We start from the raw sequence: 49,927 nt of genomic DNA on the forward strand, positions 1-49,927 counted from the left end.
GCCGGCCGCTGGCCGGCAGCTTCCGGGCGCCCGAAGGCGTGGGGATTGCCGGCCAGCGGCCGACACTGCCAGGCGCCCGATGGTGTGGGGATTGCCGGCCAGCGGCCGGCACTACCGGGCGGCGGGCGCCGCATACGCCGCCGGATTGAAATGAATGCGCAATCGCCTGTTCATGAAGTGCGATAACCGCTGGCGCGAGCGCCCCGGCAGCGCTACAATTCGCACTCGCCGAATCACGAAAGCCGGACCGGTCCCAGACCGCACGTCCGCGCTTTTTTGCAACCGGATTTCCGTGAAGCGCAGGCGTGACTTCGGCAGCCCCCTCGGTAGCCAAAGTGAGATTCCCGTGACCCAAGCCGCAATCCTCGTCCTCGAAGACGGCACCGTATTCGAGGGCGAATCCGTAGGCGCGCCCGGCCTGTCCGTCGGTGAGGTGGTGTTCAACACCGCCATGACCGGCTACCAGGAAGTGCTGACCGACCCGTCCTACGCCCGGCAGATGGTCACGCTGACCTATCCGCATATCGGCAACACCGGCATGACCGACCAGGACAATGAAGCGTCCAAGGTGTGGTCGGCCGGCCTGATCGTGCGCGATGTTCCCCGCCGTCCCAGCAACTGGCGCAGCCAGGTGTCGCTGCAGGACTGGCTGATCCAGCGTGGCGTGGTCGCCATCGCCGGCATCGACACCCGCAAGCTGACCCGCATCCTGCGCGAGAAGGGCGCGCAGAACGGTGCGCTGATGGCCGGTGACATCGACGTGGAAAAGGCACTGGAAGCCGCCCGCAAGTTCCCGGGGCTGAAGGGCATGGATCTGGCCAAGGTCGTCACTACCGAGAAGACCTACACCTGGACCGAAGGCCAGCTGGACCTGGATGCCAACGCCTTCGTCAGCGTGCCGGCCAAATACAAGGTCGTAGCCTACGATTTCGGCGTGAAGACCAACATCCTGCGCATGCTGGCCGAGCGTGGCTGCGAAGTGACCGTGGTGCCGGCACAGACCCCGGCCGCCGAAGTGCTGGCGCTGAAGCCGGATGGCGTGTTCCTGTCCAATGGCCCGGGTGACCCGGAGCCGTGCGACTACGCCATCGAAGCGATCAAGACCTTCATCGACGTGAAGATCCCGACCTTTGGCATCTGCCTTGGCCACCAGCTGCTGGGCCTGGCCTCGGGCGCGCAGACCATGAAGATGGGCCACGGCCACCACGGTGCCAACCACCCGGTGCAGGACCTGGACAGCGGCCGGGTGATGATCACCTCGCAGAACCACGGCTTCGCGATCGATGAAGCGACCCTGCCGCCGACCCTGCGCGTGACCCATCGCTCGCTGTTCGATGGCACCAACCAGGGTGTCGCCCGCACCGACGTGCCGGCGTTCTCGTTCCAGGGCCACCCGGAAGCGTCGCCGGGCCCGACCGATGTCGGTCCGCTGTTCGACCGCTTCGTGGTGCTGATGGAGCAGGCCAAGGCGTGATCAGTACGCCGCCGGCCCCAGCGGCGTCGCGATGGACCGTAAGCCCCCGCATCGCTGCTGCCCCTGGCGCGGCGCTGCGGATCAAGATTCCTGATCGACAGCGTGCGATCACCCCCCTTGTCACGCTGTACTGACTTAGAGAAGAAAATGCCCAAGCGCACTGACCTCAAGACCATCCTCATCATCGGTGCTGGCCCGATCGTCATCGGCCAGGCCTGCGAGTTCGACTACTCCGGCGCCCAGGCCTGCAAGGCCCTGCGTGACGAGGGTTACCGCGTGGTGCTGGTCAACAGCAACCCGGCTACGATCATGACCGACCCGGAGATGGCCGACGCCGTCTACATCGAGCCGATCAACTGGCAGACGGTCGAGAAGATCATCGCCAAGGAAAAGCCCGATGCACTGCTGCCGACCATGGGTGGCCAGACCGCGCTGAACTGCGCGCTGGACCTGGCCGACAACGGCGTGCTGGAGAAGTACAACGTCGAACTGATCGGCGCCAAGCGCGAAGCGATCCGCATGGCCGAAGACCGCGAGCTGTTCCGCGTGGCCATGGGTGAGATCGGCCTGGAGTGCCCGACCGCCGCCGTCGCCCACACCCTGGACGAAGCGCTGGAGATCCAGACCCGCGTCGGCTATCCGACCATCATCCGCCCCAGCTTCACCCTGGGCGGCAGCGGTGGCGGCATCGCCTACAACCGCGAAGAGCTGGTCGAGATCGTCAGCCGCGGCCTGGAGCTGTCGCCGACCACCGAAGTGCTGGTCGAAGAGTCGGTGCTGGGCTGGAAGGAGTTCGAGATGGAAGTGGTCCGCGATACCGCGGACAACTGCATCATCGTCTGCTCGATCGAGAACCTGGACCCGATGGGCGTGCACACCGGTGACTCGATCACCGTGGCCCCGGCGCAGACCCTGACCGACAAGGAATACCAGCGCCTGCGTGATGCCTCCATCGCCGTGCTGCGCAAGATCGGCGTCGACACCGGTGGCTCGAACGTGCAGTTCGGCATCAACCCGACCACCGGCCGCGTCGTCGTCATCGAAATGAACCCGCGCGTGTCGCGCTCCTCGGCGCTGGCCTCCAAGGCCACCGGCTTCCCGATCGCCAAGGTTGCCGCCAAGCTGGCCGTGGGTTACACCCTGGACGAACTGAAGAACGAAATCACCGGCGGCTTGACCCCGGCCTCGTTCGAACCGTCGATCGACTACGTCGTCACCAAGATCCCGCGCTTCGCCTTCGAGAAGTTCCCGGCCGCCGATGCACGCCTGACCACCCAGATGAAGTCGGTGGGCGAGGTGATGGCAATGGGCCGCACCTTCCAGGAATCGGTGCAGAAGGCCCTGCGCGGTCTGGAAACCGGCAAGGTCGGCTTCGATCCGACCGGCCTGGACCTGAGCAACGAAGAAGACCTGCAGACCCTGCGCCGCGAGCTGAAGGCCCCGGGCCCGGAGCGCCTGTTCTTCGTCGCCGATGCGTTCCGCGCCGGCATGAGCGTGGAAGAGATCTACGCGCTGTCGTTCATCGATCACTGGTTCCTGGACCAGATCGAGGAAATCATCGCTGCCGAGGCTGAAGTCGCTGCTGGTGGCATCGACGCGCTGGACGCTGCACGCCTGCGCACGCTGAAGCGCGCTGGCTTCTCCGACGCGCGCCTGGCGCAGCTGACCGGCACCAACGAAGCCGCCATCCGCGCGCTGCGTCGTGCGCACAAGGTGCGCCCGGTCTACAAGCGCGTGGACTCCTGCGCCGGTGAATTCTCCACCGGCACCGCGTACCTGTACTCGACCTACGAGGACGAGTGCGAGGCCGCGCCGAGCAACCGCGACAAGATCATGATCCTGGGCGGTGGCCCGAACCGCATCGGCCAGGGCATCGAGTTCGACTACTGCTGCGTGCACGCGGCACTGGCGCTGCGCGAGGATGGCTATGAAACCATCATGGTCAACTGCAACCCGGAAACCGTGTCGACCGACTACGACACCTCCGACCGCCTGTACTTCGAACCGCTGACCCTGGAAGACGTGCTGGAAATCGTCGAACTGGAACAGCCGAAGGGCGTGATCGTGCAGTACGGCGGCCAGACCCCGCTGAAGCTGGCGCGCGCGCTGGAAGCCAACGGCGTGCCGGTGATCGGCACCAGCCCGGACTCCATCGACCTGGCCGAAGACCGCGAGCGCTTCCAGCAGCTGGTCGACAAGCTGGGCCTGAAGCAGCCGCCGAACCGCATCGCCCGCAACGACCAGGAAGCCCTGCTGCTGGCCCGCGAGATCGGCTACCCGCTGGTGGTGCGCCCGAGCTACGTGCTGGGCGGCCGTGCGATGGAAATCGTCTACGGCGAAGCCGACCTGGCCCGCTACGTGCGCGATGCAGTGAAGGTGTCCAACGATTCGCCGGTGCTGCTGGACCGCTTCCTCGACAACGCCGTGGAGTGCGACGTCGACATCATCGCCGACAAGGATGGCAACGTCCTGATCGGCGGCGTGATGGAGCACATCGAAGAAGCCGGCGTGCACTCGGGCGATTCCTCCTGCTCGCTGCCGCCGTACTCGCTGTCGGCTGAAACCCAGGCCGAGCTGCGCCGCCAGGTGGTGGAGCTGGCCAAGGCCCTGAACGTGGTCGGCCTGATGAACACCCAGTTCGCGATCCAGACCAGCGATGAAGGTGCCGACACCATCTACCTGCTGGAAGTGAACCCGCGTGCATCGCGCACCGTGCCGTTCGTTTCCAAGGCCACCGGCATGCCGCTGGCCAAGATCGCGGCGCGCTGCATGGCCGGCAAGAGCCTGGCCGAGCAGGGCGCGACCAAGGAAATCGTGCCGGACTACTACTCGGTGAAGGAAGCGATCTTCCCGTTCGCCAAGTTCCAGGGCGTCGACCCGATCCTCGGGCCGGAGATGCGCTCCACCGGTGAGGTGATGGGCGTGGGCCGCACCTTCAACGCCGCCTTCGCGCGTGCGCAGGAAGCGGGTGGCATCAAGGCACCGCCGGTCGGCAAGGCCTTCGTTTCGGTGCGTGATCCGGACAAGAAGCGCGTGCTGCCGGTGGCCAAGGCGCTGCTGGCGCGTGGCTACAGCCTGGTCGCCACCCGTGGCACTGCCGCGTGGCTGCAGCAGCACGGCATGGACTGCGAGATCATCAACAAGGTGGTCGAAGGCCGTCCGCACATCGTCGACTCGATCAAGAACGGCGAGATCGTCTACATCGTCAACACGACCGAAGGTCGTTCGGCGATCAACGACTCGTTCTCGATCCGTCGCGAGGCGCTGCAGCATCGCGTCACCTACTCGACCACCATTGCCGGCGCCAAGGCGCTGGTGGATTCACTGGAATTCCGCGGCACCGGCCCCGTCTGGTCGCTGCAGGAGCTGCACAAGGAGTTGAATGCATGAGAGCCCCCATCACGATGAAGGGCGCGCAGAAGCTGCGCGACGAACTGGAACACCTGAAGTCGGTCAAGCGCCCGAAGGTGATCGCCGCGATCGCCGAAGCGCGTGAGCATGGCGACCTGAAGGAGAACGCCGAGTACCACGCCGCGCGCGAGGAACAGGGCTTCATCGAAGGCCGCATCAAGCAGCTGGAAGGCGAGCTGTCGCACGCCGAGATCATCGACGTGAGCAAGCTCAATGCCGGCTCCAAGGTGGTGTTCGGCGCCAGCGTGACCCTGGCCGACGTGGAAACCGACGAAGAGAAGAAGTATCAGATCGTCGGTGACCTGGAAGCGGACATCAAGCTGGGCCTGATCGCGATTTCCTCGCCGGTGGCGCGCGCGATGATCGGCAAGCTGGAAGGCGATTCGATCGTGATCGACGCCCCGGCCGGCCAGCGCGAGTACGAGATCGTCAGCGTCAGCTACGTGGACTGACCCGGTGGCAACGGCGACCCTGCTGTTGCCGGCACGCAGCCGCTTTGCCGCGGCTGCGCTGCCTGATGACGTGGCGCGTGCCCTGGGCCGCGCCAACGCCTCGCAGTTTGAAGCCGGCGAGCGGGCACAGCTGCAGCGCCATTTCACGGTCGCCGCACCGCACTGGCCGGTGGCCGCACTGAGCCGCCAGCGTGACGCCGGCGATGCTGCCGGCGCGTGCTGGCTGCGTGCCGATCCGGCCTGCATGGTGCCGGACATGCACGGCGCGCGGATGATGGCCTATGGCGAAACACTGCGGCCGACCCTGGCCGACAGCCTGGCCCTGCTGCCGGTGCTGCAGCCGTTGTTCGCCGATGCCGGGTTCGTGCTCGACGCGCCCGATCCTTCGCGCTGGTACCTGCGGCTTCCGATCGACCTGGCCCTGCCGGACTTCGACAGTCCGGACGAGGTGCTGGGCGATGACCTATTCTCGCACCTGCCGGAAGGCGAGGGCGGCCGCCGCTGGCGGGCGCTCATGACCGAGGCGCAGGTGCTGCTGCACAACCATTCCTGGAACCAGCAGCGCGCCGCGCAGGGACAGCAGCCGATCAATTCGCTGTGGTTCTGGGGCGGCGGCGTGATGCCGGTGTCGGTCAGTACGCCGCACGCACAGGTGCGCAGCCGCGATGCGCTGCTGCAGGGCCTGGCCCTGGCTGCCGGTGTGGCCGTGGATGGCGAGCAGGCGGTGGATGCACTGGTCGACCTTCGCCAGCTGCGCTCCCTGCAGCAGCTCGGCAATGATGCGATCCGTCCGCTGCTGGCCGCGCTGAAGCGTGGCGAGCTGCAGCGGCTGGTGCTGGATTTCGAGGATGGTCAGCAGTTCCAGCTGGATCGTGGCCAGCGCTGGCAGTTCTGGAAGAAGCCGCGCCAGCTTCACGATTGAACATCCGGCAGGCTCCGGTGGGTAGAGTCGACTGTTAGTCGACTGCACTTCGCTCGGATGCAGAAAATCCCGCGCGTTGCGTTAGTCGACTAACAGTCGACTCTACCGGGCGGTCGCCTTGGCGGTATCATCGACGGGTCTTTCGTAACCGGCGATGCCGATGTCCCTTGCCGCCGATGCCGTGCAGCCCTCCTCTGATACGCCGACGATCCGCCGCCGCGATGCGGTTGCGCCCGCCAACTGGCCGGAGGGCACTCTGCCGTTGCTGGCGCGGCTCTACGCCAGTCGCGGTGCCGGTACCCCGGAGCTGGCGCTGCCGAAGCTGGGCAGCCTGCATGCGCCCGAGCTGCTGACCGGCATCGACGATGCAGTGGGCCTGCTGGTCGAGGCCATCGCCAACGACAAGCGCATCCTGGTGGTCGGCGATTTCGACTGCGATGGCGCTACCGCCTGTGCGGTCGGTGTGCGCGGCCTGCGCATGCTCGGCGCGCAGCATGTTTTCCACGCGGTGCCGAACCGTATGGTGCACGGCTATGGCCTGTCACCTTCACTGGTGGAGGAGCTGGTCGCGCTACAGCCGGACCTGCTGGTGACGGTCGACCACGGCATTGCCTGCCACGCGGGCGTGACTGCAGCCAAGGCGCGTGGCTGGCAGGTGCTGGTCACCGATCACCATCTGCCGGGCCCGCAGTTGCCACCGGCTGACGTGATCGTTGATCCGAATCTGGATGGCGATGCCTTCCCCAGTAAGTCGCTTGCTGGCGTCGGCGTGATCTTCTACGTGCTGATGGCGCTGCGCCGGCAGATGCGCGAGGCCGGCGTCTTTGCCGATGGCAAGGGGCCGGACCTGACCACGCTGCTGGACCTGGTGGCGGTCGGCACCGTTGCCGACCTGGTGGCACTGGACCCGAACAACCGTGCGCTGGTCAGTGCGGGCCTACGCCGTCTACGCGCAGGGCAGGGCTGTGTCGGCCTGCGTGCGCTGATCGAAGCCAGTGGCCGTGATGCCGCGCGACTGACCGCCACCGATATCGGCTTCGCACTCGGCCCGCGCCTGAACGCTGCGGGCCGGCTGGAAGACATGGCGCTGGGCATCGCGCTGCTGCTGACCGAAGACCCGCGCCAGGCGCGCGACATCGCGCAGACGCTGGAGCAGATCAATTCGGAACGGCGCGCCGTGCAGCAGTCGATGACCGATGACGCCGAGCAGGCGTTGACCCGCGTGGTGCTGGACATGGCCGGCCAGCGCCCGGTGGCTGCCTGCCTGTTCGATGCCGATTGGCATCCGGGCGTGGTCGGCCTGGTCGCGTCGAAGATGAAGGATCGCCTGCATCGCCCGGTGATCGCGTTCGCGCCTGCAGAACCCGGTGCCGACACGCTGCGTGGCTCGGCGCGCTCGATTCCCGGCCTGCACATCCGTGACGCACTGGCGCTGGTCGATGCGCGGCATCCGGGTCTGATCGAACGCTTCGGTGGGCATGCCATGGCGGCTGGATTGAGCCTGCGGCTGGATCACGTCGATGACTTCAAGGCCGCCTTCGTCGCCGTGGTGCTGGAAATGCTCGACCCGGCGGCACTGCAGCAGCAGGTGCTGAGCGATGGCGAACTGGCCGCAGATGAGCTGGATCATCGCCACGCCGATGCCCTGCGGTTGGCCGGACCGTGGGGTCAGGGCTTCCCCGAGCCGCTGTTCGATGGCCACTTCGAAGTGGCCAACTGGCGCGTACTGAAGGAGCGGCACCTGAAGCTGGAACTGCGCCTGCCGGGCGTGCCTGGCACGATCAATGCGATCCATTTCGGCGGCTGGCACGGCAACGCACCCGGCCGTCATGTGCATCTGGCCTATCGACTGGCCTGCGACGACTATCGCGGCGGCAGCGCCATCCAGCTGATCGTCGAGCACTGCCTGCCTGCATGAGAAAAAGGGAACGGAGGGGATTAAGTCGCTTGTGCCTTGTTTGCCACTTGCGACTTAATTCCCTCCGTCCCCTTTTTCTGTGGCGTCAGCGGACCTCGCTGACCAGCATCGGCAGTTCCCAGGTGCCACCGGGTACGCCCCGGCATAGACCCGGTGCCACCTCGGACGTCGCGATGAAGTTCGTCCCGTCCCACGTCCAGGCTGCGTGCGAAATGCAGTCAGCGAGGCCGCGGCCCTTCTGCGCGGCAATGATCTGGCCGTCGGCGTAGTCGATCGCATCGCTGGTCACCCATTGCGCCTGGAACGGCGCCTGCGGGCGCGCGACCCAATAGCCATCGCCGATGTTGTAGGCCCCGCGCCAACACGGGACCGTGACCAGCACATGCTGCGCGTCCAGGCGCTGGACCTGCAGTGGGGAGTTGCTGAGCGGAACGTCGGCATCAGTTTCCTGCAGGCCTTCGCAGCTGTCGTCCTCCAGCGTGGCACGCAGTGCTGCGCGCAGGGCGGGTGAGGCGGCCAGCCGAGCAAACGTGGGATCATCCGGAGTTGAGTCCAGGGTGGCGGCCTTGCGCACAACCGGCACCGGCAGTGCGGCGGGAACGCCGGACTCAGGCGTGCTGCCCTTGCGCATCACAGCGCCGGGCGTGCCGAGGCGGCCCTGGTACTCATCGATCTTCAGCAGTACCGCTGCGGCACCCTTGTCCGACAGCGGCCAGCGATGGCCAGCGTCATCGGTCACGCTGATTCCTCCATCGCGTACCAGTGCGGACAACAGTGCGCTGGTCTGAGCGGCATTCAAGCTGTGCGTGCCTTCGCCCTTTGCGGTTGCCAGAACGCCCAGATCCTGCTGCTGGATGCGCAGATGCAGTGCGCCCTTGGGCTGGGTCTGGCCTTCTTCCGGCTGCAGCGTCAGGCGGCCCTGGATGGCCTGATCCGGGCCACCCTTGCGGGTGAGCAGCACACTCAGGGTGCTGTCATCGTCGGTGGCGTAGCCGGCGGCGCGGCAGGTCAAGGTGTTGTCACAGGCCACGACCCAGTCGTGGTGCTGGAAATACAGACTCTTGGCCGGAGCCGCAGCAAGGGCCGTCAGGGGGCAGGCCAGTGCCAACAGAGTGGCCAGCAGGGGCAATCGCATCGGCATTCTTGCGCGTGTGGGAGCGTGGGGCATGGTGCCTGTGGATGGGGGCAAAGAAAAGCCGAGCACGGTCCAACCCCATTCCGGCTGTCCGTGCGTTCAAATGTCCACGATCCCACTGGAGCCCTGTCATGGTCTTCGTCCGTTGCTGCGCTGTGTTGTTGCTGGCCCTCGCGGCTGGGCCTGTCGGCGCTCAGTCGCCACGTATTGCCAGGCCGCAAGCCACCACCCCGCTGTTGATCGCGCCCGCCGCCGAACAGCCGGTGCAACTGCAGCGTGCCCGCATTGAAGGCGAGGTCCAGGCCGGCATCGCCCAGACCCGGATCACGCTGGAGTTCCACAATCCGAACCGGCGCGTGCTGGAGGGCGAACTGCAGTTCCCGTTGGCCGATGGCCAGCAGATCAGCGGCTTCGCACTTGACATCAACGGTGAACTGCGCGACGCCGTGCCGGTGCCCAAGGACCGTGGCCGCCAGGTGTTCGAGGAAATCGCCCGCCGCGGTGTCGATCCGGGCCTGCTGGAACAGACCGCTGGCAACCAGTTCCGCCTGCGTATCTATCCGCTGCCGGCCGGCGGCAGCCGGCGCGTGCAGCTGGTGATTCGCGAACCGCTGGCCTTCGCCAGCCAGGGCTGGCAGTGGACGCTGCCGCTGCAGTTCGCCGCTGGCGCTGCATCGGTTGAGTTGAAGCTGCAGGCGCCGGAAGCGGCCACCGCAGGTACGGCTCCGTTCCGCATCAACGCGGGCCAGCTGCACTGGCAGGGAAAGGGAGCGCAGTTGCCGATCCAGCTGCAGTGGAGCCTGCCCGCAGCACGTCAGGCGCAGGTCCAAGTGGCGCCCTGGCAGGACGGGCACTACCTGCTGGCGCAGCTGCCGGTGTCGCCCAGCAGCACGCCGCGCACGCTTCCCAGCGAAATCGGCCTGCTGTGGGACGGCTCCGGGTCCTCGGGTCAGCGCGACCGCACACGTGAGTTCGCATTGCTGGATCGCTATTTCGCCGCGATGGGTGACGGCACCGTGGCGTTGACCGTGCTGCGCGACCGCGCCGAACCGGTGCGTCGCTTCCGTGTCCGTGCGGGCAACTGGAGCGAGCTGCGTGCAGCACTGCAGGCCGTACGCCCGGACGGTGCCAGCGCGCTGGCGCAGTGGCAGCCGCAACCGAGCGTGAAGGAATACCTGCTGATCAGCGATGGCCTGCTGACCTATGGACCGGAAGCATTGCCAGCACTCGCACCGCAGCAGCGCCTGTTCGCGGTCAGCAGTGCTGGTGCGCGAACCGATACAGTGCGCCTGCGCGGCTGGAGCGAAGCCCATGGCGGACGCTTCGTCGCGCTGGGCAAGGATGTTGATGCGGCTGCGCGGGAACTGCTGTCGTCGCCGTTGGACGTACAGGTGGATGCGGGCCGTGGCGTACAGGATGTTGTGATCGATCGTCGCAGCGAGGCCGAAGGCTGGCTATGGCTGCATGCTCGCCTTGCGGCGGACGGCGTGCCGATGCGGGTGCGCGTGGGCGGCGGTGAATGGCAGGCACTGCCGGCAACGCAGAAGAGTGACGATGGTGAGCTGCTGGCGGGCTTGTGGGCGCAGGCCCGTCTGCAGCAACTCGGCGCCGATCGCCGAGGCAACCGCGAGGCAATGCAACTGCTGTCGCAGCAGTTCGGCCTGGTCGGTCCGGATACCTCTCTGATCGTGCTGGAAACCCTGGAGGACTACCTGCGCTACGCGATCCGCCCGTCCGGCAAACTGCGCGCCGAGTACGACGCCAGGTTTGCAGTGCAGGTAAGTGATCGCGCCGCTGCTGATCGCCGGCGTCTGGATGAAGTGGCGGCACGCTGGAAGGAGCGCCAGCAGTGGTGGAACCGCAGCTGGCCGAAGGGAGCGCCTCCGCAGTTGAAGGGCGGGGCGCTGGAAGTTGCATCCGCGGACTACGCGATGGACTCGGCGCCGGTGGCGATGCTCGCTGCGCCGGCCCCCGCGGCACCGATGGCCGCCGCCGAGCAACGCATGGAAGCCAGCAGCGCGCGTGCACGTCGCTCAGCGTCCGCATCGAACAAGGCCCTGGATTCAATCACGGTCACTGGTGGTCGTGTCGCTGCGCCCGCTGCCGCCAACAATGGGGGGCTCGGCATCCAGCTGGCGGCGTGGCAGCCGGACTCGGCCATCGCCCGGCGACTGCGCCAGGGCCCGGCGTCGCAGCTCTATGACCGCTATCTGGCCGAGCGCGATGCACACGCCGATAGCAGCGCATTCTTCCTCGACGTGGCCGACCTGTTGCTGGAACAGGGTCAGCGCGACCTGGCACTGCGTGTGCTGTCGAACCTGGCCGAGATGGATCTGGACAACCGCCACCTGCTGCGCGTGCTCGGCTACCGGTTGATGCAGGCCGACGCGCCGGCACTGGCGGTTCCGGTGTTCGAGCAGGTGCTGGCGATGGGCCAGGAAGAACCGCAGAGCTTCCGCGATCTTGGCCTGGCACTGGCGGCTGCGGGCAAGCCGCAGCAGGCGTTGGCGCCGCTGTACCAGGTGGTGGTGCGGCCGTGGGACAACCGCTTCGACGGCATCGCCCTGATCGCGCTGGATGAGCTGAACAACCTGGTGGCACGCAGCACGCCACGGCTGGATACCCGCAGCATCGACCCGCGCCTGCTGCAGGCGATGCCGCTGGACCTGCGCGTGGTGCTGTCGTGGGATGCCGACAACAGCGACATGGACCTCTGGGTGACCGACCCGAACGGCGAGCGCGCGTACTACGGCAACCGCCTGACCTATCAGGGTGGGCAGATGTCGCAGGACTTCACTGGTGGCTATGGTCCCGAGCAGTTCTCGCTGCGCAACGCCAAGCCGGGCAAGTACAAGGTGGAGGCCAACTACTTCGGCAGCCGCCAGCAGCTGGTGACCGGTGCGACGACCCTGATGCTGCGCCTGACCACGCACTGGGGCACGCCGAAGCAGAAGGACCAGATGGTCACGATGCGACTGAAGGATCGTGCCGAGACGGTGCTGGTGGGTGAGTTCGAGGTGAAATGACCGACCCCAGGCATATGTAGAGTCGAGCTTGCTCGACTGCCTCGATGTAGAGCCGAGCCCATGCTCGGCTCTATACGACGCAATCCTGCTGCTATTTCCCGCGCATCCATGCGTCGAGTTGTCTAGCCAACGTACGATTCTTGTAGGCAGATGCAGCTGAGCCAGTGCCTGGAACCAGATTGATTCCTAGTCGTGCGTTTATCTGCTTGACCCATTCAGGGAAATGATCAAGCGTGGCGCCGATGATTGGCGGCAATTGGAAATCATTGCTGGTGGGTTCGTCCCGGTAGGCGACGTAGGAGCCATTGCCGACGCTCAGATTGATTGACCAAGGGGTATCAGGCCAGCTGTTGAGATCAAGGCTGATCCGGGGATGCCCCGGCTCGCTGCTGTACTCACCTCCGTGATAGAGGGTGATGCTGGCATTCCAATCACGGATGTTGTCAACGTGCCAGCCCTCCCGCTGCGCCAACTGGACCGCGTCGCCCGTCATGATCCGGGTGTCGTGCAGCTGCGCCAGATGTTCGCAGAGAACGTCGAACTCGGCGTCCGCTGCGCAATGGGGCCGGGTCGCCTCGGCGGTGTGATGAAGCAGGGAGAGCACATGGCCGCGTTCCCTGTCTTCGGGCCAGTTCCTGGCTATCAGGTCGTTTGTCATCTGGATGCGTGTGTCCTCATCGAGCAGTGCAATGAGCGCCATGCCCCAATAGAGGATTCGACCCATACCCTTGATATCGTGTTGCAGGAACCGAGCTGTCTCGAGAATGGTTCGCGCAAATGGGCGATATGGCAGAAATTTATCGACCTTCTCTCGCTGGGCCTGGAACGACTGGTACTTCCTGCAGTGCTCCACCAGACGCGTGCGCTGTTTCAGATCCGCGGCATTGGTAACCACACCGCTTGGCAGCTCGCCATGTTCATTGAAGCCGAAGCAGAAGAGATGCGGGAGGCTGAGGCCTGGCTGGCGTGTGTCGTAGCCCACAGGGAGCTTCGTGAGCTCCTGGTACGCGGCAACAAGGATGGGAAAGTCTCTCTGCGGAAGTCCTGCGACCTTCCAGTCTCCCACTCGCAGCCAATGGAAGTAGAAGCGTTGCAGCATATCCTGGGGCAGGCCGTTACCAGCCCTTGGTGCGAGTGCCGCGAGTTGATAGTGATAACTCGGATAGAAGTCGCCCTGACGTTCTTCAGCAAGCGCAGCCTCCTCTGATTCAATGAAGGCGGCCAGCATATTGATGTCGGATTGATCCATTGCAGGTCTCCAGGGCAAAGGTCCACTTCCGTCTGGAAGGCGACCAGGGAGAATCGCAAGGTTCTTGGGAACATCCAATGCGAATAGTTGCAAATGCCGTGAAGGTAACCAACAGGTAGGGTTAGTCTCAGGCCTTGGAGACCCCATGCGGAATCCACTGCATCCACCGCGCCAGTGCCACACCGCCACCGAGGATCAACAGCGTGCCAACGGTCTGCCACAGCACTTCGGTCGCCGGTACATCAGGCAGCGGAATGGCCGCGGCGAACAGATCGATCAACGGCCGTGCCAGTAGATAGATCACCACCACAGCCAGCACGCGCAACCCCCGCTGCACGATGTTCTTCGGATCCACCGGCCAGCCGCGCCATTGCATCCACGCCACCAGCAGGCCCAGCGCGAGCAGTCGCCCGGCTTCACCAACTGGAACGAAGCGGGTGGTCGCCGCCGCCCATGCCAGCAGCACGCCAAGCCCCAACAGGACCGGCAGTTGCCATTGCCTGCTTGAGCGCATCCCTGGCATCAGCTGCCATGCCAACAGAGCCACGCCGATGCCGATCAGCCATCCGCCCAGCACGTCGGCCAGGAAATGCCGGCCCAGGTACATCCGTGACAGCGCCATCAGCAGCGGCCAGCCCAGCGCCAACGTCCAGCGCAGCCAGCGTCGGCGAATGCCGAAGGCCAGCAGCAGGCCGACGCAGGCAGCGGTGGCCACGCCCACATGGCCACTGTTGAAGCCATAGTCGGCGTCGGGCTGCGCGCGCAGCATGGCGGTGGACTGCGCATCGGGCAGTGACCAGAACGATTGTCCGCCGCCGTTGACCACGAAGGGGTGCGACGGCACCCCTTCATCCAGTACGCGCGCATCCACATCCGACGGGCGGGGCAGGGCGGCGCCCTGTTTGATTGCATGCGTGGCACAGGCCATCAGCAGCACCGCCAGCATCACGCAGAGGCCAGCGCGAAGGCGTGCCCCGAATGCACATACCAGGATCAGCGCGGTATAGGCCATTTCATAGCCGAGCAGGCTGATGAACTGCATCAGCGCCAGCATCCAGCCGCTGTCGAGAGTCTGCTGCAGCCACAGGTGCCAGTGGGTCTGGAACATCCGTTGTCCTCATCATCCGTTGGTAATCAGGCGCAGCTCAACAGAACCGCGCCAAAGCAGCCGAGTGTGGACTCGGCTCTACACCGGCGCAACACGTGCCACGAGCAGCGATGACGATGCGGCGCGCAGGCCGAAGAGCGGACGCAGCCAGCGCACGCGGCGGATCAGCAGTTCGTGGATCAGCAGGCAGCCGCCGACCGTGCCGGCCACCAGCAAGGCAGGCTCCAGCCACGGGCCAAGCTGCAACGGTCGCAGCGCGTACAACAAGACGATCAGCACGGTCTGGTGCAGGCTGTACCAGCTGAACACCGCTTCCCGGTAATAGCCCAGGCCTGGCCACGGGCGGAACAGCAGCACCCGCGCCCAGCCGAACAGGGTCAGCAGCATGCACCACGTATACAACGCGCGGCCGACGCGTTCGGTCTGGGCCCACGGCAGTGCCAGCACCCATGCATCCAGATCGCCCACATGGGGCAGGCGGGCCAGTGCGCGGATGCCCAGCTCCAGGCAGAGCCCCAGCACCGCCAGGGCCAGGGTCACGCGGCGCCCGCGCACCAGCAGATCCCAGCCGCGCTGCCAGCGCGCCGCCAGGAAGCCGCCGAGGAACAGCGGCAGCGACTCGGCATGTACATAAACGTCGTCCAGCAGGGCGTGGGTGGGTGGCCAACGCGGCATCAGTACCAGCAGGGACCAGGCCAGCCAGGTCACTGGCACTACCAGCAGTGAGGCGCCCAGCAGGCGGTCGCTCGGCTGCCAGCCTGGCAGCAGCTTGCGCAGTGGACGCAGCAGGCTGGCCAGTACCACCGCCAGTACGGTGTAAGGCAGCAGGTAGGCCAGATACCACAGGTGGTTCCAGGTGAAGCCGTAGGCGGCACCACTGAAATGCGCGCCCGGCCACGGCTGGAACTGCCAGTAGCGCCACAGGAACCGGGCCAGCCCCGGTGCCACGTCGCCCTTGTCCAGCGCTTCGTAGTAGGCCTGCAGGGACACGACGGCGACGATGCCGAACAGCAATGGCAGAAGCAGGCGCCAGCCACGGCGGAGGGTGTGCTGCAACCGGCCCCGGTCGGGCAGGGACAGGCCCAGCGCGATACCGCTGATGGCGAACAGCAGCGGCATGCGCCATCGATTCAGCGCGATCATCGGCCACTGCAGCCATTCGGAGGTGTAAGTGCTCTTGAGGTGAAAGTCCCAGCCGGCCACGTAGGCCATGGCGGCGTGGTAGAGGATCAGCAGGGCGAAGGCGGCGATGCGCAGGGTGTCCAAGTCGTGGCGACGGTGCATGAGCGGCGGGCTTCGGGAGGAAGCTGCACGCTCTGCCAGCCAAGGCCCGGATGCTAGTGGATGGGGCGCGATGGCGGACGTTCAGGGGCCAGTGGTGGGGTGGCTGGGACCAATGGCTGATGCGCATGGAGCCGGATGGGCAACAATGGAGGCATGGAGAATGGAGATTCGGCGGCGCTGACCGCCCCAGTTGCAGAACGAACGCGTCGCCCCGGGCTTGCCGTCGCATTCTGGTCGTTGCTGTTCCTGGGCACCGCCGCAGGCAATGTGCTGGCGCAGTGGATGCGGGCATTGCGCGACGCGCAGCCCTTTTCCGCAGGGACTGTCTCGATCGAGGAGTTCAGCAGTGCGCTGGCCAGCCTGGGCCTGTTGGCGCTTCTGCACGCCGCCGCTCGTCGCTGGCCGTTGCATGCAGATACCTGGCGGCGCCGGATCGGCTTCTACGTGCTGGGTGGTGTTGCCTGGTGGCTGATGCATGTCAGTGCCATGGTGCTGCTGCGCAAGATGGCCTTCACGTTCATCGGCCAGCGCTACACCTACGGTGACTGGCCAGCGCAGTGGTTCTACGAGTTCTTCAAGGATGTGCAGACCTACAGCCTGCTGGTGATTGCCGTGCACGCGGTGGCCTGGTTCGGCCGTCAGCGCCAGGGCGAGGCGCACCTGCTGGCCGAGCCCGATGTCGGCCCGCCGGTGGAGCCGGTCGAGCGCCCCCAGCACTTCCTGGTGCGCAAGCTGGGCAAGGAGTTCCTGGTCGCCACCGCCGACGTGGAGTACGCCCAGGCGGCGGGGAACTACGTGAACCTGCGGGTACGCGGCCACGACTACCCGCTGCGGATCACCATGGCGGTACTGGAACAGCGACTGGACCCGGGTGAGTTCCTGCGTCCGCACCGCAGCTGGCTGATCCATCGGGGCCAGCTGCGCTCGATCGAGCCGCTGGACGGCGGCGAGGCCCTGCTGCACATGGCCGACGGGGCGAAGGTGCCCTGCAGCCGGCGCCAGCTACCGCTGCTGCGGCAGGCGCTGGGGGCAGGGTGAGGCCCTCATCCCGGGCATCCCCGGCCTGCGGTATCATTACCAGTCATCTTTTGAATGCATAACCGCCGACATGATCGAACTGAATCCTGTCCGCCAGCGCATCACCGATCTGACCGATCGCGTGCTGTCGCTTCGGGGGTATCTTTGACTACGACGCCAAGAAAGAGCGTCTTGAAGAAGTAACGCGGGAGCTGGAAAGCCCCGACGTCTGGAACAACGCCGAATACGCCCAGAACCTGGGCCGCGAGCGTTCCAGCCTGGAAAAGACCGTGGGCGGCATCGCCTCGGTGCTGGACGGCCTGGCTGATGCCACCGAACTGCTTGAGCTGGCTGAGTCCGAACAGGACGAAGACACCGCGCTGGCCGTGGTCGCCGACCTGGACAAGCACCAGTCGCACGTGGAGAAGCTGGAGTTCCAGCGCATGTTCTCCGGCGAGATGGACAATGCTGCCGCGTTCGTCGACATCCAGGCCGGTGCCGGTGGCACCGAAGCCCAGGACTGGGCCGAGATCCTGCTGCGCATGTACCTGCGCTGGTGTGAATCGCGCGGCTGGAAGACCGAGCTGATGGAAGTCTCCGGTGGCGACGTCGCCGGCATCAAGTCGGCCACGCTGCGCGTGGAAGGCGACTATGCCTACGGCTGGCTGAAGACCGAGACCGGCGTGCACCGCCTGGTGCGCAAGTCGCCGTTCGACTCGGACAACCGACGCCACACCAGCTTCACCTCGGTGTTCGTGTCGCCGGAAATCGACGACAACATCGACATCACCATCAACCCGGCCGACCTGCGTACCGACGTATACCGCTCGTCCGGTGCCGGTGGCCAGCACGTGAACAAGACCGAGTCGGCGGTGCGAATCACCCACATCCCGACCAATATCGTCGTGGCCTGCCAGACCGGCCGCAGCCAGCACCAGAACCGCGACAACGCGATGAAGATGCTGGCCGCCAAGCTGTACGAGCTGGAGATCCAGAAGCGCAACGCCGAGAAGGACGCCGTGGAAGCCACCAAGTCCGACATCGGCTGGGGCAGCCAGATCCGCAACTACGTGCTCGACCAGAGCCGTATCAAGGACCTGCGTACCGGCATCGAGCGTTCGGATACGCAGAAGGTGCTCGACGGCGACCTGGACGAGTTCGTCGAAGCCAGCCTGAAGGCCGGCCTGGCCGTGGGCTCCAAGCGCGTCGATGCCTGATCGACGTGCCTGCGCGGATATCATCACCCGCGTGCGTGACGCCGAGGGTGGCTGAACCGGCTTTACTGTAGAGCTGAGCCATGCTCAGCTGCTGTTCGCGCGGTAGTAGATGCGTCGAGCATGGCTCGACGCTACAACAGGTACGGCGGTAGCGATGATGCGCAGCGAAAGTGAACGCAAGGAACTCGGCGGCTTCCTCAAGGCCTGCCGTGCCCGTGTCGACCCCGCCACGCTCGGCCTCCCGGCCGGGCGCCGGCGCACCCCGGGCCTGAAGCGGGAGGAAGTCGCACTGGCGATCGGGGTCAGCGTCAGCTGGTACACCTGGATCGAACAGGGCCGTGAAGTGCGCGCTTCGCCGGAGGTGCTGGAGCGCCTGGCGCAGGTACTGCGCATGAGTGACGACGAACGCGCCTACGCGTTTGCGCTGTCCGGCTACGGCGTGCCGCTGGAGTCACCGGACGAAACGGTCACCGATGGCCTGCGCCAGCTGGTCGAGGCCATGCAACCGATCCCGGCCTACGTGCGCAATACCCGTTACGACATCCTGGCCTGGAACCCGGCCATCGCCGATCTGTTCGTGGACTACAGCCAGCTGGCGCCGCATGAGCGCAACACGCTGCGGCTGATGTTCCTGTACCCGCCGTACCGCACGCTGATCCTCAACTGGGAAGAGATGACCCGCGGCCTGCTGGCAGGCTTCCGCGCGGCGATGGCGCAGGCGCCGGACAAGGCCCCGTTCCTGGCGCTGGCCGAGGACATCGCCGCGCATAGCGAAGAGTTCCGCCAGTGGTGGCCGGAGCACGACGTTCGCCGGTTCGATGAAGGCGCGAAGAAGCTGAACCATCCCACGCGCGGGTTGCTGGACCTGCAGTACGTGGCGCTGGTGCCGGAGAGCCGCCACGATCTTTCCTTGGTGACCTACCTGCCGCATAGGTAGGTTGATCGGCAGGGCTGCGCCCTGCACCCGCAGAGGCCGAAGCGACAGCAACAGCAACAGCGGGCTATACGTGGAATGGTGGGGCGGTGTGGGTTGGCAGGACACGCCGTAAACCCATCCATGGGGGCTCGATGGCGCCTTGCTCGTGTGCGCTGTCCTGCGCACACGGCAAGACCGGGGTTGGGCGTCCTGCCCAACCCGCTCGAGGCATGCCTCGGGCCCATGGCGCCAACGGTCCTGCCAACCCACACCGCCCCACCTCTGACAATTTTCCGCGCGGCCTGTTGTAGAGCCGAGCCGATGCTCGGCTGCTTTTCGTTCCAGTTTCGAAACAGTCGATTCCGATGGAGATTCATCCACGCATGGCGTGGATGTCGTACAGATCGCGGGAAATTGTCGAAGGCGGGGGGGGGGGGGGGGGGGGGGGGGGGGGGGGGGGGGGGGGGGGGGGGGGGGGGGGGGGGGGGGGGGGGGGGGGGGGGGCGCCCCCCCCCGCCCCCCCCCCCCCCCCCCCCCCCCCCCCCCCGCCCCCCCCCCCCCCCCCCCCCCCCCCCCCCCCGCCATCCCGCAGGAAACCAGCTTGTGCTGTTGCTTCGGCTGTTGTTGTTGCCTCTGCGGGTGCAGGGCGCAGCCCTGCCAGGACAACCCACCCCATTCAGGCAGGTAAGTGCAGGTCACAGGATAAGCAGACGCCTTGTTGCCTCCGCCAATCGGGTCCACATTCCTGTGCAGGAGACGGGCCGCCGCCCGTTGTCGAGACACCAGGAGACCTGCATGTCCGCTGCCCCCAGCACCGCCATTTCCCGCGATCCGGCCACCGGCCAGCAGATCGCCAGCCATCCCTTCGCCACCGACGCCGAACTGGAAACAATCCTGGATCGCGGCCAGGTTGGCTTTGCGGCCTGGAGCGCCAAGAGCCTTGAACAGCGTGCAGACGTACTGCGTGCGATGGCGGTGGTACTGCGCCGTGACCGTGAAAAGCTGGCCGCGCTGGCCACCGCCGAAATGGGCAAGGTCCAGGCCGAGTCGCTGGCCGAGATCGAGAAGTGCGCCGTGCTGTGCGACTGGTACGCCGACCACGGTGCGCAGTTGCTGCGCGACGAACCGACCCAGGTGCCCGACGACAAGGCTTACGTGTCCTACCTGCCGCTGGGCGTGGTGCTGGGCATCATGCCGTGGAACTTCCCGTACTGGCAGGTGATGCGCGCGGCGGTACCGATCCTGATGGGCGGCAACGGCTTCCTGCTGAAGCCGGCCGAGAACATCGTCGGTACCGCGCAGCTGCTTGACGCCGCCTGGCGTGACGCAGGGCTGCCGGAAGGCACCTTCATTGCCGCCAACATCAGCCGCGACGGCACCAGCCGCGCGATCGCAGATGATCGCATTGCTGCGGTCACGCTGACTGGCAGCGTGGCCGCCGGCCGCAGCATCGCCGCCCAGGCCGGGCAGGCGCTGAAGAAGGTGGTGCTGGAACTGGGCGGCTCGGACCCGTTCATCGTGCTGGCCGACGCCGATCTTGACGCTGCCGTCGATGCGGCGGTGGCCTCGCGCTTCCAGAACACCGGGCAGGTCTGCATCGCCGGCAAGCGCATCATCGTCGAGGACGCGGTGTACGACCGCTTCGTGGCGCGGTTCTGCCAGAAGGTGCAGGCGCTGACCGTGGGTGATGGCCGTGAATCCGGCAACCGTATCGGTCCGATGGCGCGCCAGGACCTGCTGGAGCAGCTGGACGCGCAGGTACGCGCTTCGGTGGACGCGGGCGCGAAGCTCCTGGTCGGCGGCCATCAGCTGGATCGGCCGGGCGCGTTCTACGCCCCCACCGTGCTGGCCGACGTGGAGCCGGGCATGCAGGCCTTCGATACCGAGACCTTCGGTCCGGTGGCCTCGATCAGCCGCGCTCGCGATGCCGACCATGCGGTGGAACTGGCCAACCAGAGCGAGTTCGGCCTCAGCGGCAACCTGTGGACCGGCGATCGCGCCCGTGCGATGCAGCTGGCGCGCCGGATGCAGACCGGCGGCGTGTTCGTCAACGGTTTCTCCGCCTCCGATCCGCGCGTGCCGATCGGCGGCGTGAAGAAGAGCGGCTTCGGCCGTGAGCTCTCGCACTTCGGCATCCGCGAATTCGTCAACGCGCAGACGGTGTGGTTCGACAAGCGTTGACGCGCAGCTTCCATCCTTCCTGCAACGATCCATCATCAGTCCAGCGAAAAGGACGGCACTCCAATGTCCAAGGGTTCAGATCTGCTTGTCGCCGCGCTTGAGAACGAAGGTGTCGAGCGCATTTTCGGTATTCCCGGCGAAGAAAATCTCGACGTGGTCGAGTCGCTGCGCCATTCCAGCATCGAGCTGGTCATCACCCGTCACGAGCAGGCAGCGGTGTTCATGGCGGCTACCTACGGCCGCCTGACCGGTAAGCCCGGCGTGTGCCTGGCCACGCTCGGCCCGGGCGCGCTCAACTTCACCACCGGTGCCGCCTACGCGCTGCTCGGCGCGTGGCCGGTGATCATGATCACTGGCCAGAAGGGCATCGTCGCCAGCAAGCAGGCGCGTTTCCAGATCGTCGACATCGTCAGCACCATGAAGCCGCTGACCAAGCAGGCGCGGCAGATCGTCTCGGCGCGCACCATACCGACCATCGTCCGCGAGGCATTCCGTACCGCGCTGGAAGAGCGCCCGGGCCCGGTGCTGCTGGAGCTGCCCGAAGACATCGCGGCCGATGAGGTCGGGGACGTAGCGCTGATTCCGCCGCACGCGGTGGATCGTCCCATTGCCAGTCCGGAAGCACTGGACCGCGCGGCGGAGATCATCCGCAATGCCAAGCGCCCGCTGCTGATGATCGCCTCGGCGGCGTCGCGGCCGCAGTCCAGCGAAGCGCTGTCGGCGTTCGTGCTGCGTGCCGGCATTCCGTTCTTTACCACGCAGATGGGCAAGGGCGCGGTGGCCGGTGGTTCGGGCCTGTACATGGGCACCGCGGCGCTGACCGAGCGCGACTATGTGCACATGGCCATCGACCAGGCCGACGTGATCGTGACCATCGGCCATGAGGTCACCGAGAAGCCGCCGTTCGTGATGCGCCCGGGTGGGCCGACGGTCATCCACATCGGCTATTCGCAGGCGGCGGTGGAGCAGGTGTACTTCCCGCAGGTGGAAGTGATCGGTGACATCGGCCGTTCGCTGACCCAGCTGGCCGACCGTATCGAAGGTGCAGTGCCGAACGCCGACGCGCTGCTGCCGCTGCGCGCGACCATTCTGGAACACCTGGCTGACCGTGCCGAGGAAGCTGGATTCACCCCGCAGCGGCTGGTGCACGACGTGCGCCAGGTGATGCCGCCGGACGGCATCGTGGCGCTGGACAACGGCATGTACAAGATCTGGTTTGCGCGCAATTACCGCACCCAGGTGGCCAATACGCTGCTGCTGGACAACGCGCTGGCGACGATGGGCGCGGGCCTGCCGTCGGCGATCATGGCCTCGATCCTGTACCCGCAGCGGCGCGTGCTGGCGGTGTGCGGCGATGGCGGATTCATGATGAACAGCCAGGAGCTGGAGACCGCGCGTCGGCTGGGCCTGAATCTGGTGGTGCTGATCCTCAACGACGGCGCCTACGGAATGATCCGCTGGAAGCAGGCGGTGGACGGCTTCCCCGACTACGGCATGACGTTCAGTAACCCGGATTTCGTGAAGTATGCGCAAGCCTATGGCTGCAAGGGGCATGAGGTGACGGCCATCGAGCAGTTCATCCCGACGCTGGAGGCGGCGTTCAACGAGGGTGGGGTGCACCTGGTATCGGTGCCGATTGATTACTCGGAGAACCAGCGGGTGCTGGTGGACGAGCTGCGGCAGGCGTTCCCAGGGAACGGTTGACGCCTGCCGTGGCATCGGTTCCCCGGAATCCGGTAGGTGTCGACCTTGGTCGACACACGGACCGCCAACCAAGGTTGGCGGCAACCGGGCAGCGGGCAGCGGACCTGGTAGGTGTCGACCTTGGTCGACACGATGGAGCGCCAACCAAGGTTGGCGGCTACCGGGCAGCGGGCCGGGGCCCGGTCCAGGGCTGGGGCGGGGCGGTTTTGGTATGCTGGGCAACCGGCTGTGCCGGGTGCAACATCCCCCCTCACTACACGATTCCCGCAGATCCATGAGCGAAGCTACCGATACCCCCCCCGTTGACGAAAACAAGTTGATCGCCGAGCGCCGCGAGAAACTCAAAACGCTGCGTGGGCAGGGCATCGCGTACCCGAACGACTTCCGTCGCGAGGACTTCGCCGGCCGCCTGCAGGAAGAATTCGCGGACGCCGGACAGTGGACCGCCGAGGCCCTGGAAGGCAACGGCCGCCAGGTGAAGATGGCGGGCCGCCTGATGGCCAAGCGCATCATGGGCAAGGCCAGTTTCGCGCAGATCCAGGACGAGTCCGGCCGCATCCAGCTGTTCCTGCAGGGCACGGTGCTGGGCGATGCCTACACCGCCTTCAAGGGCTGGGACGTGGGCGACATCATCGCTGTCGAAGGCGGCCTGACCCGTACCAAGACCGGCGAGTTGTCGGTCAAGGCCGAATCGATCCGGTTGCTGACCAAGTCGCTGCGACCGCTGCCGGACAAGTGGCATGGCCTGGCCGACGTCGAGCAGCGCTATCGCCAGCGCTATGTCGACCTGATCGTGACCCCGGAGTCGCGCGCGGTGTTCATCAAGCGCTCGAAGATCATCCGCGCCATGCGCGCGTGGCTGGACAACCGCGACTTCCTGGAAGTCGAAACGCCGATGATGCATTACATCCCCGGTGGCGCGGCGGCCAAGCCGTTCACCACCCACCACAACGCGTTGGACCTGGACCTGTACCTGCGCGTGGCGCCGGAGCTGTACCTCAAGCGCCTGACCGTGGGTGGCCTGGAGCGCGTCTACGAGATCAACCGCAACTTCCGCAACGAAGGCGTCAGCACCCGCCACAACCCGGAATTCACCATGATGGAGCTGTACGAGGCCTATGCCACGTACAACGAGATCATGGACCTGACCGAAGGCGTGATCCGTGACGTGGCCAAGGCGGTCAACGGCGGCACCGAGGTGGAGTGGGACGGTGCGAAGATCGACCTGGGCCCGGCGTTCCGCCGCTGGCGCATGGACGAGGCGGTCCGCCACCACAACCCGGAAATTTCTGCTGCCGACTGCACCGACCGCGACGCGCTGCTGCGCCATTGCGAGCGCTTGAAGATCCGCGTCAAGCCGTCCTACGGCTGGGGCAAGCTGCTGCTGGAGATCTTCGAAGCCACTGTCGAGCACACCCTGATCCAGCCGACCTTCATCACCGACCATCCGGTGGAGGTCTCGCCGCTGGCCCGTGCCAACGACAATGATCCGGGCTACACCGACCGCTTCGAGCTGTTCGTCAACGGCAAGGAGCTGGCCAATGGCTTCTCCGAGCTGAACGACCCGGAAGACCAGGCCCAGCGTTTCCAGGCCCAGGTAGCCGCGAAGGAGGGGGGCGACGACGAGGCCATGCACTACGACGCCGACTACATCCGTGCGCTGGAGTACGGCATGGCACCGACCGGCGGCCTCGGCATCGGCGTCGATCGCCTGGTGATGTTGCTGACTGGCAGCAGTTCGATCCGCGACGTGCTGCTGTTCCCGTACATGCGTCCGGAGCAGTAAGTCGTCTTTTTGACTCCTGTTTGTGCGCGCCGTCGCGAAATGAGACGGCGCGATTGACGCCTCCCGCACTCGGCGTATCGTTAATGCACTACCTTGACGTCTGTTGTGGCTTGATCGGCGCCAGGGGGAGTGCGCACTGTGGAGAGTCCGCTTCACAGTGTGATGACGATCATGAACCGGGACGCATGACACGGGAGTCAGGCCGATGCAGGGTGCGAGCGTTCGCAGCGGCAGGGTATCCTCGCCTGCTGATGATCCAGCATGGTCGAGAAACCAGGCAGAGTACGCGTTGAACATCGTCATTGTTGACGACCAGACGTCCGCGCGGACGATGCTGCGTCACGTCATCGAAGATATCGCGCCGGAACTGAGCGTGTATGACTTCGGTGATCCGTTGACCGCATTGGCCTGGTGTGAGGCGCATCCGGTCGACCTGCTGCTGCTCGATTACCGCATGCCGGAGATGGACGGGCTGGAGTTCGCCCGCCGTTTCCGTCGCCTGCCCAAGCATCGCGACATTCCAGTGATCCTGATCACCGTGGTCGGCGACGAGCCGATCCGTCAGGCGGCGCTGGAAGCGGGGGTCATCGACTTCCTGGTCAAGCCCATCCGTCCGCGCGAACTGCGCGCGCGCTGCTACAACCTGCTGCAGCTGCGCCAGCAGACCGAGAACGTGAAGCAACGCGCGTTGTCGCTGGAGCAGCGCTTGCTGGCCAGCATGCACGAGGTCGAGGAGCGCGAACGCGAGACCCTGTCGCGGTTGGCGCGGGCGATCGAGTTCCGTGATGCCGGCACCAGTGCCTACCTCGAACGCATGGCGCGCGTGGCAGGGCTGATCGCCGAGCAGCTGGGCCTGCCCGAAGACGACGTGCGCCTGATCGAGATGGCCGCGCCGCTGCATGACATGGGCAAGATCGCCATTCCCGATGCAGTGCTGCTCAAGCAGGGCAAGCTCAACGACGAGGAGCTGGCGATCATGCGCCGGCACCCACGCATCGGCCATGAGCTGCTCAGTGGCAGCCAGAACCGCTTCATCCAGGTCGGCGCGTTGATCGCGCTGCGCCACCACGAACGTTACGACGGCAGCGGCTACCCGGATGGGCTGGTCGGTGAGGCGATTCCGCTGGAAGCGCGCATCGTCGCCGTGGCCGACGTCTTCGACGCACTCATCTCACCCCGTCCGTACAAGGAAGCATGGACCATGGAAGCTACACTGGCCTATCTGTATGCCCAGCGTGGCCGCCTGTTCGATCCACGCTGCGTGGATGCGCTGATGCGCGGCCACCAGCAGTTGATGGATATCTGCGCCCAGCACTCGACGGCATCGACGCGACCGGGTGGGTGACATGCAGGACCTGTTCGCACGCGTGAAGCGCCGGTTGGCGCAGCGTCCGGATTCGGAACATGGCCAGGCGATCGTGCGGGTGGTGCTGATCTCGCTGATCCTGGTCTATGTTCTGTTGTCCGGTGCCCGCCAGCACCGGTTGGATCAATATCAGGGCGTGCTGGCGACGGTGCTGACCGGGCTGGGCCTGTCACTGCTGCTGTTTGGCTGGTTGCTGTGGAAGCCGGAGCGCTCCGATCCGCGACGGGTGGCCGGGATGCTGGCCGATTACGGCCTGATCGCGGTCGGCATGATCCAGATGGGTGAGCCGCTGGCGTGGGTGTATGCGGTGGTGATGTGGGTCACTGTGGGCAACGGCCTGCGCTTCGGGCCGCGTTACCTGGCCGCTGCCATCGTGCTGGCGATGGTCAGTTTCGGCACCACCGTGCTGCTGACCCCTTACTGGCAGGCCAACCTGGGGCTGGCCATTTCCCTGTGGTTGGGGTTGCTGGCAGTACCGTTGTGCTGCTCCTCCCTGCTGCGCCGAAGGATGCGACATCCGAACATGGATACGACCCCCGCCGCCGCCCATAATCGCTCGCTGTTGGCCCGCTTCAGGCAGCGCCTGTCCGGGAGAGAAGACAGCGAGCACGCGCAGAACCTGATCCGCATCGTGATCACCGCGCTGTTCATCAGCTACCTGGGCTGGCGTTCGCTGAGTGGCGGCGGTGAGGCACTGACTGCGACGTGGCTGATCCTTGCCTTCGAGCTGACCATCTCCGCCGGCCTGCTGGCGGCGATCCTGGTCAATCCGGGTGTTTCGCATGTACGAAGGGTGATCGGCATGCTGACCGATTACACCTGCATGGCCTGGATCATGACCATCCAGGGTGAGCCGGCGGCACCGCTGTATGCGGTGATGCTGTGGGTGACGATCGGCAACGGCATGCGTTACGGCAGTACGTACCTGCGCGTGGCCACGGCCATGGGCTGCCTGGCGTTCCTGTGCACGGTGATGCTGTCGCCGTACTGGCGCGGTCACGATTATCTGGGCTGGGGCCTGCTGCTGGGCCTGGGCGCGATTCCGCTGTACTTCGATTCGCTGTTGCATGCCTTGACCCGCGCGGTCGCCGAGGCGCGCCAGGCCAACGAAGCCAAGAGCCGTTTCCTGGCCAACATGAGCCATGAGTTCCGCACGCCGTTGAACGGGCTGGCCGGCATGACCGAAGTGCTGGCCACCACCCGCCTGGACGACGAACAGCGCGAGTGTCTGAACACCATCCAGGCCTCGACCCGCAGCCTGTTGGCGCTGGTGGAAGAGGTGCTGGACATCTCCGCGATCGAAGCCGGCAAGGTGCGCGTGGAGTGGCACGAGTTCGCGCTGGCCGACGTGCTGCAGGCGATCAACCTGATCCTGACCCCGCAGACCCGCTCCAAATCGCTGGACTACCGTGTGCAGGTGGACGACAACGTGCCGCCGCGCCTGCTGGGCGATGCCGGGCATCTGCAGCAGATCCTGCTGAACCTGATGGGCAACGCGGTCAAGTTCACCGAGAGCGGCTACGTGCATCTGCGCGTGTCCAGCCCGGATGCGCTGGGCAGCGACCGGGTGCGGCTGCGATTCGAGATCGTCGACACGGGCATCGGCGTGCCGGTGGCGTTGCGCGGGCGCCTGTTCAATGCCTTCGAGCAGGGCGATGTCGGCCTGGCCCGTCGTCATGAGGGAACCGGCCTGGGCACGGCAATTGCCAAGGGCCTGGTCGAGTCGATGGGCGGGCAGGTCGGCTATGCGCCAAACAGCCCGCGCGGCAGCGTGTTCTGGGTCGAGATCACGCTGGACGTGGCAGAGACCTCATCAGCCCCGGCGGTTTCGTCCGAGGTGGCTGAAGCCGGCAATGTCATCGCGTTTTCCAATCCCTTCCTGCGTCATCGTGCGCGGGTGCGCAGCCTGCGGGTGCTGGTGGCCGACGACCATGAAGCCAACCGCATGGTGCTGCAGCGGTTGCTGGAGAAGGCCGGCCACAAGGTGACCTGCGTCAATGGCGGCGCCGAAGTGCTCGATGCGTTGGAGCAGGCCAGTTACGACGCAGCGATTGTCGATCTGCACATGCCCGGCATGAGCGGACTGGACCTGCTCAAGCAGTTGCGGGTGATGCAGGCCAGCGGCATGCCTTACGTTCCGGTCATGGTGCTGAGCGCAGACGTCACCCCCGAGTCCATCCTGCGTTGCGAGCAGGCCGGTGCCCGCGCCTTCCTTGCCAAGCCCGTGGTGGCCACCCGTCTGCTGGAAGTGCTGGCCGATGTCGCCGCCAACACCCGCGCCGAGTCCGGCATCCAGTCGGTGCCGGCATTGCCGGTTGGCGATGGCGTGCTCGATACCGCGGTGCTGGACGAACTGGCATCGCTGGGCATGGGCGATGGCTTCGAACGCAAGTTCATCGACCAGTGCCTGGCGGACGTCGACGCGAGCATGGGCCAGCTGCAGGGCTGCGGCGAGCGCCAGGCCTGGGAGGATTTCCGCGAGCACGCACACGCGCTGCGCGGTGTGGCGAGCAACCTGGGGCTTGTCCAGGTTGCCGCCTCCAGTGGCGAAATCATGCGCATGGCGGACTGGCAGCTGAAGGGTGAATGGAACGCCCGCCTCGGCAGCCTGGCGACCGCCCTGCGCAACGGCAGGAATGCGTTGGCTGCCCGTAGTGCGGGAGCAGCGCACCGCGACGACAGCGAGCGCAGCCCGTCCTGACCCGCCGGACGGTCAGGCCGGGTCGCCATTGCGCCGGGCCTGCGCCCGTACCAGCCGATCCATGGTGCGCAGGGACTTCTCGCCGAGCTGCATGGCGGTGTCCACCCAGATCTCGGTGATCCGCATCATTTCATGCAGTGGCACCATGGTGGCGATCTCGTTGACTTCACGCATCGCCGCCCACGCGTGCGGAATGCGCCGGCTTTCCTTGATCACCTGTTCGACCGCGGCAACACCTTCGCCCACCGGCACCACGATGTCGACCAGGCCCATCTCCTTCAGCTGGCTGGCGGTGTAGAGGTTGCCTTCCAGCATGATCTTCTCGGCCAGGCGTGGGCTGATCCGCTGGCACAGGAAGGAGTAGGCGCCCATGCCCGGGAACAGGTCGAACAGCACCTCGGGCAGGCCCATCAGCACGCCTTCCTCGGCGACGATGGTGTGGCAGCTCAGTGCGGCCTCGAAGCCGCCGCCCAGGGCATTGCCCTGGACCAGGGCGATGCTGTGGGCACGGGTGCCCAGGCCGGCATGGAAGGCATGCACGCCGCGCACGCAGCGTTGGGCATAGTCGAGCAGTCGGGCGCGGTCACCTTCGCGGATCAGCCGGCAGAACAGCTCAAGGTCGCCGCCCAGGTTGAACACGTCACTGTCCGAGGCAAGAACGACATGGGGTGACAGAGCGTGCGAGGCGCTTAGGCGATCGCCCAGTTCGCGCTGGTAGTCGACGATGTCATCGACCAAGCGCGAGGCGAAGCACGGCCGGCCCGGCTGGTTGACCAGGTTGGCGTGCATGTGGATCCAGTAGACATCCCGCTCGGGTTCTTCGGTGATACGCAGGGTAGGGTGCTGCGAGGGACGGGTGATGATGGGGCGTACTGCGGACATGGGAGTTCTCCGTGTGACCGTCCGGCCAACCGCAGAGCGGACGGAGAGGAGTGAGGGGGCGGGCTGAACGTGCGGCGGCGACTGATTCTATGCACCCGTCGTGAACCGCCCGCAAGCGCTGTACCGGCCATGTTCCGGTAATAAAAAGACCCCGCCGTCTCCGGCGGGGTCCCTGTACTGTCCCGTTGCCCGGAAACCCTTACTGGGCGGGCGTATCACGCAGCTCGCGACGGAGAATCTTGCCGACGTTGGTCTTCGGCAGCTCCTTTCGGAATTCTACGATTCTGGGGTGCTTGTAACCGGTCAGGTTTGCCCGCGCATGTTCCTTGACCATTTCCGCGGTCAGGTTCGGGTCCTTCTTCACGATCACGACCTTGACCACTTCGCCGGACTTTTCGTCCGGGACACCGACGGCGGCGACTTCCAGCACGCCCGGCATCATCGCGATGACGTCTTCGACCTCATTCGGGTACACGTTGAAGCCGGACACCAGGATCATGTCCTTCTTGCGGTCGACGATGTAGAAGAAGCCCCGTTCGTCCATCTTCGCCATGTCGCCGGTGTGCAGCCAGCCGTCCGCATCGATGGCGGTAGCGGTTTCTTCCGGACGCTGCCAGTAGCCCTTCATCACCTGCGGGCCCTTGATGCACAGCTCGCCCACTTCGCCCAGCGCCAGGATGTTGCCGTTGTCGTCCTTGATGCAGGCATCGGTGGACGGGATCGGCAGGCCGATGGCGCCGTTGTACTCGGGCAGGGTGAGCGGGTTGATGCAGGCGGCCGGCGAGGTTTCGGTCAAGCCGTAGGCTTCGACCAGGGTCACGCCGGTGATCTTCTTCCAGCGTTCGGCCACGGCACGTTGCACCGCCATGCCACCGCCCAGGGTGAACTTGACCGAAGAGAAGTCGATCTCGTCGAAGCCCGGGGTGTTGAGCAGGCCGTTGAACAGCGTGTTGACGCCGGTGATGGCAGTGAAGCGGGTGCCCTTGAGCTCCTTGACGAAGCCCTTCATGTCGCGCGGGTTGGTGATCAGGTGGTTGCAGCCACCGAACTTCATGAAGACCAGACCGTTCGCGGTCAGCGCAAAAATGTGGTAGAGCGGCAGGGCAGTGATGATCACTTCCTTGCCCGGCTCGATGCCCGAGGTCGACAACCACGCTGACGCCTGCTGCATGTTGGCGATCAGGTTGCGGTTGGTCAGCATCGCACCCTTGGCCACGCCGGTGGTGCCGCCGGTGTACTGCAGGAAGGCGATGTCGTCGTGGTCGACCTCGACCGGCGGAAGGGCATGGCGGCTGCCCAGCTTGAGCGCCTGCTTGAAGCGGACGGCACCCTTGATGTGGTAGTTGGGCACCATCTTCTTGACGTACTTCAGGACGAAGTTGACGATCGCGCCCTTTGCGCCGAGCAGGTCGCCCAGGCCGGTGGTGACCACGTGCTTGACCGGCGTATCGGCGATGACCTGCTCGACGGTGTCGCCGAAGTTGTCGACCACCACCAGGGCACTGACGCCGGCATCGACCAGCTGGTGCTTGAGTTCGCGGGCGGTGTACAGCGGATTGACGTTGACCACGGTCAGGCCGGCGCGCAGCACGCCGAAGGTGGCCACCGGGTACTGCAGGCAGTTGGGCATCATCAGAGCGACGCGGTCACCCTTCTTGAGCTTGAGCTCACCCAGCAGGTAGGCGGCGAACTGGGTGACCAGCGCATCCGTCTCACCATAGGTGAGGACCTTGCCGAAGCTGGAGTAGGCGGGACGGTCGCGGAATTTCGCGACGGAAGCGTCGAAGACCGAGGCGACCGAATGGAATTCGTTGACGTCGATTTCGGCGGGAACGCCTTTCGGATAGCTCTGCAGCCAAGGACGATCCAGACTCATATTCCCCCTCCAGGAATCGTGATGTTTTAGGTTACGGCCCTGAGCGTATCGACAATGGCCGTTCATTGCAGCATACCCCGCCGTAGGGAAAACGCGAAGAGGCCCCGAGGGGCCTCCTTGCTAGGTAATGCCGGCCGCCGGCCGGCATCTGCGCTCGATCGGGATTCCGGTGGATGCCGGCCAGCGGTCGGCACTACCGTGGCCCCAAGCGGGGCGCTTGCGTCAGCCCTGCTTGCGTACCGGTGCGCCGTTGGCCTTGTAGTACGGCGCGGTGCTGCGGGCCAGCGGGGTGCGGCCACGGATCACGTCGGCCAGCTTCTCGGCCATCATGATGGTCGGCGCGTTGAGGTTGCCGGTCACCACCTGCGGCATGATCGAGGCATCGACGATGCGCAGGCCTTCCAGCCCGTGCACGCGGCCCTGGCCGTCGACCACCGCCATCGGGTCATCGGCATGGCCCATCTTGTTCGAGCACGACGGGTGGTAGGCGGTCTCGGCATGCTCGCGGACGAACGCATCGATCTGCGCATCGGTCTGCAGTGCGCTGCCCGGCGAGATCTCGCGGCCGCTGTACGGAGCCAGCGCCGGCTGCGCGAAGATCTCGCGGGTGATGCGGATCGCTGCGCGGAACTCGCGCCAGTCCTGGTCGTGCGACATGTAGTTGAACAGGATGCTCGGATGTTCGCGCGGATCCTTCGAACGCACGTGGATGCGGCCGCGGCTGGGCGAGCGCATCGAACCGACGTGCATCTGGAAGCTGTGCGCCTTGATCGGGTTGGAGCCGTTGTAATTGATTGCCACCGGCAGGAAGTGGTACTGCAGGTTCGGCCAGTCGAATTCGGCATCGCTGCGGATGAAGCCGCCGGCCTCGAACTGGTTGCTGGCGCCGATGCCGGTGCCCAGGAACAGCCATTCAGCACCGATGGCCGGCTGGTTGTACAGCTTCAGCGCCGGGGCCAGCGAGACGGGCTTCTTGCACTCGTACTGCAGGTACATCTCCAGGTGATCCTGCAGGTTGGCGCCGACGCCCGGCAGGTGGTGCACCAGGTCGATGTCGAGGCTGCGCAGCAGGTCGGCCGGGCCGACGCCCGAGCGCTGCAGGATCTGCGGCGAGGCGATGGCGCCGCCACACAGCAGCACTTCGCGGCGCGCGGTGGCACGCTGCGGCTGGTCGTTGTGCAGCCACTGCACGCCCACCGCACGCTTGCCCGAGAACAGGATGCGGTCGGTCAGCGCGTGGGTGACGATGGTCAGGTTCGGGCGCGGCTTGGCCAGGTCCAGGTAGCCGCGGGCGGTGCTGGAACGACGACCCTTCGGGGTCACCGTGCGGTCCATCGGGCCGAAGCCTTCCTGCTGGTAGCCGTTGAGGTCGTCGGTGCGCGGGTAGCCGGCCTGCACGCCGGCCTCGACCATCGCAGCGAACAGTTCGTTGTTGCCGGCCTTGGGCGTGGTCACCCGCAGCGGGCCGTCACCGCCGTGGTAGTCGTTGGGGCCGATGTCACGGGTTTCGGCCTTGCGGAAGTACGGCAGGCAGTCCAGGTAGGTCCAGTCTTCCACGCCGGGCATGCTGGCCCAATTGTCGTAGTCCATCGCGTTTCCCCGGATGTAGCACATGCCGTTGATCAGCGACGAGCCACCCAGCCCCTTGCCACGGCCGCAGTCCATGCGGCGGTTGTTCATGAAGGGCTCGGGATCGGTCTTGTACGCCCAGTTGTAGCGCTTGCCCTGCAGCGGGAAGGCCAGCGCCGCCGGCATCTGGGTACGGAAGTCGAGCCGGTAGTCCGGGCCACCGGCTTCCAGCAGCAGCACGCTGACATCGGCATCTTCGGTGAGGCGGGTGGCCAGCACGTTGCCGGCCGAACCGGCGCCGATGATGATGTAGTCGTACTCGTTATGGGTGCTCATGGGTGTCTCCTGCAGGCCGGGGCGCGCTGCATGCAGGCGTCCCGGCGGAATGTCGGATCGGCGCGGTGGCCGGACGAAGGTGCGCGCTCGGGGCGCGCCGATCAGAACACGCTGGTGTAGTCGCCCAGTTCCACCTGCACCGACTTGATGCGGGTGTAGTGGCCGAGGGTGGAGATGCCGTTCTCACGGCCGACGCCGGATTCCTTGTAGCCGCCAACCGGCATTTCGGCCGGCGATTCGCCCCAGGTGTTGATCCAGCAGATGCCGGCTTCCAGGCGGTGGATGATGCGATGGGCGCGGCTGACATCCTTGCTGACCACGCCAGCGGCGAGGCCGAAGGTGGTGTCGTTGGCACGACGCACCACTTCGTCTTCGTCGTCGTAGGCAAGGATGCTCATCACCGGCCCGAAGATCTCTTCCTTGACGATGGTCATGTCATCGCGGCAGTCGGAGAACACGGTCGGCAGCACGTAGGCGCCATTGGCCAACGCGCCTTCCGTGGCACGGCCGCCGCCGGTCAGCAGGCGGGCGCCTTCGGCCTTGCCGCTTTCGATGTAGCGCAGCACGTTTTCCATGTGCGGGAAGCTGGTCAGCGGGCCGAAGTTGGTCTCGGCGGCCATCGGGTCGCCGATGCGGATGCGCTTGACGCGCTCGACCACGGCGGCTTCGAAGGCGGCGAGCATGCTGCGCGGCACGAACACGCGGGTGCCGTTGGTGCAGACCTGGCCGGAGCTGAAGAAGTTGGCCATCACCGCGATGTCGGCGGCTCGGTCGAGGTCGGCGTCATCGCAGATCACCAGCGGCGACTTGCCGCCCAGCTCCATGGTCACTTCCTTCAGCGACGAGGAAGCAGCGCTGGCCATGACCTTCTTGCCGGTGGCGACGCCGCCGGTGAAGGAGATCTTCTCAATCACCGGGTGCTCGGTCAGCCACTGGCCGATCTCGCGGCCCGGGCCCTGCACGACGTTGAACACGCCGGCCGGCACACCGGCTTCGGTGTAGATCTCGGCCAGCCGGATCGCGGTCAGCGGGGTCACTTCTGAGGGCTTGAACACCATCGCGTTGCCGGCGGCCAGGGCCGGGGCCGACTTCCACATGGCGATCTGGATCGGGTAGTTCCAGGCGCCGATGCCGGCGACCACGCCCAGCGGCTCGCGGCGGGTATAGAAGAAGCTCGATTCGCGCAGCGGCAGCTGGATGCCTTCGATGGCGGTGGCCAGGCCGGCGTAGTACTCGACCACGTCGGCACCGGTGACGATGTCCACGGTGGTGGTTTCGGCCAGTGCCTTGCCGGTGTCCAGCGTTTCCAGGTGCGCCAGTTCGTCGTTGCGCTCGCGCAGGATCTCGACGGCGCGGCGCAGGATGCGCGAACGCTCCATGGCAGTCATCGCGGCCCACACCTTCTGGCCTTCGGCCGCGCTCTGCACGGCACGTTCGACGTCGGCCTGGCTGGCGACCTGCACTTCAGCGATCACCTCACCGGTGGCCGGGTTCACGGTCTTGAAGGTCTTGCCGCTGGTGGCGTCGACGCGCTGGCCGTGGATGTAAAGCTGTTGGACGGGCAGGGTGGTCATGGGGGCGTACTCCTTGGAAGGGGGCGGGTGCTGAAGCGCTTATAGCGCGCCAGCCTGCAACTGGAAGTCGATATAGCCGTAAGCGATGCGCCGGGACTTCTCGGCGTTGAACTGGCCGCCGACCAGGCTGCCGCGCAGCCACAGGCCGTCGATCATCGCGGCCAGGCCACGGGCGGCCAGGCGGGCCTGCGGGTGGGGCAGCAGGCGGTTGAACTGGTGGCACAGGTTGGAGAACAGGCGCTGGTCGTTGGCGCGCTGCAGCCGGGCCAGTTCCGGCTGGTGCATGCTGGCGGCCCAGAAGGTGAGCCAGACGCGCATCGCAGTGCCGTTGATCTGGCTGTCGTCGAAGTTGCCATCGACGATGGCGCGCAGCTGCTCACGCGGGTCGTCGCCAGCGTCGGCACGGTAGCGGGCGACCGCGTCCTTCAGTTCACGCAGGATCTGCCGCATTGCAGCATTGAGCAGGCCGTCCTTGTCGCCGAAGTAGTGGGCGACGATGCCGCTGGACAGCCCTGCTTTCTTCGCGATGGTGGCGACGGTCGCATCGGCCATGCCGATCTCGTCGATGGTCTGGAAAGTGGCCCGGATCAGCTGTTCGCGCCGTACCGGTTCCACGCCTTTCTTCGGCATTGTCTCTCCACGGATTGCGACCCGAAGGATCGGGCTGCCCGCCATTATGCTTTTTATTGATTGAACGTTCAATCAATAAACCCTAGGATGCGCTCGCGCCCCACGCCATGGGCCCGGTTTACCGGTCCGGCCCCGCCCATGTGCCCCCTCGGACTTGATGAGACGACCCCATGTCTTCCCTGGCTCATCCCAAGCGTTCGCCCCTGCGCTTGAACCGTTTTGTCTTCTTCAGCTCTTCGGTGTCGATCGGCATCCTCGGGCTGCTCACCGTTCTCTATCCCGAAAGCAGCGAGCACTGGCTGCAGCGGGCACAGGCCGAAGTCTCGGCCGCGTTCGGCTGGTGGTACATGCTGCTGATCGTGCTGTGCCTGGGCTTCGTGCTGTGGCTGGCGTTCTCGCCGTACGGCCGCATCCGCCTGGGCCACAACGAGGAATCACCAGCCTTCGGTTACGTGGCCTGGGTCTCGATGCTGTTCTCGGCCGGCATCGGCATCGCGCTGCTGTACTACGGCGCCTATGAGCCGCTGGACCATTTTCTCAATCCGCCCGGGCAGCCCGGCGGGACCGTGGCCGCCGGCCGCGAGGCGATGGTGCTGACCTTCCTGCACTGGGGCCTGCACGGCTGGGCGCTGTACGCGCTGGTCGGCGTGGCGCTGGGCTACTTCGCCTACCGCCGCGACCTGCCGCTGGCGCTGCGCTCGGCGCTGTACCCGATCTTCGGTGAGCGCATCCATGGCCGCATCGGCGACATGGTCGATGGCTTCGGCATCCTCGCCACGCTGATCTCGATGGTGACCAACCTTGGCATCGGCGCGCTGGTGGTGCAGTCCGGCCTGGTCTACCTGTTCCATATCCCGGATACGCCGCAGGTGCTGGTGGCGATCGTGCTGGTGATGATGGTGGTGGCCACCATCGGCGTGGTGGCGGGTGTGGAGAAGGGCATTGCCTGGCTCTCCAACCTCAATGTGCGCCTGCTGTGTGGCCTGCTGCTGTTCGTGCTGGTCACCGGCCCGACCCTGCACCTGTTCGACGGCCTGATCCAGAACACCGGCGATTACCTCGGCGCGTTCGTGCGCAAGAGCTTCGACATGTACCTCAACGACCCGAAGGGCCGTGAGTGGATGGGCTCGTGGACGCTGTTCTACTGGGCGTGGTGGATCGCCTGGGCGCCGTTCGTCGGTCTTTTCGTGGCGCGCATCTCGCGTGGCCGCACCATACGCGAAGTGATCATGGGCGTGCTGCTGATCCCGCTCGGTTTCACCCTGGCGTGGCTGTCGATCTTTGGCAACACCGCCATCGACCTGGTGCTCAACCACGGCCAGGCGATCCTGGGTGACGTGGCCCAGCACGATGCGGCGATGACGCTGTTCAAGCTGCTGGAGTACCTGCCCGCTGCGCCCTATGTAGCCGGTGCCGCGGTGGTGATCGGCTTCGTGCTGTTCCTGACCCCGGTCGACTCGGGCACGCTGATGATCGCCAACCTGTGCACCCGTCGCGTTGACGATGGCGTGGAAGATGGCCATGACGCGCCGATCTGGCTGCGCGTGTTCTGGGCCGTCGGCATCACTGTGGCCAGCGTCGGTTTGCTGCTGGCTGGCAACTTCAGTGCGATGCAGACGGCGGTGGTGCTGTGCGGCCTGCCGTTCTCGTTCACGCTGGCGTTCTACATGTGGGGCCTGCTGAAGGCGCTGCGCACCGACCCGGATGCCCCGCGACGCTGAGGGCCGGTGCGGGTGGGCATCGGCGCATGCCGATGCCTGCCGCATTTCATTGCATTCCTAGATACTTCGGATGACGTTGTGATCGACCATGGGTCTCTTCAAGCAGGAGATCCCGATGAAACGACTTCTCTATGGCCTGTTGCTGTCCGCTGCAGTTCCGCTGCGTGCCGAGCCGATGCCTCCGCCGATGCAGCAGCTCGATTTTCCGGTACTGGCGGTGGGTGACATCGGTCAATTCCGTGTCCACGTGCCGGCCTATGCTGGCGGGCAGGGGCGCGTGTCCTATGCTGCACATGCGCTGATGCCGGGCAGTGACGACGATCGCGGCTACCGCTTCATTGCAGTGGCCTGCGGCGATGGTGGGTTTACCCCGATGGTGCATTACGAAGACCGTGGCGTGGTCTGTTCGCGCATCGGCCAGGCGCCGCATCCGGCGTTCGAGATGGTGGTGACGGTGCTCAACACCGGTGCCTCCGACGGCGAGACGGTGATGCCGGAGGGCCTGCGCGGCCTGGTGTATGACGTCGGGCCGAGTGCAGCGCCGTGGCGGATCCATGGTGTCAGGCCGTAAGGCAATGCAGGCCAACCAGGAGTGCGCCGCCTGCGCGCAGGGAGTAGAGCCAGGCCATGCCTGGCTGCTGTAGAGCCGAGCCCATGCTCGGCTCTACAGGTGTAGAGTCGACTGACAGTCGACTCTACCGGTGTGACGCGTTATTTGCTGGCCAGCTGGCGCAGCACGTACTGCAGCAGGCCGCCATGACGGAAGTACTCCACTTCCTTCGGAGTCAGCAGCATCACCGAGACTTCGAAGGTCTTCCTGGTGCCGTCGGCCTTGGTCGCGGTGACCGTGGCGCGCTTGCTGGCACCGTCCTGCAGGCCGGTGATGTCGATCACTTCCGAACCGTCCAGGCCCAGGCTCTGTGCGTTCTCGCCGTTGCGGAACTGCAGCGGCAGCACGCCCATGCCGACCAGGTTGGAGCGGTGGATGCGCTCGAAGCTCTCTGCGATGACCGCCTTCACCCCCAGCAGCAGGGTGCCCTTGGCCGCCCAGTCGCGCGACGAGCCGGTGCCGTATTCCTTACCGGCCAACACCACCAGCGGCACCTTGTCGGCCTTGTACTTCATGGCGGCATCGTAGATCGCCAGCTTCTCCGGCTGGCCGCCGCCGGCCGGGTAGTACAGAGTGTTGCCGCCTTCCTCGCCACCGAACATCAGGTTCTTGATGCGGATGTTGGCGAAGGTGCCGCGGACCATCACGTCATCGTTGCCGCGGCGGCTGCCGTAGCTGTTGAAGTCGGCCGGCTGCACGCCGCGCTCCTGCAGGAAGCGGCCTGCCGGCGAGTCCTTCTTGATGTTGCCGGCCGGGGAGATGTGGTCGGTGGTGATCGAATCGCCGAACAGGCCCATCACGCGTGCGCCGTGCACGTCGTCGATGCTGCCGGTCTGCATGGTCATGCCATCGAAGTACGGCGGGTTCTTGATGTAGGTGGAGGCATCGCTCCACTCGTACAGATTGCCGTCCGGCGAAGCGATGGTGTTCCAGCGGGTATCACCCTTGAACACATCGGCGTAGTTCTGCTTGAACATCTCCGGGCCGATGGTGGCGGCGATGACATCGCCGATTTCCTTGTTGCTCGGCCAGATGTCGCGCAGGAACACCGGCTGGCCATCGCTGCCGGTGCCCAGCGGCTGGGTGGTCAGGTCGATGTCGGTGGTGCCGGCGATGGCGTAGGCCACCACCAGCGGCGGGCTGGCCAGGTAGTTCATCTTCACTTCGGGGTGCACGCGGCCCTCGAAATTGCGGTTGCCGGACAGCACCGAGGTGACCACCAGGTCGCCGGTGGCGATGCCGGCGCTGACTTCGGTCGGCAGCGGGCCGGAGTTGCCGATGCAGGTGGTGCAGCCGTAGCCGACCACGTAGAAGCCGATCTTCTCCAGCTCCCTCAGCACGCCGGCCTTTTCCAGGTAGTCGGTGACCACGCGTGAGCCCGGCCCGAGCGAGGTCTTCACCCACGGCTGGCGGTTCAGGCCCTTGGCGGCCGCGTTGCGGGCCAGCAGGCCGGCACCGATCATCACCGCCGGGTTGGAGGTATTGGTGCAGGAGGTGATGGCAGCGATGACCACTGCACCATCTTTCAGGCGGACCTTGCGCCCTTCGATCTCGATGTCTGCAAAGCCCTTGGCCAACTGCTCGTTGCCAACCGCAGCGCCGCCGCCTTCATTGACGAAGGTGGAGACATCCTCGCTGCGCTTGTCGCGGTTGGCGGTCATGCCGACCAGTGCTTCGCGGTAGTTCTTCTGCACGTCTTCCAGCAGCACGCGGTCCTGCGGACGCTTCGGGCCGGCCAGCGACGGCTTCACCGTACCCATGTCCAGTTCCAGCGTGGTGCTGTACTGTGCGTGGGGGCTGCCCGGCCCGTGCCACAGGCCCTGCGCCTTGGCATAGGCTTCGACCAGATCGATCTGCTCTTCGCTGCGGCCGGACAGGCGCAGGTAGTTCAGCGATTCGGCGTCGATCGGGAAGATGCCGCAGGTGGCGCCGTATTCCGGGGCCATGTTGCCGATGGTGGCGCGGTCGGCCAGCGGCAGGTGCTGCAAGCCGTCACCGTAGAACTCGACGAACTTGCCGACCACCCCTAGCTTGCGCAGCATCTGGGTGACGGTCAGCACCAGGTCGGTGGCGGTGGCGCCCTCGGGCAGCTTGCCGGTCAGCTTGAAGCCGACCACCTGCGGGATCAGCATCGACGACGGCTGGCCCAGCATGGCCGCTTCGGCTTCGATGCCGCCCACGCCCCAGCCCAGCACGCCGATGCCGTTGATCATGGTGGTGTGGCTGTCGGTACCGAACACGGTATCGGGGTAGGCGACCGCCTTGCCGTCCTTGTCCGCCGTCATCACCACGCGCGCCAGGTTCTCCAGGTTCACCTGGTGAACGATGCCGGTGTTCGGTGGCACCACCTTGAAGTTGTCGAAGGCCTTCTGGCCCCAGCGCAGGAAGCCGTAGCGTTCCTGGTTGCGCTGGAATTCGATCTTGCCGTTGAGGTCCAGTGCGTCCGGCTTGCCGAACACATCGACCTGCACCGAGTGGTCGATGACCAGTTCGGAGGGAATCTGCGGATTGATCTGCTCAGGCGAGCCGCCAAGCTTGACCACCGCATCGCGCATCGCGGCCAGGTCGACCACGCAGGGCACGCCGGTGAAGTCCTGCAGGACCACGCGCGCCGGCATGAAGGCGATTTCGGTGTCCGGTTCGGCCGCCGGGTTCCAGCGGGCCACGGCTTCGATGTGGTCCTTGCCGACGGTGATGCCGCCGTCCTCGTGCCGGAGCAGGTTCTCCAGCAGGATCTTCATCGAGTAGGGCAGGTGGGAGATATCGAAGCGCTGGCCCAGCGTGGGCAGGCTGAAGTAGTCGTAGGTCTTGCCGCCGACGTTCAGCTGGCTGCGGGTGGAGAACGAATCGCTCATGCGGGGTAACTCCTTCTTGCGGATGGCTTGCAGTGGCCCGCGCATGGGCGGACCTGCTTGCGGTCGCCGCGGGCCCGACGGCCCCGGTGGATCCAGTATGAACCCGAAACTGAATGGATTCACCCGGGCCGGGATCCGGCCTGCGGCATCGGTTCCAGACTACAGGGGAAGGTGTATGGCGTATGTCACGTTTGTGGCCGATCCTTTGCGAGGCAAGGGCTGGCGGGGTGCCGGTCCTGTTCAGGGTGGAAGTATGCCCGGGGAAGTATGTATAATTTGTGCATACTCTGGAGGGCCTACCGATGGAAGCCACTGTTGCAGAACGCGGACAGATCACCCTGCCCAAGGCGGTGCGTGATGCCCTCGGCCTGACCAAGGGCACGCTGCTGAAGGTAGAACTGGACGGCAGCCGCATCATCCTGCGCAAGAGTGTTGACGATGCCATTTCACGGGCGCGCGGCAAGTTCGCGCTGGACGGTTTCGAATCGTCCGACGCAGCGGTACGCGCGGTGCGTGACGAGGAATAAGCCGTGATGATCGCCGTCGACTCTCCGGTGCTGGTCGAGCTGCTGAGCAATGGTCCGCAGGCCGATGCCGTGGAAGCCATCCTCAGGCAGAGCCTGGTCGGTGGCCGAGTGGTGGTCTGCGGCGCGACCCTGGCCGAGGTCTGCGCATCGCTGCGCGGCGGCGCCGAGGTGCTGGAAGCGCTGGAAGAAATGGGCGTGCACTTCAACCCGATGGAAGCCAAGTCGGCGCTGCGCGCCGGCGAGATGCACCGCCGTCACCGCCAGCGCAGCGGCAGCCGCCGCAGCCTGGATGAATTCATGGTCGGCGCCCACGCACTGTTGCAGTGCGATGGCCTGATCACCTGGAACGATACGTTTTACCGCGACTACTTCAAGGGCCTGAAGCTGATCGTGCCGCAAGCCTGAGCCCACTTTTTTCAACCTACGCATTACCCGGGAGTTGTCATGTTGGAAGCCTACCGCCACCACGTCGCCGAGCGCGCTGCGCTTGGCATCCCGCCGCTGCCGCTGAGCGCGCAGCAGACGGCCGATGTCATCGAACTGCTGAAGAACCCGCCGCAGGGCGAGGCCGAGTTCCTGCTCGACCTGCTGACCCACCGCGTGCCGGCCGGCGTCGATGACGCGGCCAAGGTCAAGGCCTCGTACCTAGCGGCGATCGCCTTGGGCAGCGAGCAGAACCCGCTGATCAGCCGTGAGCGCGCCACCGAACTGCTGGGCACCATGCTCGGCGGTTACAACGTCGCCCCGCTGGTGCAGCTGCTGGGCGACGCCAGCGTCGGCACCATCGCCGCCAACGGCCTGAAGAAGACCCTGCTGGTGTTCGATGCGTTCCATGACGTGCAGGAAAAGGCCAAGGCCGGCAACGCCAACGCCCAGGCCGTGCTGCAGAGCTGGGCCGATGCCGAGTGGTTCACCAGCAATCCGGAAGTGCCGCAGAGCCTGACCGTCACCGTGTTCAAGGTGCCGGGCGAGACCAACACCGACGACCTGTCGCCGGCACCGGACGCGACCACCCGCCCGGACATTCCGATGCACGCGCTGGCGATGCTGAAGAACAAGCGCGACGACGCGCCGTTCACCCCGGAAGAAGACGGCAAGCGCGGCCCGATCCAGCAGATCCTGTCGCTGAAGGACAAGGGTCACCTGGTCGCCTACGTTGGCGACGTGGTCGGCACCGGTTCCTCGCGCAAGTCGGCCACCAACAGCGTGCTGTGGTGGACCGGCGATGACATTCCGTTCATCCCGAACAAGCGCGCCGGTGGCGTCTGCCTGGGTTCGAAGATCGCCCCGATCTTCTACAACACCATGGAAGATGCCGGTGCACTGCCGATCGAGCTGGACGTGTCGAAGATGGAGCACGGCGATGTGGTGGAACTGCGCCCGTACGACGGCAAGGCGCTGAAGAACGGTGAAGTGATCGCCGAATTCCAGGTCAAGTCGGAAGTGCTGTTCGACGAAGTGCGCGCCGGTGGCCGCATTCCGCTGATCATCGGCCGCGGCCTGACCGGCAAGGCGCGTGAAGCGCTGGGCCTGGCCCCGACCACCCTGTTCCGCCTGCCGGTGCAGCCGGCCGACACCGGCAAGGGCTTCTCGCTGGCGCAGAAGATGGTCGGCCGCGCCTGCGGCCTGCCGGAAGGCCAGGGCATGCGCCCGGGCACCTACTGCGAACCGAAGATGACCTCGGTCGGCTCGCAGGACACCACCGGCCCGATGACCCGCGACGAGCTGAAGGACCTGGCCTGCCTGGGCTTCTCGGCCGACCTGGTGATGCAGTCGTTCTGCCACACCGCCGCCTACCCGAAGCCGGTGGACGTGAAGACCCACCACACCCTGCCGGAGTTCATCTCCACCCGTGGCGGCGTTTCGCTGCGTCCGGGCGACGGCGTGATCCACAGCTGGCTCAACCGCATGCTGCTGCCGGACACCGTCGGTACCGGTGGTGACTCGCACACCCGTTTCCCGGTCGGCATTTCGTTCCCGGCCGGTTCGGGCCTGGTCGCCTTCGCTGCCGCCACCGGCGTGATGCCGCTGGACATGCCGGAGTCGGTGCTGGTGCGCTTCAAGGGCCAGATGCAGCCGGGCGTGACCCTGCGTGACCTGGTCAACGCGATCCCGCTGTACGCGATCAAGTCGGGCCTGCTGACCGTGGCCAAGGCCGGCAAGAAGAACATCTTCTCCGGTCGCATCCTGGAAATCGAAGGCCTGCCGGAACTGAAGGTCGAACAGGCCTTCGAACTGTCCGATGCGTCGGCCGAGCGTTCGGCGGCCGGTTGCTCGGTGCGCCTGAACAAGGAGCCGATCATCGAGTACCTCAACAGCAACATCACGCTGCTGAAGTGGATGATCGCCGAGGGTTACCAGGATCCGCGTTCGCTGCAGCGCCGTATCGAGAAGATGGAAGCGTGGCTGGCCAACCCGGAGCTGCTGGAGCCGGATGCCGACGCCGAATACGCTGCCGTCATCGAGATCGACCTGGCCGACATCCACGAGCCGATCGTGGCCTGCCCGAACGACCCGGACGACGTGAAGACCCTGTCCGAAGTCGCCGGCGCAAAGATCGACGAAGTGTTCATCGGTTCGTGCATGACCAACATCGGTCACTTCCGTGCCGCGGCCAAGCTGCTGGAAGGCAAGCGTGACCTGCCGACCCGCCTGTGGGTGGCCCCGCCGACCAAGATGGATGCCTCCGAGCTGACCAAGGAAGGCGTGTACGGCACCTTCGGCGCCACCGGCGCACGCATGGAGATGCCGGGCTGCTCGCTGTGCATGGGCAACCAGGCGCAGATCCGCGAAGGTTCCACCGCGATGTCGACCTCGACCCGCAACTTCCCGAACCGCCTGGGCCGCAACACCAACGTGTACCTGGGTTCGGCGGAACTGGCGGCGATCTGCTCGCGCCTGGGCCGCATCCCGACCAAGGAGGAGTACATGGCGGACATCGGCGTGATCAACGCCAATGGTGCGGAGATCTACCGCTACATGAACTTCGACCAGATCGAGGAATACCAGGACGTGGCCAAGACGGTCGCTGCCTGATGCGGTAACAGGAAACCCCCGGCTCGCGCCGGGGTTTTTTTGTGAGCGGACGACGCATGGTAGTGCCGGCCGCTGGCCGGCAACCCGCTGAAACGAAAAACCCCCGGTGAAAGCCGGGGGGTTTTTTTGTTGCCTGATGGCCTGTAGCGCCGAGCCCATGCTTGGCTGCTGTTCGTGCGATGCGCGATGAGTCGAGCGCGGCTCGACTCTACAAAGGCATCCACGCATGGCTTGGATCTACTGGGCGCGGGAGCCCTTGAGCCGGGGCGCGCAATCAGCCGCGGGCGAGGGCGAGCAGCCGCTCGGCAATGCGCTCCAGCGGCACCTGTTCCTCGGCCGCGCCCAGCTTGAACGCGGCACCGGGCATGCCCCAGACCACGCTGGTGGCCTCGTCCTGCACCAGTGTCGGCGCGCCGGCCTGGCGCATCTCCAGCAGGCCGCGCGCGCCGTCGTCACCCATGCCGGTAAGGATGGCGCCGATGGCATTGCCGCCGGCGTTCTGCGCAACCGAGCGGAACAGCACGTCCACCGCTGGCTTGTGCCGGTTCACCGCAGGGCCGTCGTCGACGCGGCAGCGCCAGCGCGCACCGTCGCGGATGATCCGCAGGTGCTTGCCGCCGGGCGGAAGGTAAGCGTGGCCAGGCAGCACTGCCTCGCCATCGGCGGCCTCGCGCACGGCCATCGCCGAGTGCCGGTCCAGGCGTTCGGCGAAGGCGCTGCTGAAGCTGGCCGGCAGGTGCTGGGTCATCACCACGGCCGGGGCATCGGCGGGCATGCCTTCCAACACCACGCGCAGGGCTTCGGTACCACCGGCTGACGAGCCGATCGCGATCAGCCGGTCGGTGGTGCGGAACTGGGGCGTGGCGGGACGCGTCGCTGGGGTGGCGTCCAGCAGGAGCTTCGGTGCGGCAGCGCGCACCAGCGGGCGAACGCGCGAACGCGCGGCCATCTTCACTTTGGCGATGATCTCGTCGGCGTAGGCCTGCAGGCCACGCGCCACGTCCAGCTTGGGCTTGGAGACGAAGTCCACCGCGCCCAGCGCCAATGCCTGCAGGGTGGTGTCGGCGCCGCGCTCGGTCAGTGACGAGATCATCACCACTGGCAATGGGTGCAGGCGCATCAGGTTTTCCAGGAACGCCAGGCCGTCCATGCGCGGCATTTCCACGTCCAGGGTGATCACGTCCGGGGCCAGGCGCTTGATCTTCTCGCGTGCCAGCAGCGGATCGGCGGCGGTGCCGACCACGTCGATGGACGGATCGCTGGACAGGATTTCCGTGAGCATCTGGCGCACGACGGCCGAGTCGTCGACGATCAGGACCCGGCAGGGGGCGTTGCCGGTCAGGGTCATTCGAACAGCTCCACGCCGCCGGTGACCGGGGCCTTGGACAGGCGTGCACGCACCGCCGATTCGGTCGCGGCCACTTCGGCCTCATGGGCATGCGGCAGGCGCTGCACCACCACGCGGCCGGTATCGGCGAAGAACCAGATCTTGCGCGGATGAATGCCGCACAGGTCCTCGGCAATGATCGGGATGTGCTCGGCCTGCAGGTACTGGCGCACGAATTCGGCGTTGCGGGTGCCGACCGGGTTGCTGGTGAAACCCTTCAGCACGTTGGCACCGCCGAACACCTTGGCTTCGATGCGCTTGCGGTGGGCGCCACGCTTGAGCATGTCGTTGATCAGCAGTTCCATCGCATAGCTGCCATAGCGCGCAGGCGCGCCGTCACCGGCGTTGCCCTCGGGCAGCAGGAAATGGTTCATGCCGCCGATCTTCAGCACCGGGTCGCGCAGGCAGGCCGCCACGCAGGAGCCCAGCGTGGTGGTCAGCGCAGTGGTGTCATCGACCACCAGGTACTGGGTCGGCAGCAGCTTGGCGGCGATCGTCTGGAAGCGCGCATCCTGGTAGCGCATCACATCGTCGGTACGCAGCGAAGCATTCATGCGCCGGCCTTTGCCGCACGGCGGTACAGGGTGCGTCCGCAGGGCTGGATCAGGTCGGCGGCGTGCAGGTAGTTCTCAGAGTGGCCGGTGTAGAGCAGCCCGTCGTCGGCGAGGTGCTGCACCAGGCGGCCCAGAATCGCGCGCTGGGTCGGCTTGTCGAAATAGATCATCACATTCCGGCAGAACAGCGCATCGAACGGGCCGCCGACGTCATAGCGCGGGGCCAGCAGGTTGAGCGGGCGGAACTCGATCAGCTCGCGCAGTGCGGGCAGCACGCGGCACTGGCCCTCGTTGGGACCGCTGCCCCGCTGGAAGTAGCGGCGGCGCAGGTCCGGGTCGAGGCTGGTGACGCGATCGATGTTGTAGACGCCGCGACCGGCGGTGGCCAGCACCTGGGTATCGACGTCGGTGGCGATGATGCGTACCGGTGGCTTGAGGGTGCCGAAGGCTTCGCAGGCGGTGATCGCCATCGAGTAGGGCTCTTCGCCGGTGGATGCCGCGCACGACCACAGCAGCAGCGGCGTGCGGCTGGCGCGCTGCTGCAGCTCCTCGCGCAGCTTGTCGAAGTGGTGCGGTTCGCGGAAAAACGAGGTCAGGTTGGTGGTCAGTGCGTTGGTGAACGCCTGCCACTCGTCACCGTCTTCCTGCTCCAGATGGTCCAGATACTGCTGGAAGCTGCGCATGCCCAGCGTGCGCAGGCGGCGCGACAGGCGGCCATAGACCATGTCGCGCTTTGCCGGGGCGAGGGCGATACCCACGCGCTGGTAGATCAGGTCGCAGACGCGGCGGAAATCACGGTCGGCGAACTCGAATTCTCGCGGGCCGGTGACGATGGGAGTAGGACTTTGCACGGGGGACGTGTCCATCGGCAGAGGCGGCGGTCGAAGCCGCCGCGGGTGGGTCTCAGAATTCCTGCCAGTCGCTGTCACTGGCGACGAAGGCGCTGGCGTTGCTGCTGCGGCGGACCGGAGCGGACGCGCTGGTCGGCTGTGGACGTGCCACGGTGGTGACACGGGCCGGTTCCACGCGCGCGGCCACGGCCTTCACGGCGGCGGAGACCTGGTTGTCGAGGCGGAAGATCGCCACGGCGTCGGCCAGCTGGCCAGCCTGTTCTTCCATCGCACGTGCGGCGGCGGTGGCTTCTTCCACCAGCGCAGCATTCTGCTGGGTGGTTTCGTCCATCTGCACCACGGTCTGGTTGACCTGCTCGATGCCAGCGCTCTGCTCCTGAGAAGCCGCAGAGATCTCGGCCATGATGTCGGTCACGCGCTGCACCGAGGCGACGATCTCGCCCATGGTGCTGCCTGCCTCATGGACCAGACTGGAGCCTTCGGCGACCTTGCCGACCGAATCATCGATCAGTCCCTTGATCTCCTTGGCGGCAGCGGCCGAGCGCTGGGCGAGGGTACGCACCTCGCTGGCGACCACGGCGAAGCCACGGCCCTGTTCACCGGCACGCGCAGCTTCCACTGCGGCGTTCAGAGCCAGGATGTTGGTCTGGAAGGCGATGCCATCGATGACGCTGATGATCTCGGCGATCTTCTTCGACGAGGCTTCGATGGCCGACATGGTGTTGACCACCTGGCCGACCACGCTGCCGCCCTGCGAGGCCACGTCCTGCGCGCCGATCGCGAGCTGGTTGGCCTGGCGGGCATGCTCGGCGTTCTGGCGCACGGTGGAGGTCAGTTCCTCCATCGACGCGGCGGTTTCTTCCAGATTGGCGGCCTGCTGCTCGGTGCGGCGCGACAGATCGCTGTTGCCCGACGCGATCTCGCCAGCGGCCAGGGTGATGCTGGAGGCGCTGGCCTGGATCTGGCCGACGATCTGGGTCAGCTGGGTGACGGTGGTGTTGGCGTCGTCCCGCATGCGTGCGAACACGCCCTGGTAGTCGCCGTGCATGCGCGCGGTCAGGTCGCCTTCGGCGATGGCCGACAGCAGCTGCGATAGCTTGCCGAGGTTGTCATCGCTGACCGCCATCATCGCGTTGAGGTTTTCCAGCATCAGGCGGAAATCGTGATCGAAGCGCTGCGCGTCGCCACGACGGCTGAAGTCGCCTGCGGCGGCGGCACTGGCCAGCTGCTTGATCTCGGCGTTGATGCGGCCGAGGTTGGCCTTGACCGTGTCGACGGTGGTGGTCATCGCGGCCTTCTCGCCGGGGTAGCGCGCGATGTCGCGGCTCAGATCGCCCACCGCGTACTGCTGCACCACGTCCAGCACATCGTGCAGGGTCTGCACGTGGCTGCCGACCAGGGTGTTGGTCTCCTGCACCATCAGCCCGTACTCGCCGGGGAACACACTGGCGTCGATGCGGTAGCTCAGTTCGCCGCCATCGTGGCGGCGTGCCATCTCGCGCTGGCCGCCGATCACGGCGTGCAGCTGCTGCTGCATGCCGGACATCGCCTCCAGCAGGCGGCCAGGCTCATCATGCGGCTGCGGGCCGATGTGGTTGTCCAGCCGGCCCTGGGCAATGCCTTCGGCGACGGCGGTGGCCTGCTTCAGCGGGCGCGCGATGCGATTGCCGATGACCCAGCTCAGTCCCAGCACGATCAGGACCAGAATGCCGCCGGAGACGGCCATGATGGCGGTGAACACCAGCGCCTGCTGCTGCACGCCGTCCATGTACACGCCGCTGCTGACCACCCAGTTCCACGGCGCGAACAGGCCGGCGTAGGCCACCTTCTCGACCTCGCCCTTGCTGCCGGGCTTGGCCCAGCGGTAGTTGACGAAGCCGCCACCGGCCTTGGCTGCTTCCACCTGGTCGTAGTAGATGCGCACGCCGTCGTCGGTGCGGAAGTCCTTCATGTCCTTGCCGACCAGGTCCTTGCGGAACGGGTGCATCAGCAGGCGGTAGCCGGTGTCGTAGATGTTGAAGTAGTAGGCATCGCTATCGGCGCGCATCACTTCCAGCGCCTGCAGGGCGGCGGCCTTGGCAGCGTCTTCGCTGAGCTCGCCGGTACCGGCCAGGCGATGGTAGTGCTGGAGAATGCCGTAGCTGAGTTCGACCTGGGTCTTCAGCGCAGTCTTGCGGGTCTCGGTCAGGTCGAGGTACTGCATGCGGGCGGCGATCACCGAGAGCGCGATCACGCCGAGCGCGATGAGCAGCGTCAGCAGGTTGAGCTTGCGCCGGACGGAGAGGTTGCTGAAGTAGTGTTGCCAGCGATGCATGAGATTCATCGAGCAGGACCAGGTCGAAACGGGCGGGCGGCGCCGAGCCGGTCACAGCGGGACAAGCGGTGACAACCCCGTTATCGGCCGCGCGGGCGGGGGATTGAGGTGCGGTGTCCGAACGTATTCAGGTTTCCTTGCAGCGGCGGCTGCGGCGCTGCCTGCGGCAGGCTTTTGAAGCGACGGCAAAAGCAACAGCAACAGCAACAGCAACGGCGGTTGGTCGGCTCTGATTTCTCAGTGGGTGGCTGGGTCGGGGGGGGGGGGGGGGGGGGGGGGGGGGGGGGGCGGGCGGGGGGGCGGGGGGGGGGGGGGGGCGGGGCGGGGGGGGCCGGGGG

The 49,927-nt window shown here is 66.1% G+C and carries 33 protein-coding genes; 19 read left to right on the plus strand and 14 right to left on the minus strand.

The features are described 5' to 3' along the window. Positions 1–346 precede the first annotated feature (346 nt). The 5 genes from carA to recJ all read left to right on the plus strand — a co-directional run bounded on the left by carA (position 347) and on the right by recJ (position 8,177). A complete protein-coding gene (gene carA, locus V3B46_RS08945) occupies positions 347–1,474 on the plus strand; it encodes a glutamine-hydrolyzing carbamoyl-phosphate synthase small subunit (RefSeq protein WP_005413213.1) in 1,128 nt (375 codons plus the stop codon). 147 nt (positions 1,475–1,621) lie between these two features. Next, positions 1,622–4,864 (plus strand): carbamoyl-phosphate synthase large subunit, encoded by a 3,243-nt coding sequence (carB, locus tag V3B46_RS08950; protein WP_329891726.1) that lies wholly within the window; start codon positions 1,622–1,624, stop codon positions 4,862–4,864. An 8-nt stretch (positions 4,865–4,872) separates the two neighbouring features. After that, a complete protein-coding gene (greA, locus tag V3B46_RS08955) occupies positions 4,873–5,337 on the plus strand; it encodes a transcription elongation factor GreA (RefSeq protein WP_195763253.1) in 465 nt (154 codons plus the stop codon). A gap of 4 nt (positions 5,338–5,341) precedes the next feature. Beyond that, positions 5,342–6,259: a phosphoglycerate mutase gene (locus tag V3B46_RS08960; protein WP_088025848.1), complete on the plus strand. Its 918-nt coding sequence runs from the start codon at positions 5,342–5,344 to the stop codon at positions 6,257–6,259. Positions 6,260–6,419: 160 nt separating this feature from the next. Continuing rightward, a complete protein-coding gene (gene recJ / locus V3B46_RS08965; RefSeq protein WP_329891727.1) occupies positions 6,420–8,177 on the plus strand; it encodes a single-stranded-DNA-specific exonuclease RecJ in 1,758 nt (585 codons plus the stop codon). Between the two features lie 85 nt (positions 8,178–8,262). On the opposite strand, the gene V3B46_RS08970 is transcribed toward recJ, so the two are convergent. Continuing rightward, positions 8,263–9,312 carry a DUF1176 domain-containing protein gene (locus tag V3B46_RS08970; RefSeq protein WP_329891728.1) on the minus strand — a complete coding sequence of 350 codons (1,050 nt, stop codon included), beginning with the start codon at positions 9,310–9,312 and terminating at the stop codon, positions 8,263–8,265. Between the two features lie 131 nt (positions 9,313–9,443). Between V3B46_RS08970 and V3B46_RS08975 the strand changes: the two genes are divergently transcribed. Continuing rightward, positions 9,444–12,338, plus strand: a complete 2,895-nt coding sequence (locus V3B46_RS08975) for a DUF2135 domain-containing protein (RefSeq protein ID WP_329891729.1) — start codon at positions 9,444–9,446, stop codon at positions 12,336–12,338. Positions 12,339–12,429: 91 nt separating this feature from the next. Here V3B46_RS08975 and V3B46_RS08980 read toward each other — a convergent pair whose 3' ends face one another. From V3B46_RS08980 to V3B46_RS08990, 3 genes are all read right to left on the minus strand, one after another. Next, positions 12,430–13,587: a hypothetical protein gene (locus V3B46_RS08980; protein WP_329891730.1), complete on the minus strand. Its 1,158-nt coding sequence runs from the start codon at positions 13,585–13,587 to the stop codon at positions 12,430–12,432. 127 nt (positions 13,588–13,714) lie between these two features. Then, positions 13,715–14,695: a phosphatase PAP2 family protein gene (locus V3B46_RS08985; protein ID WP_329891731.1), complete on the minus strand. Its 981-nt coding sequence runs from the start codon at positions 14,693–14,695 to the stop codon at positions 13,715–13,717. Positions 14,696–14,773: 78 nt separating this feature from the next. After that, a complete protein-coding gene (locus tag V3B46_RS08990) occupies positions 14,774–15,979 on the minus strand; it encodes an acyltransferase family protein (protein WP_329891732.1) in 1,206 nt (401 codons plus the stop codon). Positions 15,980–16,114: 135 nt separating this feature from the next. Here V3B46_RS08990 and V3B46_RS08995 point away from each other — a divergent pair, with 135 nt between their 5' ends. From V3B46_RS08995 to V3B46_RS09030, 8 genes are all read left to right on the plus strand, one after another. Beyond that, positions 16,115–17,017 carry a LytTR family DNA-binding domain-containing protein gene (locus V3B46_RS08995; protein ID WP_329891733.1) on the plus strand — a complete coding sequence of 301 codons (903 nt, stop codon included), beginning with the start codon at positions 16,115–16,117 and terminating at the stop codon, positions 17,015–17,017. 70 nt (positions 17,018–17,087) lie between these two features. After that, a protein-coding gene (prfB, locus tag V3B46_RS09000; protein ID WP_097048047.1) for a peptide chain release factor 2 occupies positions 17,088–18,213 on the plus strand; the annotation gives its coding sequence in 2 pieces (ribosomal slippage) (positions 17,088–17,162 and positions 17,164–18,213; 1,125 coding nt in all). 154 nt (positions 18,214–18,367) lie between these two features. After that, the gene (locus tag V3B46_RS09005; protein WP_329891734.1) at positions 18,368–19,150 is read left to right on the plus strand and encodes a helix-turn-helix transcriptional regulator; all 783 of its coding nucleotides are present in this window, start codon (positions 18,368–18,370) and stop codon (positions 19,148–19,150) included. 774 nt (positions 19,151–19,924) lie between these two features. Further along, positions 19,925–21,310, plus strand: a complete 1,386-nt coding sequence (locus V3B46_RS09010) for an NAD-dependent succinate-semialdehyde dehydrogenase (protein WP_329891735.1) — start codon at positions 19,925–19,927, stop codon at positions 21,308–21,310. A gap of 63 nt (positions 21,311–21,373) precedes the next feature. Further along, complete coding sequence (locus V3B46_RS09015; protein WP_154263418.1) at positions 21,374–23,014, plus strand: acetolactate synthase large subunit; 1,641 nt, start codon at positions 21,374–21,376, stop codon at positions 23,012–23,014. A gap of 274 nt (positions 23,015–23,288) precedes the next feature. Next, positions 23,289–24,800: a lysine--tRNA ligase gene (lysS, locus tag V3B46_RS09020; RefSeq protein ID WP_329891736.1), complete on the plus strand. Its 1,512-nt coding sequence runs from the start codon at positions 23,289–23,291 to the stop codon at positions 24,798–24,800. Positions 24,801–25,005: 205 nt separating this feature from the next. Continuing rightward, positions 25,006–26,145 carry a cyclic di-GMP phosphodiesterase response regulator RpfG gene (rpfG, locus tag V3B46_RS09025; RefSeq protein ID WP_006364528.1) on the plus strand — a complete coding sequence of 380 codons (1,140 nt, stop codon included), beginning with the start codon at positions 25,006–25,008 and terminating at the stop codon, positions 26,143–26,145. A gap of 1 nt (position 26,146) precedes the next feature. Continuing rightward, complete coding sequence (locus V3B46_RS09030; RefSeq protein WP_489686286.1) at positions 26,147–28,867, plus strand: response regulator; 2,721 nt, start codon at positions 26,147–26,149, stop codon at positions 28,865–28,867. A gap of 12 nt (positions 28,868–28,879) precedes the next feature. Here V3B46_RS09030 and rpfF read toward each other — a convergent pair whose 3' ends face one another. From rpfF to betI, 5 genes are all read right to left on the minus strand, one after another. Further along, positions 28,880–29,749, minus strand: coding sequence for a diffusible signal factor synthase RpfF (gene rpfF, locus V3B46_RS09035; RefSeq protein WP_012480080.1), 870 nt, complete (start codon positions 29,747–29,749; stop codon positions 28,880–28,882). Between the two features lie 199 nt (positions 29,750–29,948). Continuing rightward, on the minus strand, positions 29,949–31,625 hold the full coding sequence (locus tag V3B46_RS09040; RefSeq protein WP_154263421.1) for a long-chain fatty acid--CoA ligase: 1,677 nt from the start codon (positions 31,623–31,625) through the stop codon (positions 29,949–29,951). 222 nt (positions 31,626–31,847) lie between these two features. Beyond that, on the minus strand, positions 31,848–33,530 hold the full coding sequence (betA, locus tag V3B46_RS09045) for a choline dehydrogenase (RefSeq protein ID WP_329891737.1): 1,683 nt from the start codon (positions 33,528–33,530) through the stop codon (positions 31,848–31,850). Positions 33,531–33,631: 101 nt separating this feature from the next. Then, entirely contained in the window at positions 33,632–35,104 is a 1,473-nt protein-coding gene (gene betB, locus V3B46_RS09050; protein WP_329891738.1) for a betaine-aldehyde dehydrogenase, read from the minus strand. A gap of 39 nt (positions 35,105–35,143) precedes the next feature. Beyond that, the gene (gene betI / locus V3B46_RS09055; RefSeq protein WP_154263423.1) at positions 35,144–35,734 is read right to left on the minus strand and encodes a transcriptional regulator BetI; all 591 of its coding nucleotides are present in this window, start codon (positions 35,732–35,734) and stop codon (positions 35,144–35,146) included. A gap of 170 nt (positions 35,735–35,904) precedes the next feature. Here betI and V3B46_RS09060 point away from each other — a divergent pair, with 170 nt between their 5' ends. Further along, on the plus strand, positions 35,905–37,455 hold the full coding sequence (locus V3B46_RS09060; protein ID WP_329891739.1) for a BCCT family transporter: 1,551 nt from the start codon (positions 35,905–35,907) through the stop codon (positions 37,453–37,455). Positions 37,456–37,570: 115 nt separating this feature from the next. Continuing rightward, the gene (locus tag V3B46_RS09065) at positions 37,571–38,026 is read left to right on the plus strand and encodes a hypothetical protein (RefSeq protein ID WP_329891740.1); all 456 of its coding nucleotides are present in this window, start codon (positions 37,571–37,573) and stop codon (positions 38,024–38,026) included. Positions 38,027–38,166: 140 nt separating this feature from the next. On the opposite strand, the gene acnA is transcribed toward V3B46_RS09065, so the two are convergent. Further along, positions 38,167–40,920 (minus strand): aconitate hydratase AcnA, encoded by a 2,754-nt coding sequence (gene acnA, locus V3B46_RS09070; protein WP_329891741.1) that lies wholly within the window; start codon positions 40,918–40,920, stop codon positions 38,167–38,169. Positions 40,921–41,222: 302 nt separating this feature from the next. On the opposite strand from acnA, the gene V3B46_RS09075 reads away from it, so the two are divergent. From V3B46_RS09075 to acnB, 3 genes are read left to right on the plus strand one after another with little or no spacing between them, the layout of a single operon-like run. After that, complete coding sequence (locus V3B46_RS09075; protein WP_005409505.1) at positions 41,223–41,447, plus strand: AbrB/MazE/SpoVT family DNA-binding domain-containing protein; 225 nt, start codon at positions 41,223–41,225, stop codon at positions 41,445–41,447. A gap of 6 nt (positions 41,448–41,453) precedes the next feature. After that, entirely contained in the window at positions 41,454–41,852 is a 399-nt protein-coding gene (locus tag V3B46_RS09080; protein ID WP_008267153.1) for a type II toxin-antitoxin system VapC family toxin, read from the plus strand. Between the two features lie 39 nt (positions 41,853–41,891). Continuing rightward, positions 41,892–44,483 (plus strand): bifunctional aconitate hydratase 2/2-methylisocitrate dehydratase, encoded by a 2,592-nt coding sequence (gene acnB / locus V3B46_RS09085; protein WP_329891742.1) that lies wholly within the window; start codon positions 41,892–41,894, stop codon positions 44,481–44,483. A gap of 274 nt (positions 44,484–44,757) precedes the next feature. Here acnB and V3B46_RS09090 read toward each other — a convergent pair whose 3' ends face one another. From V3B46_RS09090 to V3B46_RS09105, 4 genes are read right to left on the minus strand one after another with little or no spacing between them, the layout of a single operon-like run. After that, entirely contained in the window at positions 44,758–45,831 is a 1,074-nt protein-coding gene (locus V3B46_RS09090) for a protein-glutamate methylesterase/protein-glutamine glutaminase (protein ID WP_154263428.1), read from the minus strand. Beyond that, positions 45,828–46,424 (minus strand): chemoreceptor glutamine deamidase CheD, encoded by a 597-nt coding sequence (gene cheD / locus V3B46_RS09095; RefSeq protein WP_014037083.1) that lies wholly within the window; start codon positions 46,422–46,424, stop codon positions 45,828–45,830. The genes V3B46_RS09090 and cheD overlap by 4 nt, the downstream gene beginning before the upstream one ends. Further along, positions 46,421–47,290, minus strand: coding sequence for a CheR family methyltransferase (locus V3B46_RS09100; protein WP_154263429.1), 870 nt, complete (start codon positions 47,288–47,290; stop codon positions 46,421–46,423). Before V3B46_RS09100 ends, cheD begins: the two co-directional genes overlap by 4 nt. Before the next feature lie 37 nt (positions 47,291–47,327). After that, on the minus strand, positions 47,328–49,598 hold the full coding sequence (locus V3B46_RS09105) for a methyl-accepting chemotaxis protein (RefSeq protein WP_329891743.1): 2,271 nt from the start codon (positions 49,596–49,598) through the stop codon (positions 47,328–47,330). Between the last annotated feature and the right edge of the window lie 329 nt (positions 49,599–49,927).

Source organism: Stenotrophomonas sp. SMYL11 (assembly GCF_036320005.1).
Taxonomy (GTDB): Bacteria; Pseudomonadota; Gammaproteobacteria; order Xanthomonadales; family Xanthomonadaceae; genus Stenotrophomonas; species Stenotrophomonas maltophilia_A.

Excerpts from the sequence above, each read along its gene's own strand:
- acnA (WP_329891741.1), bottom strand. The coding sequence starts at position 40,920 with ATGAGCGATTCGTTCTCCACCCGCAGCCAGCTGAACGTCGGCGGCAAG.
- V3B46_RS09105 (WP_329891743.1), bottom strand. The coding sequence starts at position 49,598 with ATGAATCTCATGCATCGCTGGCAACACTACTTCAGCAACCTCTCCGTC.
- V3B46_RS09065 (WP_329891740.1), top strand. The coding sequence starts at position 37,571 with ATGAAACGACTTCTCTATGGCCTGTTGCTGTCCGCTGCAGTTCCGCTG.
- V3B46_RS08985 (WP_329891731.1), bottom strand. The coding sequence starts at position 14,695 with ATGTTCCAGACCCACTGGCACCTGTGGCTGCAGCAGACTCTCGACAGC.
- recJ (WP_329891727.1), top strand. The coding sequence starts at position 6,420 with ATGTCCCTTGCCGCCGATGCCGTGCAGCCCTCCTCTGATACGCCGACG.
- V3B46_RS09015 (WP_154263418.1), top strand. The coding sequence starts at position 21,374 with ATGTCCAAGGGTTCAGATCTGCTTGTCGCCGCGCTTGAGAACGAAGGT.
- lysS (WP_329891736.1), top strand. The coding sequence starts at position 23,289 with ATGAGCGAAGCTACCGATACCCCCCCCGTTGACGAAAACAAGTTGATC.
- V3B46_RS08970 (WP_329891728.1), bottom strand. The coding sequence starts at position 9,312 with ATGCGATTGCCCCTGCTGGCCACTCTGTTGGCACTGGCCTGCCCCCTG.
- V3B46_RS08995 (WP_329891733.1), top strand. The coding sequence starts at position 16,115 with ATGGGCAACAATGGAGGCATGGAGAATGGAGATTCGGCGGCGCTGACC.
- acnB (WP_329891742.1), top strand. The coding sequence starts at position 41,892 with ATGTTGGAAGCCTACCGCCACCACGTCGCCGAGCGCGCTGCGCTTGGC.
- rpfG (WP_006364528.1), top strand. The coding sequence starts at position 25,006 with ATGCAGGGTGCGAGCGTTCGCAGCGGCAGGGTATCCTCGCCTGCTGAT.
- V3B46_RS08980 (WP_329891730.1), bottom strand. The coding sequence starts at position 13,587 with ATGGATCAATCCGACATCAATATGCTGGCCGCCTTCATTGAATCAGAG.
- V3B46_RS08975 (WP_329891729.1), top strand. The coding sequence starts at position 9,444 with ATGGTCTTCGTCCGTTGCTGCGCTGTGTTGTTGCTGGCCCTCGCGGCT.
- V3B46_RS09090 (WP_154263428.1), bottom strand. The coding sequence starts at position 45,831 with ATGACCCTGACCGGCAACGCCCCCTGCCGGGTCCTGATCGTCGACGAC.
- V3B46_RS09080 (WP_008267153.1), top strand. The coding sequence starts at position 41,454 with ATGATCGCCGTCGACTCTCCGGTGCTGGTCGAGCTGCTGAGCAATGGT.
- V3B46_RS09040 (WP_154263421.1), bottom strand. The coding sequence starts at position 31,625 with ATGAGTCTGGATCGTCCTTGGCTGCAGAGCTATCCGAAAGGCGTTCCC.
- V3B46_RS09100 (WP_154263429.1), bottom strand. The coding sequence starts at position 47,290 with ATGGACACGTCCCCCGTGCAAAGTCCTACTCCCATCGTCACCGGCCCG.
- betA (WP_329891737.1), bottom strand. The coding sequence starts at position 33,530 with ATGAGCACCCATAACGAGTACGACTACATCATCATCGGCGCCGGTTCG.
- V3B46_RS09005 (WP_329891734.1), top strand. The coding sequence starts at position 18,368 with ATGATGCGCAGCGAAAGTGAACGCAAGGAACTCGGCGGCTTCCTCAAG.
- V3B46_RS09075 (WP_005409505.1), top strand. The coding sequence starts at position 41,223 with ATGGAAGCCACTGTTGCAGAACGCGGACAGATCACCCTGCCCAAGGCG.
- V3B46_RS09060 (WP_329891739.1), top strand. The coding sequence starts at position 35,905 with ATGTCTTCCCTGGCTCATCCCAAGCGTTCGCCCCTGCGCTTGAACCGT.
- cheD (WP_014037083.1), bottom strand. The coding sequence starts at position 46,424 with ATGAATGCTTCGCTGCGTACCGACGATGTGATGCGCTACCAGGATGCG.
- V3B46_RS09030 (WP_489686286.1), top strand. The coding sequence starts at position 26,147 with ATGCAGGACCTGTTCGCACGCGTGAAGCGCCGGTTGGCGCAGCGTCCG.
- carB (WP_329891726.1), top strand. The coding sequence starts at position 1,622 with ATGCCCAAGCGCACTGACCTCAAGACCATCCTCATCATCGGTGCTGGC.
- betI (WP_154263423.1), bottom strand. The coding sequence starts at position 35,734 with ATGCCGAAGAAAGGCGTGGAACCGGTACGGCGCGAACAGCTGATCCGG.
- V3B46_RS09010 (WP_329891735.1), top strand. The coding sequence starts at position 19,925 with ATGTCCGCTGCCCCCAGCACCGCCATTTCCCGCGATCCGGCCACCGGC.
- rpfF (WP_012480080.1), bottom strand. The coding sequence starts at position 29,749 with ATGTCCGCAGTACGCCCCATCATCACCCGTCCCTCGCAGCACCCTACC.
- betB (WP_329891738.1), bottom strand. The coding sequence starts at position 35,104 with ATGACCACCCTGCCCGTCCAACAGCTTTACATCCACGGCCAGCGCGTC.
- V3B46_RS08990 (WP_329891732.1), bottom strand. The coding sequence starts at position 15,979 with ATGCACCGTCGCCACGACTTGGACACCCTGCGCATCGCCGCCTTCGCC.